Here is a 57,671-nt window from a genome sequence, read left to right as displayed (position 1 = left end):
CCACAGCAACGCCAGCCCGGAGGCCGTCGCCCGCGCCAAGGCGATCACCGAGGAGAACCGGGGCAAGGACAGCTGGCACGACTGGGCCGCCGACGCCATGCTGTACCCGGGTTCAGTCGACGAGACCCGGTACGCGGGCGGGACGACCTCCAGCGACATCGCGGGCTACCTGCGGCGTGGCGGGTTCGCGGTGGACGCGCCCGCCAAGGACTCCCCCGAGTACCGCGTCGAGGTCGAGGACCTGAAGCAGGCCTGGGCCGCCTGTGACTACCAGAACCCGATCGACCCCCGCCGCAAGCTCAACGAGCCGGTCATGACCGCGATGGCCGAGTGGGAGCTGGAGTACGCCGGACAGGCCCCCCAGCGCGCCACGATCATCCAGGCGGAGGCCGATGCCGCCGGTACCACCCGCGCCGCGGCCGATCACCTCGTTGAGGCCCTCGGCCAGGCCTGGCTCGCCGACCAGATCCTGACCTGGCGCAAGTACTGGCAGGACGAGCTCGCCCAGAACCCCGACAGCATTCTGGACAAGCCCGACCAGGCGATGTACGACCAGGCCGACGCGGACCTCGCGAAGATCCGCTCGCACGTCGCTTCCCTGACCGCCCAGGCCAAGGAGCAGTCCACCAAGGCGGCCGCCGCGGCGCAGACCGCCGCGACCGCCCAGCAGGAGGCCTGGGCCGTCGCCGACACCGCCCACGTGCCGCGCGGCCGCGGTCTGATGTACGCCCAGCAGTCGGTCCAGGTCGCCCGCGCCTCCGCCGCGGCCACGGCGGCGGCCGCGAAGGCCACCGAAACCGCGCTCGCCGCCGCGAACGCCACGATCGCCGACAGCGACGCGCTGCTCGCCAAGGCCCAGACGCAGTCGCACGCGATCAACACCGAGTTCCGCCGGGTCGCCGCCGAGGAGGCCGCCTCTCAGGCCAAGGCCGCGGCCGACAGCGCCGAGGCCAACGCTACGGCGGCCGCGGCGAGCGCGACCGCGGCCAAGAGTGCGCGGACCACGGCCGAGCAGAAGCGTGACAAGGCCAAGACCGCCGCCGCCACCGCCGCCGCCGAGCGCGCCAAGGCCCAGGCGGAGCAGGCCACCGCGGTCGCCTCCCGGGCCAAGGCCGCCGCCGAGCGTGCCAAGGCCCAGGAAGCCGAGCAGCGGGCCGCCACCCAGCAGACGGCGGCCAAGGGTGCCGACACGGCCGCGAAGACCGCGACCACGGACGCGACGGCCAAGCGCAAGGTCGCCGACGAGAAGGCGAAGGCCGCGCAGACCGCGCGCGAGAAGGCGTTCGCCGCTCTCCGCGCGAAGCAGGCCACCGCGGCCCGCGCCGCCGCTCTCGAAGCCGCAGCCCGCGCCGCCGAAGGTACGGCCGCCGCCGCCGAGACCCGTGCGGCGGCCACGTCGGCCCGTACCGCCGCGAATCAGGCGGCCGAGGCCGCCACCGCCGCCCAAGCGTCTGCGGACCAGGCGACCACCGCGGCCGTTACGGCACGCTCCGCCGCCACCACGGCGGAGGGCGCCGCAGAGCGGGCCCAGGCGAGTGCGAGCAGCGCGTGGTCGGCGCACTACGCCTCCATCGGCGCGGCCTCCACTGCGCGTGCCGCCGCCGCTGCCGCGCTCGACGCGTCCCAGGACGCGGCGCTTCGCGCCGACAACGCCGCCACCGCCTCCGAGAACGCCACCGCGCTCGCCAAGAAGGCCGGCCTGGAGGCCGCCGCCGCAGAGGTCGGCGCAGCCGAGGCGGTGAAGTCGGCCGCGACCGTCGTCGGCCGCGCCTACGCCGCCGGCCAGGCCGCGCTCGCCGCCCGTGACAGTGCCAAGGAAGCGGTCGCCGCCTCCACCGAGGCCGTCACCGTGGGCAGCGCGTACCAGGAGAAGGACAGCGCCGCCGCGTTCGCCGTGCTCGTCGGCCAGTCGTCGAAGACGATCGCGGAACAGCAGGCCAAGGCCGCCGAGGCCAAGGCCGTCGAGGCGGCCGCCGCCGCCGAGGCCGCGCAGCAGGCGGCCGCCCAGGCAACCGGCGACGCGAAGCTCGCCGCCGAGGCGGCCGCCCGCGCCGCCGCGGACTCGGCGCGCGCCGTCGAAGCCGTGATCCGCGCCCAGGCGTCCGTGGCCGAGGCCACCAATGCCCGGACGGCCGCGAAGAACGCGGCCGATACCGCCACCGACCACGCCGAGCAGGCCGGGAACGACGCTCTCAGCGCCCGTATCACCGCCGACGCGGCGAGCAGCGCGGCCCTGGAGGCCGACCGCGAGGCCACCGACGCCGAGCGGCACGCCGCCGAGGCCAACGGAAAGGCCGGTCGCTCCGCCGAGGCGGCAGCGGAGGCCGCGCGGAAGGCGGCCGAGGCGGAGCAGCAGGCCAAGGCCGCGGAAGGCAAGGCGTCCGACGCGACGGGCGACAGCACCGCCGCCGAGGAGGCCGCGAAGAAGGCTGAGCAGGAGCAGCGCGAGAAGAACGAGGCCGCCCACAAGGCGGCGCTCGCAGAGGGCACCACACCGATCAAGGGCGGTGCGGACAACTGGCCGAAGCTCGGCGAGCGCGAGGAGAAGATCCTTCTCGATGCCTGCGGCCAGAGCTGTGTCGACGACTACCGGAGCGGCATCGCCGCCGTCTCCGTGAACGTCGTCGAGTGGGCCGGCGCCAACGGCGGGCAGATCCTCTTCGAGCAACTCGACGCCGCCAAGGTCAAGCAGTGCCTGGCCGCTTCGGACGTCGAGGAGTGCCTCTGGGGGCTGGTCGACATCCCGTCGTCCGCCGTGATCGTGGGCCGTATGCCCGCGCTCGCGGAGGCGATCGAGAAGGTCTCCACCGGCATGCGGAAGATCTTCGTCGACGCCGACAATGCCCTGCGCCGGCTCAACGAGCTGACCGCCGTTATCAGCGACGTCCGCAGCACCCCACGCCTGGAGCGCTGCGTCGCGGGTGTCGCCCTGCACGCGGGCGGCGCGAGGATGAAGGCCACGGCCATCCAAGGGCTGAGCAGCACTGACCTCCAGCTGCACGAGGTCATCGGCGACATCGGCTGGCTCGGGTTCATGCCGCTGGGGCAGGCCCGCGACCAGGACCGGCAGGCGAGCCACGCCTACATGGACGCGGTCGCGGCTCGTGAGGCCCTCCTGGAGGACGCCAACCGCCCGTATGCGATGAGCTCGTTCGACGACGGGATCACGCTGCACGCACCGGAGTTCGGAGCCGAAACCCTCGGTTTCACCCTCGCGGCGCAGGCGAAGCTGGCCGACCGTCTCGGCTGGGACGCGCACACCAACGCCAGCCCCGAGGCGATCGCCAAGGCCCGGGAAATCACCGAGCAGAACCGCGGCAAGGACAGCTGGCATGACTGGGCCGCCGACGCCATGCTGCGGGACTCCAGCCTGACCAACACCCGGTTCACCGGCGGCACCACCTCCGCTGACATCGCCACCTACCTGCGGCACGGCGGCTTCCCCGCCGGAAAGGTCACCGAGGGTACGGCGGCGTTCCGCATCGAGGTGGAAAACCTCAAGCAGGCCTGGTCCTCCTGCAACCACCAGGACCCGGTCGACCCGCGCAACGCCCTGAGCGAGGCCGTCTCCCAGGCCTCGGCCGAGTGGGAGGCGGAGTACGCCGGTCAGGCCGCCCCGCGGGCCGTCATCATGCAGGCGGAGGCGGACGCCGCCGCCGCGACCCGGGTCGCCGCCGACACGATGGTCGAGGCCATCGGACAGGCGTGGCTCGCCGACCAGATCCTGCGCTGGCAGAAGTACTGGCACGACCAGCTCAAGAACGACCCCGACCACCTCTTCAAGCCGAAGCAGGCGCTCTTCGACAAGGCGAAGACGGACCTGGCGAAGGCCCGGGGCAAGGTCCAGGCCCTGGCCACCACCGCCAAGGAGCAGGCCGGTCTAGCCAACGCCGCGGCTCAGCGCGCGGTCACGGGCCAGCAGAACGCCTGGGCCATCGCGGACGGCGCCGACGTGCCGCGCGGCCGTGGCCTGATGTACGCCCAGCAGTCGGTCCAGGTCGCCCGCGCCTCGGGTGCGGCCGCCACGGCCGCGGCGAAGGCGACCGAGACGGCGCTGAACGCGGCGAACGCCACGGTCGCGACGTCCCAGACCCTGCTGGCCCTGGCCCAGACCCAGGCGCACGCGCTGAAGACCGAGTTCCGCCGTATCGCCGCCCAGGAGGCCGCCGCCCAGGCGAAGGCCGCGGCGGACAGCGCCGACGCGTACGCGGCCTCGGCCGCGGCGAACGCCGCGACGGCCAAGAAGGCCAAGGAAACCGCCCTCGCCGAAGAGGAACAGGCACGGCAAGCCGCGGCCGACGCCCAGGCGTCCCGCGCCGTCGCCGAGCTGGAGCGCGCCAACGCGGCGGCCTATCGGGCCACCGCGGAGAGCGAGCGGGACAAGGCCAAGGCCCACGAGGCCGATGCGGTCGCCCAGGGCCGGATCGCTGGTGACGCCCGCCTCTCGGCCGAGGCGGCCGGGGCCACGGCGGCAGCCCGCAGGGGGGATGCCGAGCAGGCGGAACGCGATGCGGTCGCCGCCCGCGACAAGGCCCTGGAGGCCGAGCAGCGGCGGGACTCGTTGAACGCGAAGGCGGCGGCCCTGGAGGCCCACGCCGCGGCCGTCGACGGTACGGACGCGGCCGAGGCCGCCCGGGCCGCGGCGACCGAGGCCCGTGCCGCCGCCAATACGGCGACCACGGCGGCCACCGACGCCCGTAAGGCTGCCAACGCGGCCACGACCGCGGCCACCAACGCCCGCACGGCGGCCACCCAGGCCCAGGGCTCCGCGGCCCGTGCCAAGGCGGCGGCAGACGACACCTGGGCGTCCTACCTGGTCGCGGCCGGTTCCGCCGCCGCGGCGCACGCTGCCGCTGCCGAAGCCATCGATGCTTCCCAGGCGGCCGCGGCCGACGCCAAGGGCGCCAAGGAGCAGTCGGAGAAGGCCTCCGCGGCGGCCAAGGTCGCCAAGACGGAGGCCACTGCCGCGCGCACCGAGGCACTGCAGACCGCGTCCTGGGCGGCCATCACGGCCGGCCGTGCCTACGCGGCCGTCCAGGCCTCGCTCGCCGCCCGCGACTCCGCCGCAGCGGTGATCAAGCCGGCCAACGAGGCGATCGCCCTCGGTGGCCCGTACCAGGAGGTCGACAGCTCCGCCGCGTTCGCGGTGCTGACCGGCCAGCAGTCCCTGACGATCTCGCAGCAGCAGGCGGCGGTAGCCGCCGCCACCGCGAACATGGCGGAAGGGTTCTCCGCCGAGGCGAAGGCGCTGGCCGAGCAGGCCGCCGCGGACATGAAGCTCGCGGCGCAGGCCTCAGCGGCGGCGGCAGCCGACGCCGTCCGGGCCGCCAAGGCGTACCAGCGCGCCCAGACCTCGGCCACCCAGGCCGCGGCGGACGCCAAAGCCGCCCAGGCCTCGGCGAACCGAGCCGACGGCTACGCCAAGTCGGCGGGCGAGGACGCGGTGAAGGCCTGGTGGGCGGCGAACGACGCCGAACAGGACGCCGCCGCGGCCGACAACGCGGCCACCGAGGCCGAGAAGGACGCCGCCAGCGCTCGCGCCGCGGCCACCAAGGCCGAGGAGGACGCGGCCAGCGCCCGCGCCACCGCCACCCAGGCGGAGTCCGACGCGACGGCGGCGGAAAAGGCCGCCGCAGGCGCGTGGGACGCGGCGAACGAGGCCCAGCAGGCCGCCGACCGCACGGAGACGGCCGGCAACAACCAGCAGATCTCGGAGGGTGTCACCACCGGGATCGGCGGGGTGTGGGCGGTCCTCGACCACATCGAGTACATCGGCGAACCGAAGAACGTCGTCAAGGACAACTGCAACCCGATCATCCACTTCGGCGACTGCACGATCACGGCCGACATCACGTACAAGTCGCACGTCGACCTCTTCATGTGCCTGGCCGCGTCGGAGACCTACACGGGCGGCTGCCCGGACGCGGACACCGTCTACCTCGGCCCGGAGGTGGCGGAGGCGAGGACCGAGCGGCTGAGCTACACCCTCACGATGCTCGAGTTCAACTCGGGCATCGACCCCATCGACGTCTTGCTCGGTGACTTCATCGGCTGTGCCCAGAAGATCACGCCGGGCGGCGCGTCCGGCAGCTGGGGCGACTGCGCCTGGGCCGCGGGCTGGTTCGTCGCCGGCGCGCTGTTCAAGTCGGCGAAGGCCGCGGTGACGGCGATGGACGCCGCCCTCAAGACGGGCGTGGGCTTCACTGATGCCTGGCTGGCGCTGCGTTCCATCGGTCTGACCGAGGCTGCCGTGCAGGGCATGGTCAGCCGCATCGTCAGGAAGCTCGACGATGCATGCGAGAGCGTCGACAAGGTTGACAACGCGACCTTCAGGGTCGCCGCCTACTCCACCACAAGCTCCGGTTCCGGTGGCGGCACCGGTCCCGGTTGCTGGGTGGGCGGGCTCAACGGACCCGGGTTCTGGGCTGCGGAGAACGAAGGTATGGCGGCCGCTGCCGCTGCCTATCAGCAGCGGGTGACGGGCGGCGTGCCGGAAGGCTTCGTCTACAAGCTGAAGATGAAGTACCCCGTCGCCGGCCGGAAGGGTGAGTACGTCAAGCTTGACGGTTACCAGAACGGCAAGCTGATCGACGCCAAGTATTGGAGCGACAGTGGCGTCATCGATCCCGCGACTGGAAAGTTCAAGTTCTTCGTCACGGCCCCCATCACCGAGGCGAAGGCACAGGTCGCGGGGGCCAAGTCTGCGGTCGATGACACTTACACGCCGATCGTCTATTACGTGAGTTCCCCGGAGGCGGCGACAGCATTCCGTCACATGGTCGCGGATACTCCCGAACTCGCAGGGAAGATCGACGTGATTTACATGCCGTAGCATGGCGAACCAGTGAGGCCTTCCCTGGGAAGTGCTTTCCAGGGAAGGCCTCATCCCGATCATTTCAGAAGGACTTCGATGAGGACCACAGAATGAGTCGCATGCTGTTCGTGCTCCGCTACAGGAACGGTGAACCGGAGCCCCTCGACGTGGACCTGGTGCGCGAGGTCCTGAGCCCGTACATCGTCGCTGCCGACGAGGACCTCACAAACGGCGTGCTGATCCGTACTGCAGACGGGCATGAGCTCGATGTGGACGTCAATGAGGTCAGTGTCGCCGTCAACCGCTTCCCGTCCGGTCAGTTCTTCGACATCCTGGCCGAGCTGGTGGAGCGCCTGGGGGCGAGCGTGATTCCGACGGACCGGCCGGTGATCCTGCGCGAGGAGGGGGATCGGGCCCACCTTTCCGCAGATATGCGGGAGAGCGCCGCTGTCGTGGCGACGACGGGACCGGCCCTGGAGGCCTTCCTGAGCGGCTCCTAAGCAACTCCCGACGGGAGTCCGTCGACGGGAAGGGGCCTCTCGGTGTCGAGCACCGGGAGGCCCCTTCGTTTGTAGGGAGCTGCCTCAGCCCTTGCCGCTCGCGATCTTCTCCAGCTGCGCCTTGACGACCGCCTCCGGAATGGCGGCCTTCTTCTCGTCGAGCATGTTCACACCGTAGAACGCCGCGATCACCCCGCCACTGCGCACGACCGTGTACCTCATGGGCACCTTCTGCTTGCCGATGTCGCCGGTGATCCGGTAGGCAACGGCCTCGTTGCCCAGCTTCGGCGCCGTGAGGCCGTCGACCTTGCCGTACGTGAGGCCCAGCGTCTTGAAGCCCTTGGGGCATGCGGTGACGGCCGCGCGGAGGTCCTTCATGACCTGGACGGCGTTCTTCTCGGAGTGGGAGACGAGCCACATGGAGCCCACGGTGGCGTTGGTCGCCTCGGTGGGCTGGAGCGAGCGGTGCGCCGCGCTGACCGGCTTGATGTGGGTGAAGCCGCCGATGAGGCTCGCGAGGGGCTGGCAGGTCTTGTTGTCAGCCTCCATGTTGCGGCCGGCTTCGACCTCCGCCTTCGCGATTTTCTTCGCGTCGAATCCGGCGGATTTTCCGGTGAGGACCACCTTTTCGAGGGTTTTGGTGTCCAGGGCCCCCAGCTGCTTCGCTTCGGCTGCCTCCTTTTCTTCGGCGCTCTCTGTGCCCTTGGCGCTCGCCTTCGCATCCGGCTTCTTGTCGCCAGATTCATTCGATTCCCCGCTGCACGCGGACACCGCGAGCAGGGCCGGCAATACGGCGGCGATCGGGAGGGCCCTACGCAGTCTCATGTTGTTCTTTCCTGGCGTCTCTCGCGGCTGAAGAATGAGCGAAATGATCTTACCGGTGGTAGGTAGTTTCTCTCATTACGTTTTGGTGTCGGCCGGCGCCAGGGAATCCCAGTGGCGTGCGTCACAGTTGTGGGAAGGGTGGGCGTCGGCCGGCCGCCGTCCGCCCGCGTCAGCGCGACGACCCCGATCCGAGGGGAAACTCCCATGACCGACGCGTATGCGATCCAGGCCGAGGGCCTGGCCAAACACTTCAAGGAGACCCGGGCGCTGGACGGCGTGGACCTCGCCGCCCGGACCGGGACGGTGCTGGGGCTGCTCGGGCCCAACGGCGCCGGAAAGACCACCGCCGTCCGCATCTTCGCCACGCTGCTCCAGCCCGACGCGGGCCGGGCGACCGTGGCGGGGCACGACGTGGTGCGGCAGGCGGGCCTCGTGCGTTCCCTGGTGGGCCTGACCGGGCAGTACGCGGCGGTCGACGAGAACCTCACGGGCACCGAGAACCTGCTGCTCATCGGGCGGCTGCTGGGCATATCGCGGCGCGAGGCCAGGGCGCGGGCGGCGGAGCTGCTGGGGCGGTTCCACCTCACCGACGCGGCCGGGCGCGCGGTGAAGACGTACTCCGGCGGCATGCGGCGCCGGCTGGACCTGGCGGCGAGCCTGGTCGGGCGGCCGCGGATCCTGTTCCTCGACGAGCCGACGACCGGCCTCGACCCGCGCAGCCGCGGCGAGCTGTGGGACATGGTGCGCGGCCTGGTCGCCGAGGGCGTGACGGCCCTGCTCACCACCCAGTACCTCAACGAGGCGGACATGCTCGCCGACGACATCGTGGTGATCGACCGGGGCCGGGTGATCGCCGAGGGCACCCCCGACGAGCTCAAGTCCCAGGTGGGCGGCCAGGTCCTCCAGCTGCGGCCGGTGCGGGACGCGGACCTGGCCGCGGCGCACGCCCTGGTGGAGCAGGCGGCCGGCGCGCAGACCCAGATCGAGGGCGGTGTGATCACCGCGCCGGTGAACGACCCGGAGCTGATGCCCGCCGTCGTACGGCGGCTGGACGGGGCGGGCATCGCGGTCGGCGAGCTCACGCTGCGCCGCTCGTCCCTCGACGAGGTGTTCCTGGCGCTGACCGGCCACCGCGCCGAGCCGGAACCCGGAAAGGAGCCGGGTAAGGAGTCCGGCAAGGAGGGCGGGCGCACGCCGGAGCCCGACGACAGCGACATCGAGAAGGCGGTGAGTTCGGCATGACCGCGACCACCGCCACCACCGCGACCGCGCCGGTGACGGCGAGCGGCCGCGTCCCGCCCGGGGCCGCCGTGCGCCAGACCGCCACCATGGCGTGGCGGAGCCTGGTGGCCGTCAAGCACAACCCGCTGGAGCTGGTGGACTACAGCATCACCCCGATCATGTTCGTGTTCCTCTTCACGTACGTGATGGGCGGCCAGATGGCCGGCTCGCCGGACGCGTACCTGCGGTACGCCCTGCCGGGGATCATCGTCCAGAACACCCTGTTCATGACCGTCTACACCGCGATGGCGCTCAACACCGACCTCACCAAGGGCGTCTTCGACCGGCTGCGGAGCCTGCCGATCGCCCGCTCGGCGCCGCTGCTCGGCCGGATCGCCGCGGACCTGGCCAAGCACCTGTGGGCGTCGCTGCTGATGATCGCCCTCGGCCTCGCGCTCGGCTTCCGGATCACCGGCGGATTCGGCGGCTTCCTCCTGGGCGTCCTGCTGCTCATCGCCTTCGCGGCGGCCGTGTCGTGGTGCGCGGTGCTCATCGGGATGCTGGCGGGCGACGCGGAGAAGGTGCAGGCCTTCGGCTTCACGCTGATCTTCCCGATCACCTTCACCAGCAGCGCCTTCGTCCGTGTCGACACCATGCCGGGGTGGCTCCAGGCCTGGGTCGAGGTCAACCCCGTGACGCATCTGTCGGACGCCTTCCGCGGGCTGCTGCTCGGCGGCGAGGTGGGGCGGCCGGTCCTGTGGTCGCTGGTCTGGGCGGTGGGCATAGCGGTGGTGTTCTATCCGCTGGCCATGCGGGCGTACCGGGCGAAAGCATGACCCGTCGGGCCACAGCGTGACCGGTCCGGCCTCCTGCCCGGCGCGGGCGGCCTCGCCTAGGCTGCCGACATGTGCGGAATCGTGGGTTACGTCGGCGGGCAGTCGGCGCTCGATGTGGTGATCGCGGGCCTCAAGCGGCTGGAGTACCGGGGCTACGACTCGGCCGGTGTCGCGGTGCTCGCCGACGGCGGGATGGCCGCCGCGAAGAAGGCGGGCAAGCTCGTCAACCTGGAGAAGGAGCTGGACGCCCGGCCCCTGCCGGCCGGGTCGACGGGCATCGGGCACACCCGGTGGGCCACGCACGGCGCCCCCACCGACGCCAACGCCCACCCCCACCTCGACAACGCCGGGCGCGTGGCCGTCGTCCACAACGGCATCATCGAGAACTTCGCCGCCCTCCGCGCCGAGCTGGCGGAGCGGGGCCACACGCTGGAGTCGGAGACCGACACCGAGACCGTCGCGCACCTGCTGGCCGAGACGTTCTCCTCCTGCGGCGACCTCGCGGAGGCGATGCGGCTGGTGTGCCGGCGGCTCGACGGCGCCTTCACGCTGGTCGCGGTGCACGCCGACGAGCCGGACGTGGTCGTCGGCGCACGGCGCAACTCCCCGCTGGTGGTGGGCGTCGGCGAGGGCGAGGCGTTCCTCGCCTCGGACGTGGCCGCGTTCATCGAGCACACCCGTTCCGCGATCGAGCTCGGCCAGGACCAGGTGGTGGAGGTCCGCCGGGACGCCGTGACGGTGACCGACTTCGACGGGGCGCCGGCCGAGGTGCGGGCGTACCACGTCGACTGGGACGCCTCGGCGGCCGAGAAGGGCGGCTACGCCTCGTTCATGCTCAAGGAGATCGCCGAGCAGCCGAAGGCGGTCGCCGACACCCTGCTCGGCCGCATCGACGCGAACGGCTCCCTGACGCTGGACGAGATCCGCATCCCGGACGAGGTGCTGCGCGAGGCGGACAAGGTCGTCATCGTGGCCTGCGGCACCGCGTTCCACGCGGCGCTGATCGCCAAGTACGCCATCGAGCACTGGACCCGCATCCCGTGCGAGGTGGAGCTGGCGAGCGAGTTCCGCTACCGGGACCCGATCCTCGACCGGCGGACGCTGGTGGTGGCCATCTCCCAGTCCGGCGAGACCATGGACACCCTCATGGCGCTGCGCCACGCCCGCGAGCAGGGCGCGAAGGTGCTGGCCATCTCCAACACCAACGGCGCGACCATCCCGCGCGAGTCCGACGCCGTGCTGTACACGCACGCCGGGCCCGAGGTGGCGGTCGCCTCCACCAAGGCGTTCCTCACCCAGCTCGTGGCCGTCTACCTGCTGGCGCTCTACCTGGGGCAGGTGCGCGGCACCACGTGGGGCGACGAGATCCGGGCCGTGGTCCGCGACCTGTCGAGGATCGGGGAGGACGTCGAGCGGGTCCTGCAGACCATGGAGCCGGTGCGCGAGCTGGCGCGCTCGCTCGCCGACGCGGACACCGTGCTGTTCCTCGGCCGGCACGTGGGCTTCCCGGTGGCGCTCGAAGGCGCGCTGAAGCTCAAGGAGCTCGCGTACATGCACGCGGAGGGGTTCGCGGCGGGCGAGCTGAAGCACGGGCCGATCGCGCTGATCGAGAAGGGCCTGCCGGTGGTGGTCGTGGTGCCGTCGCCGCGCGGCCGCTCCGTCCTCCACGACAAGATCGTGTCGAACATCCAGGAGATCCGGGCGCGCGGTGCGCGGACCATCGTGATCGCGGAGGAGGGGGACGAGGCGGTCGTGCCGTACGCGGACCACCTGATCCGCGTCCCGGCGACGCCGGTGCTGCTCCAGCCGATGGTGTCGACGGTGCCGCTCCAGGTGTTCGCGTGCGAACTGGCGACCGCGCGCGGCAACGAGGTCGACCAGCCGCGTAACCTCGCCAAGTCCGTGACGGTGGAGTGAGCGGGACAGATCGGGAGAGAAATGATCATCGGGGTGGGGATCGACGTCGCGGAGATCGACCGGTTCGCGGCGTCGATGGAACGGACACCGAACCTGGCGCACCGGCTCTTCCTGGAGCGCGAACTGCTCCTGCCGAGCGGCGAGCGGCGCGGGATGGCCTCGCTCGCCGCCCGCTTCGCGGCCAAGGAGGCGATCGCGAAGGCGCTCGGCGCGCCGGCCGGACTGCTGTGGACCGACGCCGAGGTGTACGTCGAGGACAGCGGCCAGCCCCGCCTGCGGGTGCGCGGCACGGTCGCGGCCCGCGCGGCCGAGCTGGGCGTACGGCACTGGCACGTGTCGCTCAGCCATGACGCGGGGGTGGCGTCGGCCGTGGTGATCGCGGAGGGTTGATCACGGAAGGCCGCCGTCGTCGTGGAGGGGTGATCGGATGCGTACCGCCTACCGGGTGGAGACCGTACGGGCCGCCGAGGCCGAACTGATGGCGCGGCTGCCGCAAGACGCCCTGATGCAGCGGGCCGCGGCCGGACTGGCCGCCGCCTGCGCCGGGCTGCTGGGCCGCGTCTACGGCGCCCGCGTGGTGCTGCTCGTCGGCAGCGGCGCCAACGGCGGCGACGCGCTCTACGCGGGCGCCCGCCTGGCCCGGCGCGGGGCCGGCGTCTCGGCGGTGCTGCTCGGCTCCCAAGCCCACGAAGGCGGGCTGGCGGCGCTGCGCGGCGCGGGCGGGCACGTCGCCGAGGACCCGTACGCGGTCCTCGCCCGCGCCGACCTCGTCCTCGACGGGATCACCGGCATCGGCGGGCGCGGCGGTCTGCGGCCCGACGCCGTGCCCGTGGTGCGCGCGGCCCACGACTCCGGGGCGGCCGTCGTCGCCGTGGACCTGCCCAGCGGCGTGGACGCCGACACCGGCGAGGTCGCGGGGGAGGCGGTGCGCGCGGACGCGACGGTGACCTTCGGGACGTACAAGCCGGGGCTGCTGATCGACCCGGCGCGGGAGTACGCCGGCGCCGTGCGGCTCGTCGACATCGGGCTCCGGCTGCCGGCCGAGCCCGAGCTGGAGGCGCTCCAGCACGCCGACGTGGCCCGGCTGCTGCCGGTCCCCTCCGGCGAGAGCGACAAGTACCGCCGCGGCGTCGTCGGCGTGGTCGCCGGCTCCGCCCGCTACCCCGGCGCGGCGGTGCTCGCGGTCTCCGGCGCGCTGCGCGGCGGCGCCGGGGCCGTGCGGTACGTCGGCCCGGCCGGCGACGCCGTCCTCGCGCGCCATCCGGAGACGCTCGTCCACGCCGGGCCCCCGGCGAAGGCGGGCCGCGTCCAGGCGTGGGTCATCGGGCCCGGCCTCGGCGACACGCCCGGCGTCGACGACGTCCTCGCCTCCGACGTGCCGGTCCTGGTCGACGCCGACGGCCTGCGCCACCTGGACCCGGCGGCCGTCCGGGCCCGCCCCGCCCCCACCGTCCTGACCCCGCACGCGGGCGAGGCCGCCGCGCTGCTGGGCGTCGCCCGCGAGGACGTCGAGGCCCGGCGCCTGGAGGCGGTGCGGGAGCTCGCGGGCCGGTACGGCGCGACCGTGCTGCTCAAGGGCTCGACGACGCTGGTCGCCGCCCCGGAGGGGCCGGTACGCGTCAACCCCACGGGTACGGCGTGGCTCGCCACCGCGGGCAGCGGCGACGTCCTGTCGGGCCTCGCCGGCTCCCTGCTCGCGGCCGGCCTCGCGCCCCGGGACGCCGCGTCGGTGGCGGCGTACCTCCACGGCCTCGCGGCACGGCGGGCGGCGCGGGAGGCGCCGATCACGGCGTACGACGTGGCGGAGGCGCTGCCGGGGGCGTGGCGGGGGCTCGCGTGACAGGTATCGCGTGACAGGTATGACATGAGCGCGCGGCGAGGGCGACGGGCGCACCTGAGAGACTGGGCGCGATGAGTGAGACACCGCAGACCCTTCGCGCCCGCGCCGAGATCGATCTCGGGGCGCTGCGCGCCAACGTGCGTGCCCTGCGCGGGCGCGTGGGGACGGACGTCCAGGTCATGGCCGTCGTGAAGGCCGACGCGTACGGGCACGGCGCCGTGCCCTGTGCCCGGGCGGCGCTGGAGGCGGGAGCCACCTGGCTCGGGACCGCCACGCCGCACGAGGCGCTCGCCCTGCGGGCGGCCGGGATCGACGCGCCCGTCCTGTGCTGGCTGTGGACCCCCGGCGGCCCCTGGGACGAGGCCATCCGGGCCGACGTGGACGTGGCCGTGAGCGGGATGTGGGCCCTGGACGAGGTCATCGAGGCGGCGCGCCGGACCGCACAGCCGGCGCGCGTGCAGCTCAAGGCCGACACGGGCCTCGGCCGCAACGGCTGCCAGCCCGCCGACTGGCCCCGGCTCGTCGGCGAGGCGCTGAGGGCCGAGGCCGACGGCCTGCTCCGGGTCACCGGCATCTGGTCGCACTTCGCCTGCGCCGACGAGCCCGGCCACCCCTCCATCGCCGCCCAGCTGGACGCGTTCCACACCATGCTGGAGTACGCCGAGAAGGCGGGCGTCCGGCCCGAGGTGCGGCACCTGGCCAACTCCCCGGCCACCCTCACCCTGCCCGAGACCCACTTCGACCTCGTACGGACCGGGATCGCCATGTACGGCGTCTCGCCGATCCCCGAGCTGGGCGCACCGGCCGACTTCGGGCTGCGGCCCGTCATGCGGCTGGTGGGGAGCGTCGCGCTCGTCAAGAACGTGCCGGGCGGGCACGGCGTCAGCTACGGGCACCACTACGTCACCGACGGCCCGACCACCCTCGGCCTCATCCCCCTCGGGTACGCCGACGGCATCCCGCGCCACGCCTCCGGCCGCGGCCCGGTGCTGGTCGGGGACCGGGTGCGGACGGTGGCCGGCCGGGTCGCGATGGACCAGTTCGTGGTCGACCTGGAGGGCGACGCCGTGGAGCCGGGCGCGCGGGCCGTGCTGTTCGGGCCGGGTGACCAGGGTGAGCCGACCGCCGAGGACTGGGCGCGGGCGGCGGACACGATCGCGTACGAGATCGTGACCCGGATCGGATCGCGGGTACCACGCGTCTATACGAACGTAACCGACGCGACCTGACCGACGAGGAGCTGCCGCGTGAGTGAGACCAGTGCGGTGGAGGCCGCGGCCGCCGGCAATTGGCGCCGCGCCGGTTTCGCCGGCGCGGCGATAGGAGTGATCGCGGCCGGCGCGGCCGCCGGTGTCGCCATAGAGCGCCTCACCGTCGGGCGCGGCATGCGCAAGAAGGCGCGCCTCGCGCTGGACGCGGCGGGCCCGTACGGCGCGCTGCGCGGCACCCCCGGCAAGGCCGCGGCGGACGACGGCACGGAGCTGTACTACGAGGTCGACGAGGTGGCCGACCCCGACGAGGCGGACGCGGGAGGCGGCATCCCGCGCCGGCGCCGCCTCTTCGGCGCCAAGGCGCCCGCGCCCGTCACGGTCGTCTTCAGCCACGGCTACTGCCTCAACCAGGACTCCTGGCACTTCCAGCGCGCCGCCCTGCGCGGCCTGGTGCGCACCGTCCACTGGGACCAGCGCAGCCACGGCCGTTCGGGGCGCGGCGTCGCCCAGCGCCGCCGCCCGGACGCCGACGCCGTGCCGGTCTCCATCGACCAGCTGGGCCGCGACCTGAAGGCCGTCATCGACGCCGCCGCGCCCGAGGGGCCGCTCGTGCTGGTCGGGCACTCGATGGGCGGCATGACGGTGATGGCGCTGGCCGACCAGTACCCCGAGCTGATCCGCGAGCGGGTCGTCGGCGTCGCCTTCGTCGGTACGTCGTGCGGCCGGCTCGGCGAGGTGAACTACGGCCTCCCGGTCGCGGGGGTCAACGCCGTCCGGCGCGTCCTGCCGGGCGTGCTGCGGGCGCTCGGCTCGCAGGCGGAGTTGGTGGAGCGCGCGCGGGGGGCGACCGCGGACCTGTTCGCGGGGCTCATCAAGCGGTACTCGTTCTCGTCGCGGGACGTGGACCCGGCCGTCGCCCGGTTCGCGGAGCGGATGATCGAGGGCACGCCGATCGACGTCGTCGCGGAGTTCTACCCGGCGTTCACGGACCACGACAAGGCGGACGCGCTCCGCGTCTTCGCCGAGGTGCCGGTGCTCGCGCTCGCGGGCGACCAGGACCTGGTCACGCCCAGCTCGCACACCGAGACGATCGCCGACCTCCTCCCCGACGCCGAGCTGGTCATCGTCCCGGACGGCGGGCACCTGGTGATGCTGGAGCACCCGGAGGCGGTGACCGACCGGCTCGCGGACCTGCTGGCGCGCGTGGGGGCGGTGTCGGCAGCGGCTAACGTTGGCGGGTATGGAAGCACCGCACAGCCCGGCGGCTGACGGCACCGAGGCCGCAGCCGCAGAAGCCCCCGCCGCCACCGCCCGGTTCACCCTCCACGCGCCCGAGCAGACGCAGGAGCTCGGCCGCGCGCTGGCGAAGCTGCTGCGCCCCGGCGACCTGGTCCTGATGACCGGTGAGCTGGGCGCGGGCAAGACGACCATGACGCGCGGGCTCGGCGAAGGGCTCGGCGTACGGGGGGCGGTCACGTCCCCGACGTTCGTCATCGCCCGCGTCCACCCGTCGCTGACCGGCGGCCCCGCGCTCGTCCACGTCGACGCCTACCGCCTCGGCGGCGGCCTCGACGAGATGGAGGACCTCGACCTCGACGTGTCCCTGCCGGACTCGGTGGTGGTCGTGGAGTGGGGCGAGGGCAAGGTCGAGGAGCTGTCCGAGGACCGGCTGCACGTGGTGATCCACCGCGTGGTCGGCTCGACGGACGACGAGCGGCGCGTGGTGACGCTGTCCGGGTACGGGGCGCGCTGGGCGGAGGCGGACCTCGGCGGCCTGGGCCTGGGCCTGGGATCGGACCTGGACCCGGACCTCGCCTGAGCCTCGTGTCTCGTGTCTCGCGGCTCGTGTCTCGCGGCTCGTGTCTCGCGGCCTCGGGCGGCGCCGTGTTCCCCGTAGTTTCCGACAAGGTGTCGGCACGATGTTGCGTCGTACGTCCGGGGCGTGGTCCCATGGACACCCGTACGTGGTTAGGTCTACCTAACCACGCCTGCCCCCGGAGCCCCAGGAGGCAACCGATGCCGACGTCCGAGCAGGATGTCTCGATGCGTGATCTGCTGGCGTCGTGTGCGGCGGCCAGCGCCGTGTCCACCCCGCCCCGGGCCGAGAACGGCGACGGTGCCGAAGCGGACGCCGACGCGGACGTGCCGGGGGACGACGCCGTGGCGTCGGACGCGGCGTAACGGCCCGCCCCGCGTAACGGCCCGACCGGCGTCACGCCTTACGGGACGACGACGACCTTCGAGTTGACGGCCGCGAACGTCCACATTGCGTCGCCGTCCGCCCGCGTCATCCGGATACCGCCCGTCTTGCGCGTCGGGTCCGGGCTGGCCATCGTGCCGTCCACCGCCGCGCTGAAGCCGATCGTCACCCCGTCGACCCGGGCGAACCGCACCACGTGCTCGACCCGTACGCCGTCGGAGCCCGGCACGCTCCCCGAGCGGGTCGTCACGGCGTACGTGCCCGGCTTCGGGTTGACCGTGCTCGGCATCACCGCGAACGTCCGCGTGACCTTGTCGTCCGCGTCCACCAGCCAGACGCGCCGGGCGCCGAGCGCGTACACCACCCGCATCCCCGTGCCCGACTCCTCCGGCAGGGCCAGCGGGTCCGCGGTCTTGGTGGCGCCGCCCGGCGCGGGCGCCGGGGTCGCGGGGCCGCTCGGCGACGCCGAGGGCTTCGCCGCGAGGTCGGCGGGGACGTTGGCCGACGCCTGATAGGCGAGGAAACCGACCGCGGCCAGCGCCGCCACGGTGAGCCCGGCCACGAATCCCGAGCTGCTCCTTGCCACCCTGCTGCCCACCTCTCGCGCGTACGCGTACGTATGGGGGTGACGGTAGCAGTCGGCGGGCGGACCGACCGGGGCGGCCGTGCCCCCGCCCCGGGAGCCGTAGGCTGTTTGCGTGCTCTTGCTCGCCATGGATACCGCCACACCCGCCGTCACCGTCGCCCTCCACGACGGGGACTCCGTCCTCGCCGAGGCCGCCCAGGTCGACGCCCGCCGCCACGGGGAGCTGCTGCTGCCCGCCGTCGACCGGGTGCTCCGGGAGGCCGGCCGCACGCTGGACGCCGTGACCGGCATCGTCGTGGGCGTCGGCCCCGGCCCGTACACCGGGCTGCGGGTCGGCCTCGTCACCGCCGCCACCTTCGCGTCGGCGCTCGGCGGCGTACCGGTGCACGGCGTGTGCACGCTCGACGGGCTCGCGTACGCCTCCGGGATCGACGAGCCGTTCGTCGTGGCGACGGACGCGCGCCGCAAGGAGGTCTACTGGGCGCGCTACGACGACTGCCGTACACGCGCGACCGGCCCCGCCGTCGACCGCCCCGCCGACATCGCCGACCAGGTCGCCGGCCTCCCCGCCGTCGGCGCCGGAGCGCGCCTGTACGGCGAGGTGTTCCCCGACGCCCGCGACCCCGAGCACCAGTCGGCCGGGGCCCTCGCCGCGCTCGCCGCCGAACGGCTGCGGGACGGCGGGTCGTTCGAGGACCCGCTGCCGCTGTACCTGCGCCGCCCCGACGCCCAGGTGCCGAAGAACTACAAGGTGGTCACGCCGAAGTGACCACGGTGACCACGGCCACGCTTCGCGAGATGCGCTGGTGGGACATCGAACCGGTGCTGGCGCTGGAGCGGGAGCTGTTCCCCGACGACGCCTGGTCGGCCGGGATGTTCTGGTCCGAGCTCGCCCACGCACGCGGCCCGCACTCCACCCGCCGCTACGTCGTGGCCGAGTCCGCGCCCGACGGGCGGATCGTCGGGTACGCCGGGCTCGCGGCGGCCGGCGGCCTCGGCGACGTACAGACCATCGCCGTCGCCCGCGACCAGTGGGGGACCGGCCTCGGGGCGCGGCTCCTGACCGAACTGCTGCGGCACGCCACCGCCTTCGAGTGCGACGAGGTGCTCCTCGAAGTGCGCGTGGACAACACCCGCGCCCAGAAGCTGTACGAGCGCTTCGGCTTCGAACCGATCGGCTTCCGCCGCGCTTACTACCAGCCGGGCAACATCGACGCGCTGGTGATGCGCCTGACCGTACAAGGAACTGAGAGTGATGGCTGACGAACCCCTCGTCCTCGGCATCGAGACCTCCTGCGACGAGACCGGCGTCGGCATCGTCCGGGGCACCACCCTGCTCGCGGACGCCGTCGCGTCGAGCGTGGACGCGCACGCGCGGTACGGCGGCGTCGTGCCCGAGATCGCCTCCCGCGCCCACCTGGAGGCGATGGTCCCCACCATCGAGCGCGCCCTGGAGCAGGCCGGGGTCTCCGCCCGCGACCTCGACGGCATCGCGGTCACGGCCGGCCCGGGCCTCGCGGGCGCGCTCCTCGTCGGCGTCTCGGCGGCCAAGGCGTACGCGTACGCGCTCGGCAAGCCGCTGTACGGCGTGAACCACCTCGCCTCGCACATCTGCGTCGACCAGCTGGAGCACGGGCCGCTGCCCGAGCCGACGATGGCGCTGCTCGTCTCCGGCGGCCACTCGTCGCTGCTGCTCGCGCCGGACATCACCTCCGACGTACGGCCCATGGGCGCGACGATCGACGACGCGGCGGGCGAGGCGTTCGACAAGATCGCGCGCGTGCTGGACCTCGGCTTCCCGGGCGGGCCGGTGATCGACCGGCTGGCGAAGGAGGGCGACCCGTCCGCGATCGCGTTCCCGCGCGGCCTGAGCGGGCCGCGCGACCCGGCGTACGACTTCTCCTTCTCGGGCCTGAAGACCGCGGTGGCCCGCTGGATCGAGGCGAAGCGCGCCGCCGGCGAGGAGGTGCCGGTCCGTGACGTGGCGGCGTCCTTCCAGGAGGCGGTCGTCGACGTCCTGACCCGCAAGGCCGTACGCGCGTGCAAGGACGAGGGCGTCGACCACCTGATGATCGGCGGCGGTGTGGCGGCCAACTCGCGGCTGCGCGCGCTCGCCGAGGAGCGGTGCGAGCGGGCCGGCATCCGGCTGCGCGTGCCCCGGCCGGGCCTGTGCACGGACAACGGCGCGATGGTCGCGGCGCTCGGCGCCGAGATGGTCGCCCGCAACCGGCCGGCCTCGGACCTGGAGCTGCCCGCGGACTCCTCCCTGCCGGTGACCGAGCCGCACGTGCCCGGCAACCACGGCCACGGTCACGACCACGACCACGTCCACGAGATCAGCAAGGACAACCTCTACTCATGACCGTGGTCACCCTGATGTGGGAGGCCCGCGCCGCCGAGGGCCGCGGCCCGGAGCTGCTGGCGTGGGCGCGGGCGGCCGAACTCGCCGCCGTACCGCAGGCCGTACCGCAGCGCCGTGAGACCTTCACGGCGCCGGGCGGCCGGGTGCTCGTCCTGACGTGGTGGGACGCCGCGTACGACGCGGACCTGCCCGAACTGCCCGAGCCGCCGGCGGACCTGGTCACGCGGCCGGTCCACCGCTGGCGGTTCGAGTCCCACGGGACGGCGGCCTGAGGCAACCCCCGGAGTCGTTCAGCCGTCAAGCAGTACGCGGCTGATCAGACGTTCGAACATGGGGTTGCAGGGTGGGGAAGTACATCGCGGGTGCGGCGGCGCTGGCCGCGGCACTGCTCATATCGGGCTGTACGGCGTCGGGTTCCGGCTCCGGTTCCGGTTCCGGCTCGGCAACGGTCCCGGAGCCGGCACCGAGCACGACCGCGGCCGCGCCGCCGCGCCAGGCACCGGACGCCTCGGCCGCGTACGCGAAATGGGGCCTGAAGCCCTTCCCGGCGCCACCGGCCCCGCCGAAGACCAAGCCGGTGAAGACGGGCGCGGGCGGTCCGGTGCCCGTCATCAGCGAGATACCGACCACCGACAAGGTCGTCTTCCTCACCTTCGACGACGGCGCCGAGAAGGACCCCGAGTTCGTCGAGATGATGCGGGAGCTGAAGGTCCCCTTCACGATGTTCCTGACGGACGCCGCCATCCGCGACGACTACGCGTACTTCACGCGCCTGCGCGACCTCGGCGGCGGCGCGGGCGTCGCCAACCACACGCTCACCCACCCCAACCTCCGCACCCTCGGCGCCGCCGCCCAGCAGCGCGAGATCTGCGGCCAGCAGGAGAAGCTGGAGCGGACCTACGGCACCGCCCCGCGCCTCTTCCGCCCGCCGTACGGCAACTGGAACGAGGACACCCGCGCGGCCGCCGCGCAGTGCGGTGTCGAGGCGATCGTGCTGTGGCGCGAGTCGATGCAGATCACCAACATGCAGTACCAGCGCGGCGACCGGAAGCTCCACCCCGGTGACATCGTCCTGGCCCACTTCCGCGGCCCGCAGGACCTCAAGGGCACCTCGATGACCGAGATGACGGCGAACATGCTGCGCCGCATCCAGGAGCAGGGCTTCACGGTCGCCCGCCTGGAGGACTACGTCTGACGCCGGGCGCCTTTCCCCCCGCGCGATCACGGTCGCTAGCCTCGGAGCATGTCTCCCCGTCGCCTCCTGCCCCCGCCCCCGCCGCCCCCGCACCTGCGCACCTGGCCGGACCGTGCGGCGCTGCTCGCCGACCGGAACCGGGCCATGGGAGAGCTGACCTGGCACATCGTGGGCGGGCGGCGGCTAGTGCTGTTCCTGCTGACGCTGGCGGGCCTGCAGGCGGGCTGGCTGATGGTCGGCGGAGCGCTGATGTCGCTGGAGGACGGCCTGGTGGACCCGCTCACGGCGATGGCGGGCGCCCTCGGCGTCTGCGTGGGCCTCGCCGTCGTGATCCCGGCCGTGTTCGCCGTGGCCTTCGCCGTCCGCCGTGACCGCGCGGCGCGCGAACTGCTCGCCCAGTGGGCGTCCCTCGACAGCGACCCGCCGCGCGACGCCGTCTTCCGGGTGCCGGTGCTCAGCCTGATCTGGTTCCTGCTCTCCTTCGCGCTGTGCGCGTCGGGCCTCTGGCTCTGCTTCGCGGTCCCCGCCTCCGCCCGCCCCGGCTCCACGACGTACGCCGAGGTCGCCGCCCTCATGGGCGTCGGCCTCATCCTGTGGGTGCACGGCCTGATCGCCGTGACCAAGGCGGTGGGCCACTACCGCTGGGCGGTACGCCTGGGGGCACGCCACCCGGAGACCGCGCGGTGAAGCGCCTTACGCGGGGCGTCCGATCAGCATCGTCGGCGCCCCCGCCACCCGGGTCAGGAAGACCGTCGCGGCGTTCGGGCCCTTCGGCTTCAGCTTGCGGCGGAGCTCTTCCGGTTCGACCGCCGAGCCGCGCTTCTTGACCGTCAGGTTGCCCACCTCGCGTTCGCGCAGGAGGGACTTGAGCTTCTTGACGTTGAAGGGGATCCGATCGGTGATCTCGTACGCGGTGGCGTACGGCGTCGGGCGCAGCTCGTCCGCCGTGATGTAGGCGATCGTCTCGTCGAGCAGCCCGCCGCCGAGCTCCTCGGCGACCTCGGCGACCAGGTGGGCGCGGATGACCGCGCCGTCGGGCTCGTACAGGAAACGGCCGACCTCGCGGACCGGCGGGTTGGGCAGGCCGCGGCCGCCGAGGGTGTGCGGGCCCGGGAGCAGCGTGGCGGTGACCGCGCCGGGGCGGGTGCCGAACCAGAGGACGGCCTCCTTCACGTCGCCGCCGTCCGAGATCCACTCGGCCTCGGCCTCCGGCGGCACCGTCTCGTGCGGGATGCCGGGGGCGATCTTCAGCGCGGCGCGCGGCGCCCCGAGCGCCGTGCCGACGGCCCAGGACAGCGGCGGCGAGTACGCCTCGGGGTCGAACACGCGGCCCCGGCCACCGCGCCGGGCCGGGTCCACGAAGACCGCGTCGTACCCGGAGGTGTCGACCTCCGTGACGTCCGCGCAGCGCACCTCGATCAGGTCGGTCAGGCCCAGCGCCTCGGCGTTCGCCCGGGCGGCCCCGGCGGTCAGCGGGTCCCGGTCCACGGCCAGGACCCGGATCCCCGCGCGGGCCAGCGCGACGGCGTCGCCGCCGATGCCGCAGCAGAGGTCCGCGACGCCGCGTACGCCCAGCTCCTTGAAGCGCGCCGCGCGGTAGGCGCCGACGGAGGCCCGGGTCGACTGCTCGACGCCGTTGGGCGTGAAGTACATCCGGTACGCGTCCTCCGCGCCGAACTTCGCCACCGCCCGCTGCCGCAGCCGGGCCTGTCCGATCGCCGTCGTGACCAGCTCGGCCGGGTGGTCCCGGCGCAGCCGGGAGGCGACGGCGAGTTCCTGGGACGGGTCGTAGTCGCGCAGGGCGGCCAGCAGGGCCTGGCCCTCGTCGGTGAGGAGCGCGGAGAAGGCGGCGAGATCGGTCACCCGCCCCATTGTGGGCCAGGTGGGCGATGGTGCGCGCGGGGCGGCGGTGTCGCCCGGGCGGCGGGGCGCGGCGCTGACAGGATGCGGCGCCATGCAGCTAGTACGACAAACGGAACAAATGCCGTCGGTCGCGAGGGGGTGGTGGCCCCGGCGCGCCGCCGCCGTGCTCGCCGCTCTCCTCCTCGCCGCACTCGCCGCCTGCGGTGACCCCGACTCCGGACGGGAGGACGTCGCCCCCGCCGGCGGACAGCCCGAGCCGCGCCAGGGCGGCGGGGCCGCGGCCGCCGGACCGGCCGGCGCGCTGGCCGCGTACGTCGAGAGGGTCAAGCGCGCGCAGGCCGCCCGCGCCGTCGCCGCCCGCAAGTGGGGGCTGAAGCTCACGCCGCTGGCCGCGCCCCCGCCGCCCACGGCCGCCGAGAAACCGAAGATCACCTTCCGTAAGGGCTTCGGCGTGGGCGACCCCACCCTGCCGCCCGTCTTCACGACCGTCCCCACCAAGGAGCGGATCGTCTTCCTCACCATCGACGACGGTGCCGAGAAGGACCCCGAGCTGGTGCGGATGATGGACGAACTCGACATCCCCTACAGCGCGTTCCTCAGCGACTACCTCGTCAGGGAGGACTACGGCTACTTCAAGAAGATGCAGCGCACCGGCGTCGCCCTGCACAACCACACCCTCAACCACCGCTACATGCCCGCCCTCTCCTACGCGGAGCAGAAGCGCGAGATCTGCGGCCAGCAGGACGTCATCGAGAAGCGCTACGGCACGCGCCCGCCGCTCTTCCGCCCGCCGTACGGCAACTACAACGCCGACACGCTGCGCGCCGCCCGGTCCTGCGGCGTCAAGGCCGTACCGCTGTGGGCGGCCGAGGCGTTCCCCGACCACATGGAGTGGCGCGAGTGGGACCGGGACCTGCACCCCGGCGACATCATCCTCACGCACTTCCGGGGCCGGGAGGACTGGAAGGGCAGCATGGCGGACATGATCCGGTACGTCATGAACGTCGTGACGGCGAAGGGCTACGCCGTCGCGAAGCTCGAGGACTACGTCTGAGGACCCGTCGCGGAGGACCCTGCCGAGGGCGGTGAGAAAACGCCGCGCCGCCTCTGAATTGGCACTCCGCTTGACCGAGTGCTAATCGCGGTCATAGTCTCGGCTCTGGCACTCCCCACCGGAGAGTGCCAACACAGCGACGGGCAGGTCCGGCACCCGCGACGACGGATCCACCTGGTCGCCACCTCAGACAGTTAACCCCGTGAGATCTCCGAAGGGGGAGGTCGGATCGTGACGACCACCAGCTCCAAGGTTGCCATCAAGCCGCTCGAGGACCGTGTTGTGGTCCAGCCGCTCGACGCCGAGCAGACCACGGCCTCTGGCCTGGTCATCCCGGACACCGCGAAGGAGAAGCCCCAGGAGGGCGTCGTCCTCGCCGTGGGCCCGGGCCGCTTCGAGAACGGCGAGCGCCTGCCGCTCGACGTCAAGACCGGCGACATCGTGCTGTACAGCAAGTACGGCGGCACCGAGGTGAAGTACAACAACGAGGAGTACCTCGTCCTCTCGGCCCGCGACGTGCTCGCGATCGTCGAGAAGTAATTCACCCCGCTTTTCCCGAAGCAGAGATGCTTTGAGCTGCGCCCCTGGCCGCCCCGCTCTCCACAGCGCCGGGCGTCGAGGGGCGCGGTTCGTTCGAGAGGACTGACTCAGCCCCATGGCGAAGATCCTGAAGTTCGACGAGGACGCCCGTCGCGCCCTCGAGCGCGGCGTCAACAAGCTCGCCGACACCGTCAAGGTGACCATCGGCCCCAAGGGCCGCAACGTCGTCATCGACAAGAAGTTCGGCGCGCCCACCATCACCAACGACGGTGTGACGATCGCCCGCGAGGTCGAGCTCGACGACCCGTACGAGAACCTCGGCGCCCAGCTGGTGAAGGAGGTGGCCACCAAGACCAACGACATCGCTGGTGACGGCACCACCACCGCCACCGTGCTGGCCCAGGCGCTGGTCCGCGAGGGCCTGCGCAACGTCGCCGCCGGCGCCTCCCCGGCCGCCCTGAAGAAGGGCATCGACGCCGCGGTCAAGGCCGTCTCCGACGAGCTGCTCGCCACCGCGCGCCCGATCGACGACAAGGCCGACATCGCCGCCGTGGCCGCGCTCTCCGCGCAGGACCAGCAGGTCGGCGAGCTCATCGCCGAGGCGATGGACAAGGTCGGCAAGGACGGTGTCATCACCGTCGAGGAGTCCAACACCTTCGGCCTGGAGCTCGACTTCACCGAGGGCATGGCCTTCGACAAGGGCTACCTGTCCCCGTACATGGTGACCGACCAGGAGCGTATGGAGGCCGTCCTCGACGACCCGTACATCCTGATCCACCAGGGCAAGATCGCCGCGATCGCCGACCTGCTCCCGCTCCTCGAGAAGATCATCCAGGCCGGCTCCTCCAAGCCGCTGCTGATCATCGCCGAGGACGTCGAGGGCGAGGCCCTGTCCACCCTGGTCGTCAACAAGATCCGCGGCACCTTCAACGCGGTCGCGGTCAAGGCCCCCGGCTTCGGCGACCGCCGCAAGGCGATGCTCGGCGACATGGCCGCCCTCACCGGCGCCACCGTCGTCGCCGAGGAGGTCGGCCTCAAGCTCGACCAGGTCGGCCTGGACGTGCTCGGCACCGCCCGCCGCGTGACGGTCACCAAGGACGACACCACCATCGTCGACGGTGGCGGCAAGTCCGAGGACGTCGCCGGCCGCGTGGCGCAGATCAAGGGCGAGATCGAGTCCACCGACTCCGACTGGGACCGCGAGAAGCTCCAGGAGCGTCTCGCGAAGCTGGCCGGCGGCGTGTGCGTGATCCGCGTCGGCGCCGCCACCGAGGTGGAGCTGAAGGAGCGCAAGCACCGTCTGGAGGACGCCATCTCCGCGACCCGCGCCGCGGTCGAGGAGGGCATCGTCTCCGGTGGTGGCTCCGCGCTGGTCCACGCCGTCAAGGTGCTCGAGGGCAACCTCGGCAAGACCGGCGACGAGGCCACCGGTGTCGCGGTCGTCCGCCGCGCCGCGGTCGAGCCGCTGCGCTGGATCGCCGAGAACGCGGGCCTCGAGGGCTACGTCATCACCTCGAAGGTGGCGGAGCTCGACAAGGGCCAGGGCTTCAACGCCGCCAGCGGCGAGTACGGCGACCTGGTGAAGGCCGGCGTCATCGACCCGGTCAAGGTCACGCGCTCCGCGCTGGAGAACGCCGCGTCGATCGCCTCCCTCCTCCTGACCACCGAGACGCTCGTGGTCGAGAAGAAGGAAGAGGAGCCGGCGGACGCGGGCCACGGCCACAGCCACGGCCACGCCCACTGACGTCACCAGACGCAGTAGTACGGAGTAGTACGCAGTAGTTCGCGGTACGCCAGAGGCCCGGTGCCCCCGTCGCGGGGGCACCGGGCCTCGGTGCTGCTCCGGGCGGCTATGCCGACCTGGTCAGCTGCGAGGGCCGCACGGGGTCGGCGAACGGCACGCCCGCCGCGTACCGCTCCAGCTCGTCCAGCGCCTGGTCCGCCATCCGGTGCAGCTCGTTGCCGAGCGAACCGGCCACGTGCGGCGTGAGCAGCACGTTCGGCAGCTCGTACAGCGGCGAGTTTGGCGGCGGCAGCTCCGGGTCCGTCACGTCCAGGACGGCGTGCAGACGGCCGGAGCGCAGGTGCGTCAGGAGGGCCTCCTCGTCGACGAGCGAGCCGCGCGAGGTGTTGACCAGCGTCGCCCCGTCCGGCATCGCCGCCAGCTGGCGCGGCCCGATCATCCGGTACGTCGACGGCAGCTGAGGCGCGTGGACGGAGACGACCGACGCGCGGGCGCACAACTCGTCCAGGGGCACCGGCTCCACGCCGAGCGCCGCCGCCCCGGCGGCGTCCACGTACGGGTCGTACAGCAGGACCCGCAGGTCGAAGGGGCGCAGCAGCTCGATCACGCGGCGGCCGATGCGCGAGGCGCCGACGATGCCGACGGTACGGCGGTAGTTGCCGGCGGCGGCGAGCTCCTCGTGCCAGTCGTGCGCGGCGCGCAGCTGCGCGTACCGCCGGGCCGAGGGCAGGACGTGCTTTCCGGCGAGGAGGATCGCGCCGAGCGTGTACTCGGCGACGGGCAGCGCGTTGGCCGCGGCCGCCGAGGTGACGGTGAGGCCGCGCGCCCAGCAGGCCCCGGTGACGTGGTGCTTGACCGACCCGGCGGCGTGGACGACGGCGCGCAGGCGCGGGGCCCGGTCGAGGACGGCGGCCGTCAGCGGGGTGGCGCCCCAGCAGGTGAAGAGGACCTCGGCCTCCGCGAGGGCGGCCGCGATACGGGGGGTGGGCGCGGTCAGGTCGTGGGCGACGAGGTGCGGGTCGGTGCGCGACAGGGCGGCGAGGCGGGCGCGGTGCGCGTCGGTGAACAGGCGGTCCGCGATGCCGGGGCCCATCGCCAGGAGGACCGTCGGCCGGTTGTCGGTGGCGTGGTGCATGGTGGAAACCGAGCTCCTCACTTGACGCTGCCGGCGGTCAGGCCGGCTTTCCAGTGGCGTTGGAGGGAGACGAACGCAACGACCAGGGGGACGACGGCGAGCAGGGAGCCGGTGACGACGAGGGGGTAGAAGTCCGGTTCGGCGTGGGCGTTGCTGTTCCATGCGTACAGGCCGAGGCTCAACGGGAAGAGCTTCTGGTCCGAGAGCATCACCAGGGGGAGGAAGAAGTTGTTCCAGATGGCGGTGAACTGGAAGAGGAAGACGGTCACGAAGCCCGGCATCACCATGCGCAGCCCGATGGACCAGAAGGTGCGCAGTTCGCCGGCCCCGTCGATACGGGCGGCCTCCAGCGCCTCGCCGGGGATGTAGCCGGCGCTGAAGACGCGGGAGAGGTAGACGCCGAAGGGGTTGACCAGGACCGGGATCAGCACGGCCCAGTAGGTGTTGACGATGCCGGTGTTGCTGGCGAGCAGGTACATGGGCAGGGCGAGCGCGGTGGTGGGGACGAGCACGCCCAGCAGGACGGTGCCGAAGAGCTTCTCCTTGCCCCGGAAGTCGTACTTGTCGAAGGCGTAGCCGGCGGCGACGCAGATCAGCGAGCAGACGAGGGCGCCGCCGCCCGCGTACAGCAGGCTGTTGAGGTACCAGCGGAAGTAGACGCCGTCGCCGTACTCGGCGAGCCGGGTCAGGTTGCCGGACAGGTCGAAGCCCTCGAAGGAGAGGGCGTCCCCGCCGAGCAGCCCGCCCGCGTCCTTGGTGGCGGCCGTGACCAGCCAGACGAGGGGGAAGAGCATGTAGGCGGTGGACAGCAGCAGGACGCCGTTGACGGCGGTGCGGGACAGCCAGCGGCTGGGCGGCCCGGGGCGGGCGGTCGCGCTCATGCGTGCTTCTCCTGGCGGCGGCCGGTGAGGCGGGTGACGGCGAAGGACAGCAGCGCGGCGGTGAGCGCGAGGAGTACGGAAGCGGCGGCGGCGAGCCCGTAGTCGTTGCGGTCGAAGGCCGCGGAGTACGCGTACATGTTGGGCGTCCAGGAGGAGGTGACGGCGGAGCCCGTGCCCTTGTTGAGGATCAGCGGCTCGGTGAACAGCTGGAGCGAGCCGATGAGGGTGAAGAGCGCGACCATCGTCAGCGACGCGCGGATCAGCGGGAGTTTGATGCCGAACGCGATGCGCCAGGCACCGGCGCCGTCGACCGTCGCCGCTTCGAGGACGGAGCGGTCGATGGCCTGGAGGGCCGCGTAGAAGATCACCATGTTGTAGCCGAGCCATTCCCACAGCGCGATGTTGACGATGGAGGGGAGGGCGCCTTCGGGGGAGAAGAAGTCGAAGCCGATCCCGCCGGACTCCATGGCCTTCACGACCGGGCTGAGCTGGGGCGTGTAGAGGTAGACCCAGATCAGCGCGGCGATGATGCCGGGCACGGCGTGCGGCAGGAAGAGCGCGAGCTGGAAGAAGCGACGGGCGCGGGCGAGCGCCGAGTCGAGCAGCAGGGCGAGGGTGAGGGCCCCGGCGAGCAGCAGCGGAATGTAGAACAGGCAGTATCCGAGCAGGACGCCGAAGCCCTCCAGGAAGGCCCGGTCCGCGAGCGCGGTCGCGTAGTTGTCGAGTCCGGTGAAGACGGTCTCGGTGCCGCCGAAGCCCAGCCCCGACTGCTTCTCGCTGAACAGGCTGAGCCAGACCGCGTAGCCGACCGGCACCACCATCACGGCGGTGAACAGCGCGAAGAAGGGGGTCAGGAGGACGGCTGCGGCACGGTTGCGCGCACCGGCACCGGCACCGGGACGGGCTCCGGCAGCGGTACGGGCGCCGGCACGGACGCGGGCGCCGGCAGCGGCACCGGCACCGGCGTGGACGCGAGCGACTCCGGTTCCGGCGGCGCGCGCGACACGGGCCTTCACCGGTTCAGCCCTCGACCTTCAGGCCGCGCTTGGTCAGCTCGGCGACGGTCGCGTCGTGCCCGGCCTGCACGGCCTCGGCGAGGGTGACGCCGCCGCTCGCGACCTTGCCGAACCGGTCCTTGATGGCGGTGTTGGTGGTGCCGGTGGCCGGACCCCAGGCCCAGTGCGGGTTGATGGAGGCACCCGCCTGCTCGAACAGCCGGTAGATGTCCTGGCCGCCGTAGAAACCGGCGTCGAAGGAGCGCTTGGCGACCGGGCGCAGGGCGGTGGCGGCCGGGAAGGCGCTGGAGGTGCCGGACGAGATCCGGGCCGTGACGCCCTCCTCCGTGGTGGCCATCCACTTCGCGAACTCGACCGCCGCCTCGGTCTTCTCGCTGTCCTTGGTCACGGCGAAGGTCGAGCCGCCGAGCATGCCGCTGGCGGGCTTGCCGTCCCAGCTGGGCATCGGGGCGACGGCCCACTTGCCGCTCTGTTCGGGCAGCGTGCCCTTGAGGACGCCCGCGCCCCAGGAGGCGCCGAGGTAGCCGAGGGTGGTGCCGTTCTTCAGGGAGCCGGTCCACTCGGGGGTGAACGAGGCGTCGTTGTGGACGAGGTCGGCGTCGAGGAGCCCCTGCCAGTAGGCGGTGACCTTGTTGGTGGCCGCGTCGCCGGTTTCGATCTTCCAGGTGTCGCCCTCGGCCTTGAACCACTGGGCGCCGGCCTGCCAGGCCATCGCCTCGAAGGTGGTCGGGTCGTCGGGGAAGAAGGTGGCGATCCTGGCCTTGGCGTCGGCCTTCTTGACCTTCTCGGCCGCCGCCTTGAACTCGTCCCACGTGCGGGGGACGGCGACGCCGTACTTCGAGAAGAGGTCCTTGCGGTAGTAGAAGGCCTGCGGCGCGGCGTCGAAGGGCACGGCCCAGGTCTTGCCGCCGAGGGTCGTGAGCTGGACGGCCTGCGGCAGCAGCTTCTTCTTCTCCTCCTCGGAGAAGTGGGCGCCGATGTCCTGGAGCGAACCCTGGCTGACGAACTCGGGGAGCGAGGGGTACTCGATGGAGACCAGGTCGGGGGCGTTGCCCGCCTTCACCGCGTTGGAGATCTTGGCGTAGCCGCCCGCGTTGCCGGCGGGGATCTCCTCGAACCTCACTTTGATGTCCGTGTGCGAGGCGTTGAACGCGTCGACGACCTCCTTCGACCCCTTGGCCCAGCCCCAGAAGGTGAGGGTCACGGGCTTGCCGTCGGCCCCCGGGGCTGACGCGTCGTCACCGCCACCGCCACCGCCACCGCCGCCGCACGCCGTGAGGACGGCGAACGCGGTGACGGTGGCGGTGGCGGCTATGGCGGCGGACGTTCTCCGGCTGCGGCTCATGGCGGGGCTCCAGCTTCGTACGAAGGGCGACAGGAACGGACCTCGTGGCCGAGATACTTGAGCCCCTCATGAGCGAAGTCAAGAGCGAAAGATTGTTTGATCGAAAAAAGGTCAGACTGGTTTCGGATCCGCGGCACGCGAGGAGGCGCCGCACGAGGCCCGTACGCGCAGCCTCGGCAGCAGCGTCACATGCCGCCGCGGCTCCTCCCGGTCGGCCCCGGCCCCCGCTCCGGCCCCGGCCCCGGTGACACCCCCGGTCCCGGCTCCCGCCTCCGCGAGCCGCTCCAGCAGCAGCTGCGTGGCGAGCCGCCCCACGTGCCGCTTCGGCGGCGCCACGGCCGTCAGCGGCGTATCGGCGAGCGCCGCCACCTCGTCGTCGTACGCGATCAGCGCCAGGTCCTCCGGCACCCGTACGCCCAGCTCGGCGAGGCGCTGCACCATCTGGATGGCGTCCACGTCGTTGTGCACCAGCGCCGCCGTGGCCGCGCCCGACGCCACCGCGGCCGACAGCGCCCGCACCGCCTCCTCGAACCCCTCCGGGTCCAGCTCCGCCGGTACGGAGTCGATCACCGGGCCCGGCCCGGTCAGGCCCAGCGCGCCCAGCGCCTGCGCGTACCCGGCGCGCACCGCGAGCGCGGTCGGGCTGTCCGCCCGGGCCACCAGCAGCGGCGCCCCGTGGCCGAGACCGACCAGGTGGCGCACGGCGAGGACCACCCCGTGCCGGTGGTCCGACGACACCCGGTCCAGGGCGTCCAGCGGTGAGCCCGGCGTGGCCCGCCGCTCCAGCAGCACCGCCGGGACGGGCAGCTCGGCGATCCAGTCGCTGTGCGCGGCCTGGTCGCCCGGCGCCCGCCAGCCCGGCGCGACCAGCAGTCCCTCGGCGCCGGCCGCCAGCAGGCCTTCGGTGCGCGCCCGGTCGTCCTCCGGCCGGTAGTCCGAGATGCGCAGGATCAGCCGTGCCCCGGCCCCGGCCGCCGCCTCGCGCGCGCCGCGGATGATCTCCGCGAAGTAGTACGTCGCGGACGGCGCGAGCAGCCCCAGCACCGGGCCGCCGTCCTGCCCCGGCCCGTCGGCGCCGGACTGCCGCTCGGGCCAGGAGACCTGGCCGTGCACCCGGTCCAGCAGCCCCCTGGCCGCCAGCGCCTCCACGTCCCGGCGCGCCGTGACGGGGGAGACGCCCAGCTGCGCGGCCAGCTCCGACACCCGGGCCGTGCCCCGCTCCCGGACCAAGGCCAGCAGCCGGTCATGACGTTCGACAGCACTCTCGCGCACGCGGAAGTCCCCCTTGAGATGTGGTGGCTCTTCAGACCCTAGTCCAGCTGATCGAAACCCGAGAAGTTCCGATCATTCGATCGCTTCCGTCGGCTTCCGTCGGCTTCCGTCGGCATCCGACGACATCCGTCGAGATCCGATCGACCGGCCACGTCGCGGCTACCGCGGCCCGTACTTGCGGCCCGCCCGTGAGCTGAAGCCACCGAGCAGTCCGCGCGGCGCCAGCTTCACCACGCCCATCAGCGCCTTGTACCGCGGATCGGGGATCGACACCGTCTTGCCGCGCGCCAGGTCCGCCAGCGCCTCACGGACCAGCTTGTCGGCGTCCAGCCACATCCAGCCGGGGATGTTGTCCGTCCCCATCCCGGCCCGCTCGTGGAACTCCGTCCGTACGAACCCCGGGCACAGCGCCATCAGCCGCACCCCGCTGCCCGCCAGATCGCGCGCCGCTCCCTGGGTGAACTGCACGACCCACGCCTTCGACGCCCCGTACGTGCCCCGCGGCACGAACGCGGCCACCGACGCGACGTTCACCACGCCGCCCCGGCCGCGCTCGCGCATCGACCGGGTCGCCGCCGCCGTGAGGCGGAGCACCGCCTCGCAGTGGACCGTGAGCATCTTCAGCTCGTCGGCCATGGACACTTCGAGGAACCGGCCCTTGTTGCCGAACCCGGCGTTGTTGACCAGCAGGTCCACCGGCCGCTTCGGGTCGGAGAGCCGCGCCTCCACGGCCGCGATCCCCTCCTCCCGCGACAGGTCCGCGGCCAGGACCTCCGCCTCGACACCGTGGCGGTCGTGCAGCTCGGTCGCCTGCTCCCGAAGCCGCTTCACATCGCGCGCCACCAGCACCACGTCGCGGCCCTCCGCCGCCAGCCGCCGCGCGAAGGCGGCCCCGATTCCCGCCGTCGCGCCCGTAATCAGTGCAGTCGTCATACGGGCACGTTAGTGCCCGTCGGTGAAGCGTTCGTACGCGCGTACTTGAGTGCCGTCTCGCGGAGCTCCGGGTCGAGCGCGTCCCCCGCCGCCAGGGCCCCCGGCAGCAACTCGCGCCGCACGGTGAGGGCCTGGAAGGCGAGCGCCACGGTGACGTCGTGGTCCGGCCGGTGCACCACCTCCACCGGGTCACCGGCCCGGATCTCGCCCGGCTCGACGACCCGGAGGTACGCGCCCGGGGCCCCCTGCTCCGTGAACCGCTTGACCCAGCCCTTCTCCTCCAGCCAGCTCGCGAACGTACGGCACGGGATCCGCGCCGACGCCACCTCCAGGACGAGCGCGGAACCGATCCGCCAGCGCTCCCCGATCCGCGCGCCGTTCACGTCGAGGCCCGACGTGGTCAGGTTCTCGCCGAACGCGCCGTTGGCTATCGGCCGGCCCAGCACGTCCTCCCAGTGGTCGAGGTCCTCGCGCGCGTACGCGTACACCGCCTGGTGCGTACCGCCGTGGTGGCGCAGGTCGCAGACCGCGTCCCCGGCCACGCCGCTCGCGCCCTCGCCCCTGGGCCCGGGCTCCGCCACCCGCACCGCGCCCTCGACGGGCCGCTTGTCGATCCCGGTGGTGCCGCTCGGCGCGTCGGTGTACTCGACGGCCTTCGGCCGCCCCACGTTCACGGTCAGAATCCTCATGGCCCGGCAGGCTAGCCCGCGTGACTCAAAGTGACCAATGGATATTTCGCTGAACACCCAAGCAAGTCTTATATTCGAAGGGTGATCGAAGCCCGCCATCTCCGCGTCCTGCGTGCCGTGGCCGCCACCGGCTCCTTCTCCGCGGCCGCCCGCGAACTGGGCTGTACGCAGCCCGCCGTGAGCCAGCAGATGAAGGCGCTCGAAGCGTCCGCAGGCACCCCGCTGCTGATCCGCACGGGCCGCGAGATGCGCCTCACCCAGGCCGGCGAGGCGCTCGTACGCCACGCCTCCGGCATCCTCGCCGGGCTCACCGCCGCGGAGGAGGAGATCGCCGCCATCGCGGGCCTGCGGGCGGGCCGGGTCCGGCTGGTCTCCTTCCCCAGCGGCAGCTCCAGCCTGGTGCCCGGCGCCCTCGCCGCCCTGCGCGCCGCCCACCCCGGCACCCGCGTCTCCCTGGTCGAGGCCGAGCCGCCGCGCTCGGTGGAGATGCTGCGCGAAGGCGACTGCGACGTGGCGCTCGCCTTCCGCTACCGCCCGGCCGTCGCGGAGTGGGACGACCTGGTCGTCCGGCCCCTGCTCGCCGACCGCCTGGTCGGCCTGGTCCCCGAGGGGCACCGCCTCGCGGACGCCGGTTCCGTCGCCATCGGCGACCTGGCCGAGGAGTCCTGGATCGCCGGCTGCCCGCGCTGCCGCCGCCAGCTGGTCAGCGTGTGCGAGAGCGCCGGTTTCACCCCGCGCATCGACTTCGCGACCGACGACTACCCGGCGGTGGTGGGCTTGGTCGGCGCCGGCCTGGGCGTCGCCGTACTGCCGGAGCTGGCCATCGAGTCCGTACGTCCGCGGGGCGCCCGCACGGTCGCCGTGGAACCCGCCCTGGAGCGGGAGATCGTCGCCCTCACCCTGCCGGACCTGGCCAACGTCCCGGCCGTCGCGGCCACCCTCGACCACCTGGCGCGCACGGCGGCCCGGACCTGAACATCAGAAGGGCCTGAACATCGGAAGGACCTGAACATCAGAAGGGCGGCCCCGCTGGGCCGCCCTGAGTCCTGTCGGGTGAAACCTGTTGAAGAAACGTTCCTTCAGTTGCGTGCCGCCGATCCCGTGTGTGCCGCCGATCCCGCCGATGCTCCCGGGCCCCCTGCCGCCGATGCCGCCGACGTCGTGACCAGACGATTGCGGGCCCGCCCCATGAGCTCCTCGCGCTCGTCCTCGGTGAGGCCGCCCCATACGCCGTAGGGCTCCCGCACGGCCAGCGCGTGGGCCGCGCACTCCGCGCGGACCGGGCACCGCATGCAGACCTCTTTCGCCGAGTTCTCGCGCGCACTCCGCGCCGCGCCGCGCTCCCCCTCCGGGTGGAAGAAGAGCGAACTGTCGACCCCCCGGCAGGCCGCGAGGAGCTGCCAGTCCCACAGGTCGGCGTTGGGTCCGGGAAGGCGGGAGAAATCTGCCATAGCGCATGTCCCCTTGAAACCGGTGCTGAGCGGATAGCTGGGCTGATGCCTGGGCCGATACAGCCACGACCGTACAACTACTGTCTAAGTAGATGTAAATATGACTCATTGCGAATCTAGCTACAGACACCGACAAAGTGAAGGAAAAGCCGCTAAATGGGGCATAGCTCTGGGTGAAGCAACGGTGACCTGCGTCGCTCTGCTCCGTACGCGCTCCCTCACGTAGAGTGCCGAAGGGGGAGGGCGGACCCGTAACTCTTTCGAGTGACCGTCGTTGAGAGTGCGGAGGCGGTTGACAGAACAAGCGCTCGGGCGGGTGCCCGGGGGCGTCAACCGCACAGGTGACGATACGTAACCAGCCTGGAGGCCCAAGGTGACGCGCATCAGCTGCGGAGGACGGCCATGACATCCGTCCTCGTCTGCGACGACTCCCCGCTTGCCCGAGAAGCGCTCCGCCGCGCCGTCGCCACCGTGCCCGGCGTCGAGCGCGTGACGACCGCGGCCAACGGCGAGGAAGTCCTCCGCCGCTGGGGCGCGGACCGCTCGGACCTGATTCTGATGGACGTACGCATGCCCGGACTGGGCGGCGTGGAGACCGTCCGCCGGCTGCTCTCCGCAGACCCCGGCGCCCGCATCATCATGCTCACCGTCGCCGAGGACCTCGACGGCGTCGCGCTCGCCGTCGCCGCCGGTGCCCGGGGCTATCTGCACAAGGACGCCTCGCGCGCCGAGCTGCGCGCCACCGTCACCCAGGCGCTCGCCGACCCGACCTGGCGCCTCGCCCCGCGCCGGCTGCGCTCGGCCGAGATGGGCGCCGCGCCCACGCTCACCGCGCGCGAGATCCAGGTCCTCGAGGGCATGAGCCACGGCCGCTCCAACGCCGAGATCGGCCGCGAGCTGTTCCTCTCCGAGGACACGGTCAAGACCCACGCCCGGCGGCTGTTCAAGAAGCTGGGCGCCTCGGACCGGGCGCACGCCGTCGCGCTCGGATTCCGCTGGGGTCTGGTGCGCTAGCACGTGACCGTTCGGATCCCCGTCCGCCGCCCGGCGGACGGGGCGGCGGAGGCCCGATGTCTGTTTCCGGCTCGATGCCGCATCCTTGAGATGTGGAGTTCCTCGGGGACGAGTCGATCGAGCGGGAGGGGAGGGCGCAGGAGATGACGTCCGGCGCACCTGCTCATAACGCTTCGGTGCACAAGTACGCACGCGGTGCCACCGAGCGGCAGGCGTCAAGGCACGATGGACCGATGCGCGATGACGAGACGCAGGTGTCTGCCATGTCCGCGGGAGCGGGGGCGATCGGCGCGCTGGTCCACCGTGCCGTCGAAGGTGACGAGCAAGCCACCCACGACCTTCTGGCACACGTCCACCCCCTGGCCCTGCGGTACTGCCGTACGCGGCTGAGCAGGCTCCCCGGTGACGCGCGCCACTTCGTCGAGGACCTGGCCCAGGAGGTCTGCGTCGCCGTCCTGATGGCGCTGCCGCGCTACAAGGACACCGGCCGGCCCTTCGAGGCGTTCGTCTTCGCCATCGCAGGACACAAGGTGGCCGACCTCCAGCGGGCCGCGATGCGGCACCCGGGATCCACCGCCGTACCGTCCGACGAGATGCCCGAGCGTCCGGACGACTCGCTCGGCCCGGAGGAGCGGGCCCTGCTCAGCGACGACGCCGAGTGGGCCAAGAAGCTTCTCGCCAACCTGCCGGAGAACCAGCGCGAGCTGCTGGTGCTGCGCGTCGCCGTCGGCCTCACCGCCGAGGAGACCGGCCAGATGCTCGGCATGTCCCCGGGCGCCGTGCGGGTCGCCCAGCACCGCGCCCTCAGCCGCCTGCGTGCCCTCGCGGAACAGTGAGCGGCCCGTCCGCACGGCCCGTAAGGCGCCCGCGCGCACCCCGCGCGGCCGCTCCGAGCGGCCTCGTACGGCCGCGTCCGTCCGTGTGAACGTACAAACCTTCCGGGTGATCTTGCTCGTGGAATGAGACACGCGCTCAGCCCGTTAGCATGGACATCCGCACCGATCAAGGCCATTTGGGGAAGGTGTCATGACTGCCAACGTCGACGGAGTGCCCGAGAAATTCGCGACACTCGGGCTGACCTACGACGACGTGCTGCTGCTGCCGGGCGCGTCGGACATGGCGCCCGACCAGATCGACACTTCCTCGTACATCTCCAAGAACGTACGGGTGAACATCCCGCTGCTGTCCGCCGCGATGGACAAGGTCACCGAGTCCCGCATGGCCATCGCCATGGCCCGTCAGGGCGGCGTCGGTGTCCTCCACCGCAACCTCTCCATCGCCGACCAGGCCAACCAGGTCGACCTGGTGAAGCGCTCCGAGTCCGGCATGGTCACCGACCCGATCACGGTCCGCCCGGAGGCCACGCTCGCCGAGGCCGACGCCATCTGTGCGAAGTTCCGCATCAGCGGCGTCCCGGTCACCGACCCGGCGGGCAAGCTCCTCGGCATCGTCACCAACCGCGACATGGCCTTCGAGACCGACCGCCACCAGCAGGTGCGCGACGTCATGACCCCCATGCCGCTGGTCACCGGCAAGGTCGGCATCTCCGGCGTCGACGCCATGGAGCTGCTGCGCCGCCACAAGATCGAGAAGCTGCCGCTCGTCGACGACTCCGGCATCCTCAAGGGCCTCATCACGGTCAAGGACTTCGTCAAGGCGGAGAAGTACCCGAACGCCTCGAAGGACAAGGAAGGCCGGCTGATCGTCGGTGCCGCCGTCGGTGTCGCGGGCGACGCGTACGAGCGCGCCCAGGCGCTGATCGAGGCGGGCGTCGACTTCATCGTCGTCGACACCGCCCACGGCCACTCCCGGCTGGTCGGCGACATGGTCGCCAAGATCAAGTCGAACTCCTCGGTGGACGTCATCGGCGGCAACGTCGCCACCCGCGACGGCGCCCAGGCGCTGGTCGACGCTGGTGTCGACGGCATCAAGGTCGGCGTCGGCCCCGGCTCCATCTGCACCACCCGCGTCGTCGCCGGCATCGGCGTCCCGCAGGTCACCGCCATCTACGAGGCCTCCCTGGCCGCCCGCGCGGCCGGTGTCCCGGTCATCGGCGACGGCGGCCTGCAGTACTCGGGCGACATCGCCAAGGCCCTGGTCGCCGGCGCCGACACGGTGATGCTCGGCTCGCTGCTCGCGGGCTGCGAGGAGTCGCCGGGCGAGCTGATGTTCATCAACGGCAAGCAGTTCAAGTCGTACCGCGGCATGGGCTCGCTCGGCGCCATGCAGTCCCGCGGCGAGCAGCGGTCCTTCTCCAAGGACCGGTACTTCCAGGAGGGCGTCGCCTCCGACGAGAAGCTGGTCCCCGAGGGCATCGAGGGCCAGGTGCCCTTCCGCGGCCCGCTCTCCGCGGTCGTCCACCAGCTGGTCGGCGGCCTGCGCCAGTCGATGTTCTACGTCGGCGGGCGCACGGTCCCCGAGCTCCAGGAGCGCGGCAAGTTCGTCCGGATCACGTCGGCGGGCCTCAAGGAGAGCCACCCGCACGACATCCAGATGACCGTCGAGGCGCCGAACTACAGCAGGAAGTAACAGCGGGAAGCAGGCGTACGCGCGTGAGGGGCGGTTCCGGCATGCGGCCGGAACCGCCCCTCCCGCGTGTGTCGGGGATACTGGTAGGCGCAGACGTAGAGGGAAAGGCCACACATCGTGACTGAGATCGAGATCGGGCGCGGCAAGCGCGGCCGCAGGGCGTACGCGTTCGACGACATCGCCGTCGTACCGAGCCGGCGCACCCGGGACCCGAAGGAGGTCTCGATCGCCTGGCAGATCGACGCCTACCGCTTCGAGCTGCCGTTCCTGGCCGCCCCCATGGACTCGGTGGTCTCGCCCGAGACCGCCATCCGCATCGGGCGGCTCGGCGGCCTCGGCGTCCTGAACCTCGAGGGCCTGTGGACCCGCTACGAGGACCCGCAGCCGCTGCTCGACGAGATCGCCGAGCTGCCGGCCGAGACCGCGACCCGCCGTCTGCAGGAGATCTACGCGGCCCCGATCCAGGAGGAGCTGATCGGGCGGCGCATCAAGGAGGTGCGCGACGCGGGCGTGGTCACCGCGGCCGCGCTCTCCCCGCAGCGCACGGCGCAGTTCTCCAAGGCCGTGGTGGACGCCGGTGTCGACATCTTCGTCATCCGCGGCACCACCGTCTCCGCCGAGCACGTCTCGGGCGCGGCCGAGCCGCTGAACCTGAAGCAGTTCATCTACGAGCTGGACGTGCCCGTCATCGTCGGCGGCTGCGCCACCTACACCGCCGCCCTGCACCTGATGCGCACGGGCGCGGCGGGCGTCCTGGTGGGCTTCGGCGGCGGCGCCGCGCACACCACGCGCAACGTCCTGGGCATCCAGGTCCCGATGGCGACCGCCGTCGCGGACGTCGCGGCCGCCCGCCGCGACTACATGGACGAGTCCGGCGGCCGGTACGTCCACGTCATCGCGGACGGCGGCGTCGGCTGGTCCGGCGACCTGCCCAAGGCGATCGCGTGCGGCGCCGACGCGGTGATGGTCGGCTCGCCGCTGGCGCGCGCGACCGACGCGCCGGGCAAGGGCCACCACTGGGGCATGGAGGCCGTCCACGAGGACGTGCCGCGCGGCAAGCTGGTCGACCTCGGTGCGGTCGGCACGACGGAGGAGATCCTCACGGGTCCCTCGCACTCGCCGGACGGGTCGATGAACTTCTTCGGCGCCCTGCGCCGCGCGATGGCCACGACCGGCTACAGCGAGCTCAAGGAGTTCCAGCGCGTCGAGGTGACGGTCGCGGACGCCCAGCACAGCCGCTGACCGCTTCCCACGCGCCTTCGCGCGACGGGGCCCGCACCGAGCGCCGGTGCGGGCCCCGTCCGCGTATCCCGGGGGCGGTTCTCACCCGTATGGGCCAGGCCTGTCCGGCAGTCCTCAGAGGCGGTGCGCCGCTCCCACCGGGGTGACCCCGCGGGTGTCCAGGAGGAGCTGGGCCTTCACCGCCAGCCCCTGGAGGTCGTACGTACGGTGCTGCTGGAGCAGGATCGTCAGGTCCGCGGCGGCGGCCGCCTCGTAGAGCGAGTCCGCGCGGGGCACCGGCAGGTCGCGGACGCGCCAGTCGGCCACGTACGGGTCGTGGTAGCTGACCACCGCCCCCATGTCCATCAGGCGGCGGGCGATCTCGGTGGCGGGGGAGCCCTCCTGGTCGGCCAGGTCCGGCTTGTACGTGATGCCGAGCAGCAGCACGCGTGCGCCGCGCGCCGACTTGCCGTGCTCGTTGAGGAGGGTGGCGCAGCGCTGGATGACGTACTGCGGCATCCGTTCGTTGATGCGCGTCGCCAGTTCGACCAGGCGCAGCGGCCGGTGGGGGCCGATGGTGTCGACGGGTGTGCCGTGGCCGCCGACACCGGGGCCCGGGCGGAAGGCCTGGAAGCCGAAGGGCTTGGTCTCGGCGCACCGGATGACGTCCCACAGGTCGACGCCGAGGTCGTGGCAGAGGACGGCCATCTCGTTGACCAGGGCGATGTTGACGTGGCGGAAGTTCGTCTCCAGCAGCTTGACGGTCTCCGCCTCGCGCGGCCCGCGGGCGCGGACGACCTTGTCGGTGAGGCGGCCGTAGAAGGCGGCGGCCGACTCGGTGCAGGCGGGGGTGAGGCCACCGATGACCTTGGGGATGTGGGCGTAGTCGTGCGCGCGGTTGCCGGGGTCGAGGCGGCCGGGCGAGTACGCCAGGTGGAAGTCGCGGCCGGCTCGCAGCCCGGAGCCCTCTTCGAGCAGCGGGCGCAGGACGTCCTCGGTGGTGCCGGGGTGCACCGGGGACTCCAGCAGGACGGTGGTGTGCGGGCGCAGCCGGGCGGCCAGGGCGCGGGCGGCGCCGGTGACGGCGGTCAGGTCCAGGGCCTGGTCGGCGCCGAGCGGGGTGGGCGCGCAGATGACGGCGGTGCGGACCCGGCCGAGCTCGGTGGGGTTGGTGGTGGGCCGGAAGCCCCCCGAGAGCATCCGGCGGATCTCGGACGCGGTCAGCGAGCCGTCGACCGGGGGGCGGCCGGCGGCGAGTTCGGCGACGGGGCGGGGATCGGTGTCGAAGCCGATGGTGCCGATACCGGCTGCTGTGGCGGCTTGGGCGAGGGGCAGTCCGAGGTGGCCGAGGCCGATGACGGCGAGGTCTGCGGGCATGGGTGATGCCGTCCTTTCCCGTAGCCGGAGTGGACGCGTTGTGCAAGTCCTGTGGACAGAACGAGCGGGAGCAATGTCAGACTAGGCGTAAATATGACCGTTATGTGGCATTGCCAGCGTTTGGACGTCCGAGTGTTGTCCACAGGCGGTGGCTGAAGTCGGAGCGCGGGGACAGAATCGAAGCTGTGGGCCCGACCACACGGGGGGACGACGGGAGGCAGCGGTGAGGACAGCGACACTGGGACCCGCGGAGCGCGCCGAGGCGCTGGCGGGCATGGCCGAGGGTGAGCTGGACGTGCTGGTGGTCGGCGGCGGAGTGGTCGGCGCCGGGACCGCCCTCGACGCGGCGACCCGCGGGCTCGCGACCGGGCTGGTGGAGGCGCGCGACTGGGCGTCCGGCACGTCGAGCCGCTCCAGCAAGCTCATCCACGGCGGGCTGCGCTATCTGGAGATGCTGGACTTCGCGCTCGTCCGTGAGGCGCTGAAGGAGCGCGGGCTGCTGCTGGAGCGGCTCGCACCGCACCTGGTCAAGCCGGTGCCCTTCCTCTACCCGCTGAAGCACAAGGGCTGGGAGCGGCTCTACGCCGGGTCGGGCGTCGCGCTGTACGACGCGATGTCGGTCTCCTCCGGGCACGGGCGCGGGCTGCCCGTACACCGGCATCTGACGCGGCGGCACGCGCTGCGCGTGGCGCCGGCGCTGCGCAAGGACGCCCTGGTGGGCGCCCTGCAGTACTACGACGCCCAGATGGACGACGCGCGCTTCGTCACCACCCTGGTGCGGACGGCCGCGAGCTACGGCGCCCGGGTCGCCAGCCGGGCCCGGGTCGTCGGCTTCCTGCGCGAGGGGGAGCGCGTCGTCGGTGCCCGGGTGCAGGACGTGGAAGCGGGCGGGGAGTACGAGGTCCGCGCCAAGCAGATCGTCAACGCGACGGGCGTGTGGACGGACGACACCCAGGCGCTGATCGGGGAGCGGGGGCAGTTCCACGTACGGGCGTCGAAGGGCATCCACCTCGTCGTGCCCAAGGACCGGATCCACTCGAGCACCGGGCTGATCCTGCGCACGGAGAAGTCCGTGCTCTTCGTGATCCCCTGGGGCCGCCACTGGATCATCGGCACCACCGACACCGGCTGGGACCTCGACAAGGCGCACCCCGCGGCCTCCAGCGCCGACATCGACTACCTGCTGGAGCACGTCAACAGCGTGCTGGCGGTGCCGCTCACCCGGGACGACGTGGAGGGCGTGTACGCCGGGCTGCGGCCGCTGCTGGCCGGCGAGTCGGACGCCACGAGCAAGCTGTCGCGCGAGCACACGGTGGCGCACCCGGTGCCGGGCCTGGTCGTCGTGGCGGGCGGCAAGTACACGACGTACCGCGTGATGGCCAAGGACGCCGTCGACGAGGCGGTGCACGCCCTCGACACGCGGGTGGCGGCCTGCGTCACCGAGGACGTGCCACTGCTCGGCGCCGAGGGCTACCGCGCGCTGTGGAACGCGCGGGCGCGCATCGCGGCCCGGACGGGCCTTCACGTGGCGCGCGTGGAGCACCTGTTGAACCGGTATGGCTCCCTGGTGGAGGAAGTGCTGGAGCTGATAGCCGCCGATCCCTCGCTCGCCGAGCCGCTGGCCGCGGCCGACGACTACCTGCGTGCCGAGATCGTCTACGCGGCGTCGCACGAGGGGGCGCGGCACCTGGACGACGTGCTGACCCGGCGGACCCGGATCTCCATCGAGACCTTCGACCGGGGCACGCGCAGCGCGCGGGAGTGCGCGGAGCTGATGGCGCCGGTGCTCGGCTGGGACCGGGACCACGTCGACAAGGAGGTGGAGCACTACGACAAGCGGGTCGAGGCGGAGCGCGAGTCGCAGCGGCAGCCGGACGACCTGACGGCGGACGCGGCACGGCTCGGCGCGCCGGACATCGTGCCGATCTAGGGCCTGTCTTCCGGATCAGGCCCTAGCCGGCCCGGCGGTCGACCGGTGGGCGCGCGCAGAACTCGGCCTCCAGGAGCGCCGGTTCCAGGGCGGGGAGCGTCCCGGCCGCGAGAGTGTCCGTGTTGACCCGGAAGGTGAGGGTGCGTCGGCCGTCGGCGGTCGCGGCGGTACGGACGTAACTCCCGGTGATGTGTCCGTTGTGTCCCCACACGGTGGTGCCGCAGGACAGGGTGACCGGGTAGACGCCCATGCCGTACGCCCCGTGGGACGGGCGGGTGTCGAGCAGTTCGCGCAGCTGGGGCGAGGGGAGCAGGCGGCCGCCGAGGAGGGCGGCGTAGAAGCGGTTCAGGTCGTCGAGCGTGCTGATCAGCTCGCCGGCCGCGCCCGCGTGGCGCGCGTCGAGGGCGGTCACGTCATGGCCCCGCGCGTCGTACGCGCGGCCGTGCGGGGCGGGCAGTGTGGTCCGGGCGCCGGGGAACGAGGTGCCTGTGAGACGAAGGGGGTTGATGATGCGGCGCCGGGTCTCGTCCGCGTAGGAGTGGCCGGTGACCCGCTCGACGACCATGCCCAGCAGGGCGTAGTTGGTGTTCGAGTACGCGTACGAGCCCGGTGGTCGCGGTGGGCGGGCCAGGGCGCTGCGGACGGCGTCCGCCGGGCGGGCCGGTGCGGGGCCCGCGGCGGTGGCGTAGTCCGGGATGCCGCTGGTGTGCGTCAGCAGGGCGCGCAGGGTGACGCGGCGGCCCAGGGGGCCGGGCAGCAGTCCGGGCAGATGGCGTGCCACCGGGTCGTCCAGGCGCAACCGCCGCTCGGCGCCGAGCTGGAGGACCACCGTCGCGATGAACGTCTTGGTGATGCTGCCCGCGCGGAAGTGGTCCGCACGGTCGATGTCCGGACCAGTGGCCTGGAAACGGGAGGAGCGCGGTGAAGCGGACAACAGGGCGGCGGCGGGCGCGTGGCCTTCGGACACGAACCGCTGCAGGACGGGGGAGTCGGGCACGGGGTCCGGCTCCGGGGAGAGGGGCCGCGCGCCCAGCGCGAGCAGGACCGCCGCCACGACGACGGCGCTTCGCTTCCAGGGCGTTGGCATGGTCCGGGTCCCTTCCTCCGGGGCCATCCTGACGCACGGCGGACCCGGAAGAACCGCCGGTCCCGGAGTGAGGGACAATGGACGCTCTTCCAGGGCGGGTTACCGCATCGCGCGGGAAGCGGCAGGCGCGGGCGAGGATCAGGGATCGCAGAGGGGACGCATGTCGGAAGCGGAGCAGTCGCGGGGCGCGGCGCGGAAACCTCAGCGGGACGAAGCGAAGCCGGGCGCCGAAGCGGACGTCAAGCCGGATGACGGGCAGGCCGGAGGCGCCGTCGAAGGCCGGGCCGACGGCGCGGTCGAAGGCGGTGTGGCCGAAGGCGGCGCGGTCGACGACGGTGCGGGAAAGAGCCGGAGCGGCGGGTCGGATGACGGTCCAGAGGCCGGTCCGGAGGCCGGAGCGGAGGACGGGCCGGACGTGAAGCCGGGTGTCGAGACGGGCGAGGGTGCGGCCGTGAAGTCGGGCGTCGGACAGGACGTGAAGCGGAATGGAACCGCCCAAGCGGAAGCCGAAGCGAAAGCCGAAGCGGAAGCCGGAGCCGAAGCGGAAGCCGGAGTGGCGCGGGTGAAGAGCGGTACCGCGCCCGAGGCCCGGGCGGCGGTCCCCGCCGCACGGTCGGGCGCGGCGGACGACGACGCCAAGTCCACCGGGCCTTCCCGGCCCGCACGGTCCTCGGAGCACTCGGAGCGCTCGGAGCCCTCGCAGGCCGGCAAGCCGGCGGAACCGGGCGGAGCGTCCGCGGCCGCGTCCGAGCCTCCGGCGTCCGCGGCCGCCGCACGCAAGCCGTCGGTACCGGGAGCCCGGCAGCCCGGCGACGCGGACAAGAAGGGCGCCTCCGCCTCCGGCGAGGCGGCAGGCCGCACGACCGGTGCGGCGGCCGGACGCTCGGCGGGTACGGTCGCCAAGACGGCCGAGGGCCGCCTCCTGGCCGGCCGGTACCGGCTCGGCGTCGTGCTGGGCCGCGGCGGCATGGGCACCGTCTGGCGGGCCGTCGACGAGACCCTCGGCCGGACCGTCGCCGTCAAGGAGCTGCGTTTCCCCAACAGCATCGACGAGGAGGAGAAGCGCCGCCTCATCACGCGCACCCTGCGCGAGGCCAAGGCCATCGCGCGGATCCGCAACAACGGCGCGGTGACGGTCTACGACGTCGTCGACGAGGACGACCGCCCCTGGATCGTCATGGAGCTCATCGAGGGCAAGTCGCTCGCCGACGTCATCCGCGAGGACGGCGTGCTCACGCCGAAGCGCGCGGCCGAGGTCGGCCTCGCCATCCTCGACGTCCTGCGCTCCGCGCACCGCGAGGGCATCCTCCACCGCGACGTGAAGCCGTCCAACGTGCTCATCGCCGACGACGGGCGCGTCGTCCTCACCGACTTCGGCATCGCCCAGGTCGAAGGGGACCCGTCCATCACCTCGACGGGCATGCTCGTCGGCGCCCCCTCGTACATCTCGCCCGAGCGCGCCCGTGGCCACAAGCCGGGCCCCGCGGCGGACATGTGGTCGCTCGGCGGCCTGCTGTACGCGTGCGTGGAGGGCTGCCCGCCGTACGACAAGGGCTCCGCCATCGCGACGCTGACCGCCGTGATGACCGAGCAGCTCGACCCGCCGCAGAACGCGGGCCGGCTGGAGGAGGTCATCTACGGCCTCCTGCACAAGGACCCCGAGAAACGGCTCGACGACGCGGGCGCGCGGGTGCTGCTCAACGACGTGATCCACACGCCCGAGGCGTCGGTCGCGCCGCCGGCCCCGGAGCCGTCGCCGGAGGCCACCCGCGTGGTGCCACTGCCGCCCGCGCCCGCGCCCTCGGCCGCGGCGAAGGGCAAGGAGGCGGCCGACGCGGCGGCCGAGCGGATGCGCGGAGCGCTGCGCTCCGTACGCAACGCGGCGACCAAGCCGGAGCCCGCGCCCCGGCCCGGGCCGACGGCGGAGCAGAAGCCGCAGGCACCGGTGCGGGCGCCGCTCACCGACGTGGTGCCGCGCCGCACGCTCGTGGTCATCGCGGTGGTGGCCGTGCTCGCGGTGGTGGCCGTCGTGCTGGCCTTCGCGCTGGGCGGCGACGACGAGAAGGGCACGGGCGGGCAGGGCAAGCCGCAGGGCGGTACGACCGCGTCCGCCGGGGCCACCGGCGGGGACCAGGGCGAGGACGGCGGCAAGGGGGAGGGCGGACAGCAGCCGGCCACCGGTGGCCAGGACGCCACCCAGGGCGCCCAGGGCGGCGGCACCGGCACGAACACCGGCACGAGCACCGGCACCGGTACGAGCACGGGAACCGGCACCAGCACCGGCACGGGCCAGTCCACCGGCGGGACCGGCAACGGCGCGGCCCTCCCGCCCGGCTACACGATGGTCACGAACGACCGCTTCCACTTCTCCATGGCCATGCCCTCCACCTTCCGTATGACGGGCATAGCCGGGCAGAACTCCGGCGGGATATTCAGCGCGAACGGCGGGTTCCCGCGCGTCCAGGTCGACTTCAACGCCAGCCCCAAGGACGACGCCGCCAGCGCCTGGGCCGCGGCGGTGGGCGCCGTCTCGGCCACCAGCAGCGGCTACAAGCACCACGGCATCGCGAAGGTCGACTACAACGGCTACCCCACCGCCGCCGACTGGCAGTTCGAGCGCAATCAGGGCGGTGAGCGGGTATGGGTGCTCAACAGGGGCTTCAAGGTCGACGCCAAGCACGGCTACTCGATCATGATCACCTGCAAGTCCAGCGAGTGGAACGGAGCGGAGTGCACCACGCTGCGCAAGACGGCGTTCGCGACGTTCCGCCCCAAGGACTGACCGGGGCCACGTATCGTGAGAGCGCGAGGACCGTACGAAGCCGATTGGGTAGGTAACGGTACGGGTACTGACCGGTTTTGACGGTTCCGCACGGCCTGGCGGACCGGGGGGACAGCGCGCTCGTGGGGAGGCGTCGTGGAGGACTACGCGGGGAGGGTGCTCGCCGACCGCTACCGCCTGCCCTTGCCGCCCTCGGACGAGTACGACCTCGTCGAGACCCGCGCCTTCGACACCTACAGCGGCCAGGAGGTGCTGGTCCGGCAACTGCCGTTGCCGGAGGTCGTCGAGGCCGAGGTGCTCGACGCCGACGGCACACCGCCGGGGTACGCGGCCGCGCAGCGGCGCGGGGGCCCCGGCCGGGCCACCCGGCGGCCCGGTGACCCTGCCGTACGGCGGGCCGTCGAGGCCGCCCAGGCCGCGGCGCAGATCCCGGACCACCCGCGGCTGGACCAGGTCTTCGACGTGTTCACGGAGGCCGGCTCCCTGTGGATAGTCAGTGAGCTCGTGCCGGCCCGCCCGCTGGCCGCGCTGCTCGCCGAGGAACCGCTGAGCCCGTACCGGGCGGCCGAGATCGCCTCGGACGTGCTCACCGCGCTGCGCGCCCTGCACGCGCACGGCTGGGTCCACCGCAACATCACCGCGCGCACGGTGCTGGTCTGCGACGACGGGCGCGTCGTCCTGACGGGCCTGGCGGCCGGCGCCGCCGAAGAGGCCCTGTGCGGGTACGCGCCGGTCCCCGTACCGGACGACGAGGACGACGACGAAACGGAGCACGCGGACGCGCCGGAAGCCCCCGGGCCGACCCCGGGCGGCGAGCCCGGGCTGCCGTACGGCACGCGGCCGTACGGGGTGGACCCGGCCGGCGCCTCCACGGCGGACCCGCGTGCCGTGCGCGCCGGGGCCATCGCCGCGTACCGGGCCGGGGCGGCCGCCGCGAGCCGCGCCCACGAGGCCGGTGCCGTCGCGTTGCCCCCCGGCGGCACGCTGCCGCCCGGCTACGAGCCCCACCAGGCCCATGCGGCGCTGTACGACGAGGACCTCGACGACCTGGACGACCTCGACGACCACGACGCGTACGGCGGCGAGGCGCCGCGCGCCCTGCTGACGGGCACCTGGCACGACGGCCCCGGCGCCACCGGACCCGTACCGGCCGGCGGCGGCCGCGTGCCCGTGCCCCGGTCCTCGCAGGAGCCCGTGCGGCCCGAGCCCGTACCCGAGCCCGTACCCGTGCCCGAGCTCGAGCCCGGGCGCGCCTCCGCGCCCGCCGGCCGCTGGGACGACGTCGTCGCGGGCAGCCGCCCCGCCACCCCCTACCGAGGCCCGGCCACCCCCCTCGCCGCCGAGCGCGCCCGCCAGGCCCGGATCGCCGTCGTCGGGGCCGTGACCGAGCGGTGGGCGCCCGAGCAGGCCGGGCCCGTCCACGGGACCTGGCAGCTGGCCCCGCCCATCGGCCCCGCCACCGACCTGTGGGCGCTCGGGGCGCTGCTCTACCGCGCGGTCCAGGGGCATGCCCCGTACCCCGAGGAGAGCGCCGCCGAGCTGGTGCAGCTGGTGTGCGCCGAACCGCCCGCGTACGCGGAGGAGTGCGGCCCGCTGCGCCCGGTCGTCGAGTCGCTGCTGCGCCAGGACGCCACCGAGCGCCCCGACTTCGAGGAGCTGCGCGGCTGGCTGCGCTCGCTCATCCGCTCCGCGCCCGAGCCCGACGCGGGCGTCGGCGTCGTCCCCATGCCGTCCGTCCCGGTCGACAGCGCGCGCCTGCCGGTCGTACGCCGACGCGGCGAGCTCGTCCGCAGGCGCCGCGGCCGCGTGGGCACGGTCGAGCAGGCGGGCCACGGCCGCCACCGCCACAAGAAGCCCAGGGCGGCGACCCGCGAGCCGCGCCCGGCGAGAGCGCCCAAGGGGCACCAGGACAGCGCCCGGCGCCCGCGTGCGCTCGGCCGTACGCTCCTGCTGCTCATCCTGGCCGCGCTCGCGGCCGCCATCGCGTACGCCGTGCTGTTCATGCCCAAGGCCGAGCCCCAGGAGCGGCAGCAGCAGGGTGCGGCGCCCCGGCCCACCGCACCCCGGCAGACCGGAGAGGACGGCCGGACCGGGCAGCCGGCGCCCACGCCCACTCCGACTCCCACCACCCCCGCCCCGTCTCCCAACGCCGTCACCCCGACCACCCCCGCCCTCGCCGCCGGCTACACGCTCCGGGAGGACCCCGAGGGCTTCCGCATAGGCGTCCCCAAGGACTGGCGCCGCAGCCCCATCAACGACGTCGGTCAAGTGCGCTACACGAACGGCGACTACACCCTGATCGTGGTCCCCGGCCGCGACACCGTGCGGGCCAACGGCGGCGACCCGATGGAGTACCAGCGCACCAAGGAGCGCGAGCTGCAGCCCTGGCGGGACTCCTCCTGGTCCTCCGTCACCGGCATGCGCCGCGTCGACGTCGGGCAGCAGGTCATGGCGGAGGGCCAGTTCACCTGGCAGGACGTCAACAACCGTGAGGTGTACGTCCGCAACCTCGCCCTCATCGTCGGCGACCGCTACCACGTCATCCAGGTCATCGGCCCGGACGGCCAGCGCGACAAGGTCAACGAGGTCTACGAACAGGCCGTCACCGCCTACCGCGCCACCCGCTGAGCCCCACCGGGGACCGGCACGGCGGCCGTACGCATCACGGTGCGGTCTCCGTGGTGGCCCCGAGGTTCCCTGCCGGTCGCCACCCTCCGTAACCTTGGCCTCCTGAGCAATGGGCGGGGGCAAGTGGAACACTCTGAGGAAACGGCCAAGGGTCTGGTACTGGCCGGGCGTTACAGATTGGCCGAATCCATCGGCCGTGGTGGCATGGGCAAGGTATGGCGGGCCCATGACGAGGTCCTCCACAGGACCGTCGCCGTCAAGGAACTGACGGCGGGCCGTTACGCGTCGGAGGCGGACCGGATCGTCCTCCACGCCCGTACGCAGAAGGAAGCACGCGCCGCCGCCCGCATCAGCCACCCCGGCGTCGTCACCGTCCACGACGTCCTGGAGCACGACGACCGGCCCTGGATCGTGATGCAGTACGTCGACGGGCCCTCCCTCGCCGACGCCGCCAAGGAGGCCGAAAACCGCCGTATCGAAGCGCGTGAGGCGGCCCGTATCGGCATGCACGTGGTGAATGCGCTGCGTGCCGCCCACGCCGCCGGAGTGCTCCACCGGGACGTCAAGCCCGGCAACGTCCTGCTGGCCCGCGACGGCCGCGTGCTGCTCACCGACTTCGGGATCGCCGCCATCGAGGGCGACGCGACCATCACCCGTACCGGGGAACTCGTCGGCTCCATCGACTACCTGGCGCCCGAGCGGGTACGGGGCGGTTCCCCCGGCCCGGCCTCCGACCTGTGGTCGCTGGGCGCCACGCTGTACGCGGCGGTCGAGGGCGCCTCGCCCTTCCGCCGCTCTTCGCCCATCAGCACCATGCAGGCCGTCGTGACGGAGGAGCAGCCGCCCGCCGAGCACGCCGGACCGCTCGCGCCCGTCATCACCGCGCTGCTGCGCAAGGACCCGGCGGACCGGCCCGACGCCGCCGAGACCGAACGGATGCTGCTGGAGGCCATGGAGGGCCGCACTCCGGCCGCCGCTCAGGCGTACGTGCCGACGCGGCGCGTCGACGAGGCGGACCGCGCCGCGGCGACGGCGGACCGGGACGACGCGCCCACCAAGGTGGACGGGCGGCCGGGTGAGGAGACCTCCGGGTCCTCCGCTTCCTCCGCGTCCTCTGGGGCCGCTGGGGCCGCTGGGTCCTCCAGGTTCTCCAGGTCCTCTGGGGTAGCCGGTTCCGCCACGTCAGGCGCGTCCGACCCGCCGGGCGGTCCGGAGTCGTCCGCCCGGTCCGCCCGGTCCGCCTCGTCCGCGCCCGCCCCGAGGACCGCCCAGGAAAGCGCAGCCGCCACCACCCCGGTCGCGGAAAGGGGCGCCGGACGCCGTTGGCGTACGGCCGCCCTCGTCGTCGTCCTCGCCGCCGTCGTCGGCAGCGCCGCCGGCTTCGCCGTGACGCGGTACGGGGACGACGGCGGCAGCCGCCCCGACCGCGCGCTGCCGACGGCCGTCCCGGACGGCTGGGAACGCGTCAAGGACCCGGAAGGTTTCAGCCTTTTTGTGCCCGAGGGCTGGGAGCGGCGCATGGAGGGGGACCAGATCGACTACACCCCTGACAACGGCCGCCACCTCATCCGGATCAGCAAGGACCCGGCGCCGGACTTCGAGACGCCGTGCCTGCACATGAGCGACATCGAGAAGAGCCTGCGGAACCGGCTGCCACAGTATGCACGGAAGCAGCTGCAAACGAACACGTTCCGTGATCAACTGGAATCCTGTCTGTGGGAGTTCACCTGGGTGGAGACCAAGGACAACGCGGGGGAGCGACGCGCGATCGACCAGGTGTACTACGCGGACGACGGAACCGAGTACGCGCTGTACATGTCGTCCCCGGCCGAGGACTGGGCGACCACTCGGAAGCAGTTCGACATCGTGCTGCGCGGCTGGCGTCCCGCCGAGGAGTGACCTCGGCGCGAGCAGAGGGGATGTGCCGTGTCCGGACTGGGGCAGCAGCGGCGGATCGCCGACCGTTACCGTTTGGAATCCCGGCTCGGCCGCGGTGGTATGGGGACCGTCTGGCGGGCGTACGACGAGCTCCTCGGCCGCCGGGTGGCCGTCAAGGAGATCCACGTCGACGCCGGCGCCACCCCTCACTCCTCGCTGCGTGAGGCGCGCGCCGTCGCCCGCGTCCACCACCCGAACGTCATCTGCGTCCACGACGTGGTCGAGGAGGACGGCACCCCGTACATCGTGATGGAGCTCGTCGAGGGACTCTCGCTCGCCGAACTGCTCGCGGTACGCGGCCCCGTCGACCCGCCCGAGGCGGCGCGCATCGGCCTGGCGCTGCTGGGCGCGCTGCGCGCCGCGCACGCGCTCGGGGTGCTGCACCGGGACCTCAAGCCCGCCAACGTCCTGCTGGAGGACGGCACCGGGCGGGTCGTCCTCACCGACTTCGGCATCGCGCACCTCGCGGGGGCGACGACGCTCACGGAGGCGGGGATGTTCGTCGGCTCGCCCGAGTACACCGCTCCGGAGCGGATGCAGGGCGCGCAGGCGGGGCCCGAGACGGACCTGTGGTCGCTGGGCGCGCTGCTGTGCGCGGCGCTGACCGGCCAGTCGCCCTTCCACCGCGACTCCTTGGGCGGGGTGCTGCACGCGGTCGTGGAGGAGGAGGTCCGGCACCCGGCGGCGGCCGGACCGCTGATGCCGCTGGTACGCGGGCTGCTGGAGCGCGACCCGGCGCGCAGGATCGGCGTGGCGGAGGCGGAGCGGTTGCTGAGGACCTACCTGGTGACGGGGACGACCCCGCTGTACGAGCCGCCGCCACCGGCCGAGCGGCCTCCGGAACCGGGCCACGCCCGGGCGCGGGACGAGGCGGCGGAGGACGGAACCGCGCGGACCCGGAGCAGGTGGGCGCAGCGGGCGCAGAGGTCGCAGCGTGCTCGTGAGCGGTCTCGGGGGTCGGAGGGGCCGGAGGGTTCCGAGGGTTCGGCGGGACGGTCCGAGGGGCGATCCGAGAGGGCTCAGCGGTCGGAACTGCTCCACTGGCCACCCCGGCCCTTCCGGCAGACCCCGGGCGGCTCCGACGGCTCTGGTGGCCCGGGTGACGCCGGTGGCCCGGGCGGCTCGGGCGACGCTGGTGGCCCGGGTGCCTCGGGCGGCCCCGCCGTCTCACCGGACTCGGGCGGCGCCGCCGGCGAGGGAGGGGCGCCTGCCCCGGCCGGCTCCGGCGGCCCTGGCGGGGCGCCTGCCGCACCGGGCTCGGGCGGTTCCGGTCGCTCCGGCGGCCCCGGTGGGGCGCCTGCCGTGCCGGACTCCGGCGGTTCCGGCGGGTCCCCCGCCCCGGCCGGCGCCGACACCTCTGGCGACGCCGACACCTCGGGCGGCTCGTCCGCCCCGCGGGACACCACCGCCTCACACAGCCCCGGCTACCCGAGCGCCTCACACGCCCCTACCAAACTCACCAACCCCACCAACCCCGCATGCTCCAGCAGCCCCGGTGACGCCACGGCCACCTCCCCCCTCTCCCCTCCACCCAGTGCCACGGCCGCCCCCACCGCCCCCATCCCTCCGCCCCACTCCGCCGTCACCCGCCCCACGCCCACCGCCCACCGCACGCGCCACCCGCTCCGCACCCCCGTCGTGGCCGCCACCGTGCTGGCCGCCGCCGCGGCGCTCGCCGGGGCGGGCGCGGCGGGCGTGCTGCTCCTGCGCGACGACCCCGGGGACACCGGTGACGGCGGCGCCGCGCCGCCCGTGGCCACCGTCACGGCGTCCCCCTCGGGGCACCAGAGCGGCCCCACCCCCGCTCCCGCCCCGACCCCGACGCGCTCCACCCCCGTACCCGCCGGGTACCGCGCCGTCTCCGACCCCGGAGGCTTCTCCCTCGTCGTCCCGGAGGGATACCTCCGCAGCACGGACGGCCAACGCGTCTACTACATGTCCCCGGACAAGGCGTACCGGATCGGCATCCGGATCCGCCGGCCCGTCGAGGGCGGCCCCCTGGCGGCCATGCGCCGCGCCGACGCCGACGGCCCGGACGGCAACCCCGGTTACCGCGACGCCAAGGTCACCCCCACCACGCACAACGGCCTGCCCGCCGCCCTCCGCGAGTTCACCTGGAACGGTTTCACGGACGGCGAGGGTCCCCGGCGTACGTACGACATCTGCTGGGACGAGGGCGGCCGCCTGTACAACGTGTGGGTCTCGGCACCGCTCACGCGCCTGGACGAGCTGAAGCGCCATTTCGACACGGTTCTGGATTCCTTCCGCGTGCGGCACGCCTGACGAGCCCCTGATCAGGGCTTATTTGCCAGTGATCGCTGGCGTGGTGTGAGGGTCCCGCGAAAAGCTGTTACCGGCGGGTACCGCGCGCCCGGCATTCCGCATACCCTCGCCCCCATGACGGACTCGACGGACACGACGGACTCCACGGAGACGCGGGCCACCTCTGCCCCCTCGGCTTCCCCCGCAGCGACGGAGCGGATCGGGACGAACCCCGTGGCCCCCGCCCCGGCCGGCGCCCGCACCGCCGCCGATGTGGTCACACCCGAGGTGGTCGCCCAGCTCACGCGCGGCGTGGTCGGTTCCGGCCGCACGGCCAACCACACGCCGTTCACCGGCGAGAAGCTGGCGGACCTGCCGGAGTCCACCCCCGAGGACGTCGCCGAGGCGTTCGCGCGCGCCCGCGCCGCCCAGCCGGTCTGGGCCGCGACCCCGGTCCGCGCCCGTGCCGCCGTGCTCCTCCGCTTCCACGACCTGGTCCTCCAGCGCCAGGCCGAAGTGCTGGACCTGATCCAGCTGGAGACCGGCAAGGCGCGCCTGCACGCCCACGAGGAGGTCCAGGCCGTCGCCGTCGCGGCCCGCCACTACGGCCGCCGCGCGGGCGCGTACCTGAAGCCGAAGCGCCACGCCGGCGTCGTACCGGCGCTCACCAAGGTCACGGAGCTGCGTCAACCGCGCGGTGTCGTCGGCCAGATCGCGCCCTGGAACTACCCCCTCGAACTCTCCGTCGGCGACGCGCTGCCCGCCTTCGTCGCCGGCAACGCCGTCGTCATGAAGCCCGACACCGAGACCGCGCTGACCGCGCTGTGGGCCCGTGACCTGCTCATCGAAGCCGGTCTGCCGGCCGAGGTCTTCCAGGTGGTCCTCGGGGACGGCCCGGTCGTCGGCCCCGAGGTCGTCAAGCACGCCGACTACGTCTCCTTCACCGGCTCCACCCGCACCGGCCGCGAGGTCGCCCAGGGCGCCGCCGCCCGGCTCGTCGGGGTCTCCCTCGAACTCGGCGGCAAGAACGCCATGCTGGTCCTCCACGACGCGGACGTGGAGAAGGCCGCCGCCGGTGCCGTCCGCGCCTGCTTCTCCTCCGCCGGCCAGCTGTGCATCTCCATCGAGCGGCTGTACGTCCACGCGTCCATAGCCGACGACTTCATCGAGCGCTTCGCCGCCCGTACGAAGGCGATGCGGCTCGGCAACTCCCTCGCGTACGGCGCCGACATGGGCTCCCTGGTCGGCGAGCGCCAGCTGGAGACGGTGACCCGGCACGTCGACGAGGCCGTCGCCAAGGGCGCCACGCTCCTCGCGGGCGGCGTCACCCGCCCCGACATCGGCCCGCTCTTCTACGAGCCGACCATCCTCGAAGGCGTCCAGGAACCGATGTCCGTCTGCGCCGAGGAGACCTTCGGCCCGGTCGTCTCGGTGTACCGCTTCACGGACGAGGACGAGGTCGTCGAGCGCGCCAACGCCACCGCGTACGGCCTCAACGCCAGCGTCTGGACGAAGGACGGCCGCCGCGGCCACGCCGTCGCCGCCCGCCTGCGTACCGGCACGGTCAACATCAACGAGGGCTTTGCCCCGGCGTACGGCAGCGTCCAGTCGCCCATGGGCGGCATGAAGGACTCGGGCCTCGGCCGCCGCCACGGCTCCGAGGGCATCCTCAAGTACACCGAGGCCCAGACGATCGCGCAGCAGCGGCTGATGCCACTGGCGCCGTCCTTCGGCATGGACGACGAGAAGTACGCGGCGTTCATGAGCCACAGCCTGCGGCTGATGAAGGCGTTCCGCTTCCGCTAGACCTTTCCCCCTCCCCTTCGGTACGAGGAGAGTTCATGCCCCACCAGGACGAATCGCCTTCCGAGGACGCGTACGACTACGACGTCATCGTCGTCGGCTCCGGCTTCGGCGGCTCGGTCTCGGCCCTCCGCCTCACGGAGAAGGGCTACCGGGTCGGCGTCCTGGAGGCGGGCCGCCGCTTCACCCGGGAGACCCTGCCCAAGAGCTCCTGGGACGTGAAGAACTACCTCTGGGCCCCCGCCCTCGGCCTGTTCGGCATCCAGCGCATCCATCTGCTCGGCAACGTCATGGTCCTGGCGGGCGCCGGTGTCGGCGGGGGCTCCCTCAACTACGCGAACACCCTCTACGTACCGCCCGCGCCCTTCTTCCAGGACAAGCAGTGGGCCGCCATCACGGACTGGCAGGCGGAGCTGGCGCCGTACTACGACCAGGCCAAGCGGATGCTGGGCGTACGCCTCAACCCGACCATGACGCCCTCGGACGTCCACCTCAAGGCCACGGCCGAGGCGATGGGGGTCGGCGACACCTTCCACCTCGCCCCGGTCGGTGTCTTCTTCGGCGACGGCCGGGACGCCGACGGTACGGCGAAGGCCCCACCCGGCTCGACCGTGCCCGACCCGTACTTCGGCGGGGCCGGCCCCGACCGGAGCGCCTGCACGGAGTGCGGCTCGTGCATGACCGGCTGCCGGCACGGCGCGAAGAACACCCTCACCGAGAACTACCTCCACCTCGCCGAGAAGGCGGGGGCGGTCATCCACCCCATGACCACGGTCACCGCCCTCACCGAGTCGGCCTCCGGCGACGGCTACCTGGTCACCACCGTCCCCACGCACCGCCGCCGCAAGGCCACCCCGCGCACGCTGCGCTGCCGGTACGTCGTCGTCGCGGCGGGCACGTACGGCACGCAGACCCTGCTGCACCGCATGAAGGACGAGGGGAAACTGCCCCGCCTCTCCTCCCGCCTCGGCGAGCTGACCCGTACGAACTCGGAGGCGCTGGTCGGGTCCCAGACCACGGACCGCCGCTACCGCAAGCGCCACGGCCACCGCCGCGTCGACTTCACGCGCGGCGTCGCGATCACGTCCTCCATCCACCCGGACGCCAACACCCACATCGAGCCCGTCCGCTACGGCAAGGGCTCCAACGCCATGGGGTCCCTGTCGATCCTCCAGGTGCCGTACTCCGACCACCGCGTCGCCGCCTGGCTCGGCAACGTCGCCCGCCACCCGCTGCAGGCGCTGCGCTCTTTCTCCAACCGCCGCTGGTCGGAGAAGACCATCATCGGGCTCGTCATGCAGTCCCTGGACAACTCCCTCACCACCTACCGCAAGCGCGACGGCATCGGGAAGGGCCTCCTCACCGCCCGCCAGGGTCACGGCGCCCCGAACCCCAAGCAGATCCCCGAGGGCACGCGAGCGGCCTCCCTCCTCGCCGAGGAGATCAACGGCTTCGCCGGCTCGAACGTCGGCGAGCTCATGGGCACCCCGCTCACCGCGCACTTCCTGGGCGGCTGTGTGATCGGCGCGACGGCCGAGGACGGCGTCATCGACCCGTACCACCGCCTCTACGGCCACCCGGGCATCTCGGTCGTCGACGGCGCGGCCGTCTCCGCCAACCTCGGCGTGAACCCGTCCCTCACCATCACGGCCCAGGCGGAACGCGCCATG

At 72.9% G+C, this 57,671-nt stretch carries 44 protein-coding genes and 1 pseudogene (2 of these 45 cut by a window edge); 32 read left to right on the top strand and 13 right to left on the bottom strand.

All coding sequences use genetic code 11. The annotated features are described in order from the left end of the window. On the top strand, positions 1-6,832 hold the 3' portion of the coding sequence (locus ACZ42X_RS26420) for a polymorphic toxin type 27 domain-containing protein (protein WP_468294895.1). Its footprint begins 434 nt before the window's first position; the window shows 6,832 of its 7,266 coding nt (coding positions 435-7,266); its start codon lies off the left edge, out of view; it ends in the stop codon at positions 6,830-6,832. Positions 6,833-6,933: 101 nt separating this feature from the next. Further along, positions 6,934-7,314 (top strand): hypothetical protein, encoded by a 381-nt coding sequence (locus ACZ42X_RS26415; protein WP_468294892.1) that lies wholly within the window; start codon positions 6,934-6,936, stop codon positions 7,312-7,314. An 84-nt stretch (positions 7,315-7,398) separates the two neighbouring features. On the opposite strand, the gene ACZ42X_RS26410 is transcribed toward ACZ42X_RS26415, so the two are convergent. After that, positions 7,399-8,139 (bottom strand): hypothetical protein, encoded by a 741-nt coding sequence (locus tag ACZ42X_RS26410; protein WP_468294890.1) that lies wholly within the window; start codon positions 8,137-8,139, stop codon positions 7,399-7,401. A 204-nt stretch (positions 8,140-8,343) separates the two neighbouring features. Between ACZ42X_RS26410 and ACZ42X_RS26405 the strand changes: the two genes are divergently transcribed. The 9 genes from ACZ42X_RS26405 (at position 8,344) to ACZ42X_RS26365 (ending at position 17,345) form a co-directional block, all read left to right on the top strand. Next, positions 8,344-9,381: an ATP-binding cassette domain-containing protein gene (locus tag ACZ42X_RS26405; protein ID WP_361421310.1), complete on the top strand. Its 1,038-nt coding sequence runs from the start codon at positions 8,344-8,346 to the stop codon at positions 9,379-9,381. Beyond that, complete coding sequence (locus ACZ42X_RS26400; protein ID WP_468294887.1) at positions 9,378-10,196, top strand: ABC transporter permease; 819 nt, start codon at positions 9,378-9,380, stop codon at positions 10,194-10,196. The genes ACZ42X_RS26405 and ACZ42X_RS26400 overlap by 4 nt, the downstream gene beginning before the upstream one ends. A 69-nt stretch (positions 10,197-10,265) precedes the next feature. Beyond that, complete coding sequence (gene glmS, locus ACZ42X_RS26395; RefSeq protein WP_468294884.1) at positions 10,266-12,113, top strand: glutamine--fructose-6-phosphate transaminase (isomerizing); 1,848 nt, start codon at positions 10,266-10,268, stop codon at positions 12,111-12,113. 21 nt (positions 12,114-12,134) lie between these two features. Then, positions 12,135-12,503, top strand: a complete 369-nt coding sequence (locus tag ACZ42X_RS26390) for a holo-ACP synthase (protein ID WP_468294881.1) — start codon at positions 12,135-12,137, stop codon at positions 12,501-12,503. Positions 12,504-12,540: 37 nt separating this feature from the next. After that, complete coding sequence (locus tag ACZ42X_RS26385) at positions 12,541-13,953, top strand: NAD(P)H-hydrate dehydratase (protein WP_468294878.1); 1,413 nt, start codon at positions 12,541-12,543, stop codon at positions 13,951-13,953. Positions 13,954-14,024: 71 nt separating this feature from the next. Then, a complete protein-coding gene (gene alr / locus ACZ42X_RS26380) occupies positions 14,025-15,182 on the top strand; it encodes an alanine racemase (RefSeq protein ID WP_468294876.1) in 1,158 nt (385 codons plus the stop codon). Between the two features lie 18 nt (positions 15,183-15,200). Next, positions 15,201-16,433 carry an alpha/beta fold hydrolase gene (locus ACZ42X_RS26375; RefSeq protein ID WP_468294873.1) on the top strand — a complete coding sequence of 411 codons (1,233 nt, stop codon included), beginning with the start codon at positions 15,201-15,203 and terminating at the stop codon, positions 16,431-16,433. After that, a complete protein-coding gene (gene tsaE / locus ACZ42X_RS26370) occupies positions 16,405-16,983 on the top strand; it encodes a tRNA (adenosine(37)-N6)-threonylcarbamoyltransferase complex ATPase subunit type 1 TsaE (protein WP_468294870.1) in 579 nt (192 codons plus the stop codon). The genes ACZ42X_RS26375 and tsaE overlap by 29 nt, the downstream gene beginning before the upstream one ends. Before the next feature lie 197 nt (positions 16,984-17,180). After that, positions 17,181-17,345: a hypothetical protein gene (locus ACZ42X_RS26365; protein ID WP_468294868.1), complete on the top strand. Its 165-nt coding sequence runs from the start codon at positions 17,181-17,183 to the stop codon at positions 17,343-17,345. A gap of 38 nt (positions 17,346-17,383) precedes the next feature. On the opposite strand, the gene ACZ42X_RS26360 is transcribed toward ACZ42X_RS26365, so the two are convergent. Further along, on the bottom strand, positions 17,384-17,950 hold the full coding sequence (locus ACZ42X_RS26360) for a hypothetical protein (RefSeq protein WP_468294865.1): 567 nt from the start codon (positions 17,948-17,950) through the stop codon (positions 17,384-17,386). A gap of 112 nt (positions 17,951-18,062) precedes the next feature. Between ACZ42X_RS26360 and tsaB the strand changes: the two genes are divergently transcribed. The 6 genes from tsaB (at position 18,063) to ACZ42X_RS26330 (ending at position 22,194) form a co-directional block, all read left to right on the top strand. Continuing rightward, entirely contained in the window at positions 18,063-18,719 is a 657-nt protein-coding gene (gene tsaB, locus ACZ42X_RS26355; RefSeq protein ID WP_468294862.1) for a tRNA (adenosine(37)-N6)-threonylcarbamoyltransferase complex dimerization subunit type 1 TsaB, read from the top strand. Positions 18,720-18,748: 29 nt separating this feature from the next. Continuing rightward, a complete protein-coding gene (gene rimI, locus ACZ42X_RS26350) occupies positions 18,749-19,213 on the top strand; it encodes a ribosomal protein S18-alanine N-acetyltransferase (RefSeq protein ID WP_361421685.1) in 465 nt (154 codons plus the stop codon). Next, entirely contained in the window at positions 19,206-20,312 is a 1,107-nt protein-coding gene (tsaD, locus tag ACZ42X_RS26345) for a tRNA (adenosine(37)-N6)-threonylcarbamoyltransferase complex transferase subunit TsaD (protein WP_468294860.1), read from the top strand. Before rimI ends, tsaD begins: the two co-directional genes overlap by 8 nt. Continuing rightward, positions 20,309-20,584 (top strand): hypothetical protein, encoded by a 276-nt coding sequence (locus tag ACZ42X_RS26340; protein WP_468294857.1) that lies wholly within the window; start codon positions 20,309-20,311, stop codon positions 20,582-20,584. The genes tsaD and ACZ42X_RS26340 overlap by 4 nt, the downstream gene beginning before the upstream one ends. A 71-nt stretch (positions 20,585-20,655) precedes the next feature. Further along, on the top strand, positions 20,656-21,507 hold the full coding sequence (locus tag ACZ42X_RS26335) for a polysaccharide deacetylase family protein (RefSeq protein ID WP_468294855.1): 852 nt from the start codon (positions 20,656-20,658) through the stop codon (positions 21,505-21,507). 48 nt (positions 21,508-21,555) lie between these two features. Further along, the gene (locus tag ACZ42X_RS26330; protein ID WP_468294852.1) at positions 21,556-22,194 is read left to right on the top strand and encodes a hypothetical protein; all 639 of its coding nucleotides are present in this window, start codon (positions 21,556-21,558) and stop codon (positions 22,192-22,194) included. 6 nt (positions 22,195-22,200) lie between these two features. On the opposite strand, the gene ACZ42X_RS26325 is transcribed toward ACZ42X_RS26330, so the two are convergent. Then, on the bottom strand, positions 22,201-23,379 hold the full coding sequence (locus ACZ42X_RS26325; protein ID WP_468295219.1) for a THUMP-like domain-containing protein: 1,179 nt from the start codon (positions 23,377-23,379) through the stop codon (positions 22,201-22,203). Between the two features lie 82 nt (positions 23,380-23,461). Between ACZ42X_RS26325 and ACZ42X_RS26320 the strand changes: the two genes are divergently transcribed. The 3 genes from ACZ42X_RS26320 to groL all read left to right on the top strand — a co-directional run bounded on the left by ACZ42X_RS26320 (position 23,462) and on the right by groL (position 26,708). Further along, positions 23,462-24,424, top strand: coding sequence for a polysaccharide deacetylase family protein (locus ACZ42X_RS26320; RefSeq protein ID WP_468294849.1), 963 nt, complete (start codon positions 23,462-23,464; stop codon positions 24,422-24,424). A 231-nt stretch (positions 24,425-24,655) separates the two neighbouring features. After that, positions 24,656-24,964, top strand: coding sequence for a co-chaperone GroES (gene groES / locus ACZ42X_RS26315; protein WP_355354073.1), 309 nt, complete (start codon positions 24,656-24,658; stop codon positions 24,962-24,964). Between the two features lie 115 nt (positions 24,965-25,079). Continuing rightward, entirely contained in the window at positions 25,080-26,708 is a 1,629-nt protein-coding gene (groL, locus tag ACZ42X_RS26310; protein ID WP_468294846.1) for a chaperonin GroEL, read from the top strand. A gap of 106 nt (positions 26,709-26,814) precedes the next feature. On the opposite strand, the gene ACZ42X_RS26305 is transcribed toward groL, so the two are convergent. The 7 genes from ACZ42X_RS26305 to ACZ42X_RS26275 form a co-directional block, all read right to left on the bottom strand. Continuing rightward, positions 26,815-27,843, bottom strand: coding sequence for a hydroxyacid dehydrogenase (locus tag ACZ42X_RS26305; protein WP_468294843.1), 1,029 nt, complete (start codon positions 27,841-27,843; stop codon positions 26,815-26,817). Positions 27,844-27,860: 17 nt separating this feature from the next. Continuing rightward, positions 27,861-28,724 carry a carbohydrate ABC transporter permease gene (locus tag ACZ42X_RS26300; RefSeq protein WP_468294840.1) on the bottom strand — a complete coding sequence of 288 codons (864 nt, stop codon included), beginning with the start codon at positions 28,722-28,724 and terminating at the stop codon, positions 27,861-27,863. Next, positions 28,721-29,578, bottom strand: a complete 858-nt coding sequence (locus ACZ42X_RS26295) for a carbohydrate ABC transporter permease (RefSeq protein ID WP_468295217.1) — start codon at positions 29,576-29,578, stop codon at positions 28,721-28,723. The genes ACZ42X_RS26300 and ACZ42X_RS26295 overlap by 4 nt, the downstream gene beginning before the upstream one ends. A gap of 166 nt (positions 29,579-29,744) precedes the next feature. Then, entirely contained in the window at positions 29,745-31,085 is a 1,341-nt protein-coding gene (locus tag ACZ42X_RS26290; RefSeq protein WP_468294838.1) for an ABC transporter substrate-binding protein, read from the bottom strand. Positions 31,086-31,196: 111 nt separating this feature from the next. Further along, positions 31,197-32,357 carry a LacI family DNA-binding transcriptional regulator gene (locus ACZ42X_RS26285; protein ID WP_468294836.1) on the bottom strand — a complete coding sequence of 387 codons (1,161 nt, stop codon included), beginning with the start codon at positions 32,355-32,357 and terminating at the stop codon, positions 31,197-31,199. A 159-nt stretch (positions 32,358-32,516) separates the two neighbouring features. Continuing rightward, complete coding sequence (locus ACZ42X_RS26280; protein ID WP_361421243.1) at positions 32,517-33,290, bottom strand: SDR family NAD(P)-dependent oxidoreductase; 774 nt, start codon at positions 33,288-33,290, stop codon at positions 32,517-32,519. After that, the gene (locus ACZ42X_RS26275) at positions 33,287-33,979 is read right to left on the bottom strand and encodes an MOSC domain-containing protein (protein WP_468294833.1); all 693 of its coding nucleotides are present in this window, start codon (positions 33,977-33,979) and stop codon (positions 33,287-33,289) included. The genes ACZ42X_RS26280 and ACZ42X_RS26275 overlap by 4 nt, the downstream gene beginning before the upstream one ends. A gap of 81 nt (positions 33,980-34,060) precedes the next feature. Here ACZ42X_RS26275 and ACZ42X_RS26270 point away from each other — a divergent pair, with 81 nt between their 5' ends. Next, positions 34,061-34,954 (top strand): LysR family transcriptional regulator, encoded by an 894-nt coding sequence (locus ACZ42X_RS26270; RefSeq protein ID WP_468294830.1) that lies wholly within the window; start codon positions 34,061-34,063, stop codon positions 34,952-34,954. Between the two features lie 104 nt (positions 34,955-35,058). On the opposite strand, the gene ACZ42X_RS26265 is transcribed toward ACZ42X_RS26270, so the two are convergent. Further along, positions 35,059-35,430: a WhiB family transcriptional regulator gene (locus tag ACZ42X_RS26265; protein WP_468294827.1), complete on the bottom strand. Its 372-nt coding sequence runs from the start codon at positions 35,428-35,430 to the stop codon at positions 35,059-35,061. Positions 35,431-35,832: 402 nt separating this feature from the next. Between ACZ42X_RS26265 and ACZ42X_RS26260 the strand changes: the two genes are divergently transcribed. From ACZ42X_RS26260 to ACZ42X_RS26245, 4 genes are all read left to right on the top strand, one after another. Next, positions 35,833-36,444, top strand: coding sequence for a response regulator transcription factor (locus ACZ42X_RS26260; RefSeq protein ID WP_003948568.1), 612 nt, complete (start codon positions 35,833-35,835; stop codon positions 36,442-36,444). A 233-nt stretch (positions 36,445-36,677) separates the two neighbouring features. Continuing rightward, the gene (locus ACZ42X_RS26255; protein WP_361421232.1) at positions 36,678-37,280 is read left to right on the top strand and encodes a sigma-70 family RNA polymerase sigma factor; all 603 of its coding nucleotides are present in this window, start codon (positions 36,678-36,680) and stop codon (positions 37,278-37,280) included. Positions 37,281-37,470: 190 nt separating this feature from the next. After that, positions 37,471-38,973, top strand: coding sequence for an IMP dehydrogenase (guaB, locus tag ACZ42X_RS26250; RefSeq protein WP_468294824.1), 1,503 nt, complete (start codon positions 37,471-37,473; stop codon positions 38,971-38,973). Positions 38,974-39,090: 117 nt separating this feature from the next. Then, positions 39,091-40,215: a GuaB3 family IMP dehydrogenase-related protein gene (locus ACZ42X_RS26245; protein ID WP_468294821.1), complete on the top strand. Its 1,125-nt coding sequence runs from the start codon at positions 39,091-39,093 to the stop codon at positions 40,213-40,215. Between the two features lie 114 nt (positions 40,216-40,329). Here ACZ42X_RS26245 and ACZ42X_RS26240 read toward each other — a convergent pair whose 3' ends face one another. Beyond that, complete coding sequence (locus ACZ42X_RS26240) at positions 40,330-41,571, bottom strand: nucleotide sugar dehydrogenase (protein WP_468294818.1); 1,242 nt, start codon at positions 41,569-41,571, stop codon at positions 40,330-40,332. 223 nt (positions 41,572-41,794) lie between these two features. Between ACZ42X_RS26240 and ACZ42X_RS26235 the strand changes: the two genes are divergently transcribed. Beyond that, on the top strand, positions 41,795-43,501 hold the full coding sequence (locus ACZ42X_RS26235; protein ID WP_468294815.1) for a glycerol-3-phosphate dehydrogenase/oxidase: 1,707 nt from the start codon (positions 41,795-41,797) through the stop codon (positions 43,499-43,501). A 22-nt stretch (positions 43,502-43,523) separates the two neighbouring features. On the opposite strand, the gene ACZ42X_RS26230 is transcribed toward ACZ42X_RS26235, so the two are convergent. Next, positions 43,524-44,588, bottom strand: a complete 1,065-nt coding sequence (locus ACZ42X_RS26230; RefSeq protein ID WP_468294812.1) for a serine hydrolase domain-containing protein — start codon at positions 44,586-44,588, stop codon at positions 43,524-43,526. 160 nt (positions 44,589-44,748) lie between these two features. Here ACZ42X_RS26230 and ACZ42X_RS26225 point away from each other — a divergent pair, with 160 nt between their 5' ends. The 6 genes and pseudogenes from ACZ42X_RS26225 to ACZ42X_RS26200 all read left to right on the top strand — a co-directional run. After that, positions 44,749-47,370, top strand: coding sequence for a serine/threonine-protein kinase (locus tag ACZ42X_RS26225; RefSeq protein WP_468294809.1), 2,622 nt, complete (start codon positions 44,749-44,751; stop codon positions 47,368-47,370). A gap of 135 nt (positions 47,371-47,505) precedes the next feature. After that, positions 47,506-49,998: a protein kinase gene (locus tag ACZ42X_RS26220; protein ID WP_468294806.1), complete on the top strand. Its 2,493-nt coding sequence runs from the start codon at positions 47,506-47,508 to the stop codon at positions 49,996-49,998. 123 nt (positions 49,999-50,121) lie between these two features. Then, entirely contained in the window at positions 50,122-51,897 is a 1,776-nt protein-coding gene (locus ACZ42X_RS26215) for a serine/threonine-protein kinase (protein WP_468294803.1), read from the top strand. Between the two features lie 99 nt (positions 51,898-51,996). Beyond that, a pseudogene (locus ACZ42X_RS26210) lies at positions 51,997-52,785 on the top strand (serine/threonine-protein kinase); the annotation flags it as partial. A gap of 1,548 nt (positions 52,786-54,333) precedes the next feature. Further along, positions 54,334-56,004, top strand: a complete 1,671-nt coding sequence (locus ACZ42X_RS26205; RefSeq protein ID WP_468294800.1) for a succinic semialdehyde dehydrogenase — start codon at positions 54,334-54,336, stop codon at positions 56,002-56,004. Between the two features lie 35 nt (positions 56,005-56,039). Then, on the top strand, positions 56,040-57,671 hold the 5' portion of the coding sequence (locus ACZ42X_RS26200; RefSeq protein ID WP_468294797.1) for a GMC oxidoreductase. Its footprint extends 165 nt past the window's final position; 1,632 of the gene's 1,797 nt are visible here — the first part of the coding sequence; its start codon is at positions 56,040-56,042; the stop codon falls past the right edge of the window.

The organism is Streptomyces sp. NPDC030862 (assembly GCF_055571835.1).
The sequence above is the reverse complement of the archived record's forward strand: the minus strand, read 5'-3'. Positions and strand labels throughout refer to the sequence as shown.

Coding starts and splice junctions, on each gene's coding strand:
- ACZ42X_RS26415 (WP_468294892.1), top strand. CDS start 6,934: ATGCTGTTCGTGCTCCGCTACAGGAACGGTGAACCGGAGCCCCTCGAC.
- ACZ42X_RS26410 (WP_468294890.1), bottom strand. CDS start 8,139: ATGAGACTGCGTAGGGCCCTCCCGATCGCCGCCGTATTGCCGGCCCTG.
- ACZ42X_RS26405 (WP_361421310.1), top strand. CDS start 8,344: ATGACCGACGCGTATGCGATCCAGGCCGAGGGCCTGGCCAAACACTTC.
- ACZ42X_RS26400 (WP_468294887.1), top strand. CDS start 9,378: ATGACCGCGACCACCGCCACCACCGCGACCGCGCCGGTGACGGCGAGC.
- glmS (WP_468294884.1), top strand. CDS start 10,266: ATGTGCGGAATCGTGGGTTACGTCGGCGGGCAGTCGGCGCTCGATGTG.
- ACZ42X_RS26390 (WP_468294881.1), top strand. CDS start 12,135: ATGATCATCGGGGTGGGGATCGACGTCGCGGAGATCGACCGGTTCGCG.
- ACZ42X_RS26385 (WP_468294878.1), top strand. CDS start 12,541: ATGCGTACCGCCTACCGGGTGGAGACCGTACGGGCCGCCGAGGCCGAA.
- alr (WP_468294876.1), top strand. CDS start 14,025: ATGAGTGAGACACCGCAGACCCTTCGCGCCCGCGCCGAGATCGATCTC.
- tsaE (WP_468294870.1), top strand. CDS start 16,405: ATGGAAGCACCGCACAGCCCGGCGGCTGACGGCACCGAGGCCGCAGCC.
- ACZ42X_RS26365 (WP_468294868.1), top strand. CDS start 17,181: ATGCCGACGTCCGAGCAGGATGTCTCGATGCGTGATCTGCTGGCGTCG.
- rimI (WP_361421685.1), top strand. CDS start 18,749: ATGCGCTGGTGGGACATCGAACCGGTGCTGGCGCTGGAGCGGGAGCTG.
- tsaD (WP_468294860.1), top strand. CDS start 19,206: ATGGCTGACGAACCCCTCGTCCTCGGCATCGAGACCTCCTGCGACGAG.
- ACZ42X_RS26340 (WP_468294857.1), top strand. CDS start 20,309: ATGACCGTGGTCACCCTGATGTGGGAGGCCCGCGCCGCCGAGGGCCGC.
- ACZ42X_RS26330 (WP_468294852.1), top strand. CDS start 21,556: ATGTCTCCCCGTCGCCTCCTGCCCCCGCCCCCGCCGCCCCCGCACCTG.
- ACZ42X_RS26325 (WP_468295219.1), bottom strand. CDS start 23,379: ATGGGGCGGGTGACCGATCTCGCCGCCTTCTCCGCGCTCCTCACCGAC.
- ACZ42X_RS26320 (WP_468294849.1), top strand. CDS start 23,462: ATGCAGCTAGTACGACAAACGGAACAAATGCCGTCGGTCGCGAGGGGG.
- groL (WP_468294846.1), top strand. CDS start 25,080: ATGGCGAAGATCCTGAAGTTCGACGAGGACGCCCGTCGCGCCCTCGAG.
- ACZ42X_RS26305 (WP_468294843.1), bottom strand. CDS start 27,843: ATGCACCACGCCACCGACAACCGGCCGACGGTCCTCCTGGCGATGGGC.
- ACZ42X_RS26300 (WP_468294840.1), bottom strand. CDS start 28,724: ATGAGCGCGACCGCCCGCCCCGGGCCGCCCAGCCGCTGGCTGTCCCGC.
- ACZ42X_RS26290 (WP_468294838.1), bottom strand. CDS start 31,085: ATGAGCCGCAGCCGGAGAACGTCCGCCGCCATAGCCGCCACCGCCACC.
- ACZ42X_RS26280 (WP_361421243.1), bottom strand. CDS start 33,290: ATGACGACTGCACTGATTACGGGCGCGACGGCGGGAATCGGGGCCGCC.
- ACZ42X_RS26275 (WP_468294833.1), bottom strand. CDS start 33,979: ATGAGGATTCTGACCGTGAACGTGGGGCGGCCGAAGGCCGTCGAGTAC.
- ACZ42X_RS26265 (WP_468294827.1), bottom strand. CDS start 35,430: ATGGCAGATTTCTCCCGCCTTCCCGGACCCAACGCCGACCTGTGGGAC.
- ACZ42X_RS26260 (WP_003948568.1), top strand. CDS start 35,833: ATGACATCCGTCCTCGTCTGCGACGACTCCCCGCTTGCCCGAGAAGCG.
- ACZ42X_RS26255 (WP_361421232.1), top strand. CDS start 36,678: ATGCGCGATGACGAGACGCAGGTGTCTGCCATGTCCGCGGGAGCGGGG.
- guaB (WP_468294824.1), top strand. CDS start 37,471: ATGACTGCCAACGTCGACGGAGTGCCCGAGAAATTCGCGACACTCGGG.
- ACZ42X_RS26240 (WP_468294818.1), bottom strand. CDS start 41,571: ATGCCCGCAGACCTCGCCGTCATCGGCCTCGGCCACCTCGGACTGCCC.
- ACZ42X_RS26230 (WP_468294812.1), bottom strand. CDS start 44,588: ATGCCAACGCCCTGGAAGCGAAGCGCCGTCGTCGTGGCGGCGGTCCTG.
- ACZ42X_RS26225 (WP_468294809.1), top strand. CDS start 44,749: ATGTCGGAAGCGGAGCAGTCGCGGGGCGCGGCGCGGAAACCTCAGCGG.
- ACZ42X_RS26205 (WP_468294800.1), top strand. CDS start 54,334: ATGACGGACTCGACGGACACGACGGACTCCACGGAGACGCGGGCCACC.